General features: G+C 75.0%; 54 protein-coding genes (1 of these 54 cut by a window edge). 43 read left to right on the top strand and 11 right to left on the bottom strand.

Annotated features, from left to right (window positions below):
* Nucleotides 1-138: the 5' portion of a polysaccharide deacetylase family protein gene (locus GNZ18_RS35020; protein WP_156220960.1), read on the bottom strand. 708 nt of this gene lie to the left of the window's left edge; 138 of the gene's 846 nt are visible here — the first part of the coding sequence; its start codon is at nt 136-138; its stop codon lies beyond the left edge, outside the window.
* A gap of 227 nt (nt 139-365) precedes the next feature.
* Here GNZ18_RS35020 and GNZ18_RS35015 point away from each other — a divergent pair, with 227 nt between their 5' ends.
* Nucleotides 366-1034, top strand: coding sequence for an SRPBCC family protein (locus tag GNZ18_RS35015; RefSeq protein WP_156220959.1), 669 nt, complete (start codon nt 366-368; stop codon nt 1032-1034).
* A 152-nt stretch (nt 1035-1186) separates the two neighbouring features.
* Here the strand turns inward: GNZ18_RS35015 and GNZ18_RS35010 are convergent, their stop codons facing one another.
* The 4 genes from GNZ18_RS35010 to GNZ18_RS34995 form a co-directional block, all read right to left on the bottom strand.
* Nucleotides 1187-2023, bottom strand: coding sequence for an ABC transporter permease (locus GNZ18_RS35010; RefSeq protein ID WP_156220958.1), 837 nt, complete (start codon nt 2021-2023; stop codon nt 1187-1189).
* Complete coding sequence (locus GNZ18_RS35005) at nt 2023-2991, bottom strand: ATP-binding cassette domain-containing protein (RefSeq protein ID WP_156220957.1); 969 nt, start codon at nt 2989-2991, stop codon at nt 2023-2025. Before GNZ18_RS35005 ends, GNZ18_RS35010 begins: the two co-directional genes overlap by 1 nt.
* Before the next feature lie 133 nt (nt 2992-3124).
* Nucleotides 3125-3499, bottom strand: coding sequence for an FKBP-type peptidyl-prolyl cis-trans isomerase (locus tag GNZ18_RS35000; protein WP_156220956.1), 375 nt, complete (start codon nt 3497-3499; stop codon nt 3125-3127).
* A gap of 88 nt (nt 3500-3587) precedes the next feature.
* Nucleotides 3588-4028, bottom strand: coding sequence for a hypothetical protein (locus GNZ18_RS34995; RefSeq protein WP_156220955.1), 441 nt, complete (start codon nt 4026-4028; stop codon nt 3588-3590).
* A gap of 294 nt (nt 4029-4322) precedes the next feature.
* Between GNZ18_RS34995 and GNZ18_RS34990 the strand changes: the two genes are divergently transcribed.
* On the top strand, nt 4323-6350 hold the full coding sequence (locus GNZ18_RS34990) for a hydantoinase/oxoprolinase family protein (protein ID WP_156220954.1): 2028 nt from the start codon (nt 4323-4325) through the stop codon (nt 6348-6350).
* Nucleotides 6347-8227 (top strand): hydantoinase B/oxoprolinase family protein, encoded by a 1881-nt coding sequence (locus GNZ18_RS34985; protein WP_214617801.1) that lies wholly within the window; start codon nt 6347-6349, stop codon nt 8225-8227. Before GNZ18_RS34990 ends, GNZ18_RS34985 begins: the two co-directional genes overlap by 4 nt.
* Here the strand turns inward: GNZ18_RS34985 and GNZ18_RS34980 are convergent.
* Entirely contained in the window at nt 8143-8826 is a 684-nt protein-coding gene (locus GNZ18_RS34980; protein WP_376766296.1) for a uridine kinase family protein, read from the bottom strand. The genes GNZ18_RS34985 and GNZ18_RS34980 overlap by 85 nt on opposite strands.
* A gap of 57 nt (nt 8827-8883) precedes the next feature.
* On the opposite strand from GNZ18_RS34980, the gene GNZ18_RS34975 reads away from it, so the two are divergent.
* From GNZ18_RS34975 to aroQ, 14 genes are all read left to right on the top strand, one after another.
* Complete coding sequence (locus GNZ18_RS34975; RefSeq protein ID WP_156220953.1) at nt 8884-10278, top strand: acyl-CoA synthetase; 1395 nt, start codon at nt 8884-8886, stop codon at nt 10276-10278.
* A gap of 98 nt (nt 10279-10376) precedes the next feature.
* Entirely contained in the window at nt 10377-11306 is a 930-nt protein-coding gene (locus GNZ18_RS34970) for an ABC transporter ATP-binding protein (protein WP_156220952.1), read from the top strand.
* Nucleotides 11303-12121: an ABC transporter permease gene (locus GNZ18_RS34965; RefSeq protein WP_156220951.1), complete on the top strand. Its 819-nt coding sequence runs from the start codon at nt 11303-11305 to the stop codon at nt 12119-12121. Before GNZ18_RS34970 ends, GNZ18_RS34965 begins: the two co-directional genes overlap by 4 nt.
* Nucleotides 12122-12154: 33 nt before the next feature.
* Nucleotides 12155-13429 (top strand): sensor histidine kinase, encoded by a 1275-nt coding sequence (locus tag GNZ18_RS34960; RefSeq protein WP_156220950.1) that lies wholly within the window; start codon nt 12155-12157, stop codon nt 13427-13429.
* The gene (locus GNZ18_RS34955; protein WP_312874915.1) at nt 13426-14031 is read left to right on the top strand and encodes a response regulator transcription factor; all 606 of its coding nucleotides are present in this window, start codon (nt 13426-13428) and stop codon (nt 14029-14031) included. The genes GNZ18_RS34960 and GNZ18_RS34955 overlap by 4 nt, the downstream gene beginning before the upstream one ends.
* Nucleotides 14032-14068: 37 nt before the next feature.
* Entirely contained in the window at nt 14069-15232 is a 1164-nt protein-coding gene (locus GNZ18_RS34950; protein WP_214617808.1) for a pyridoxal phosphate-dependent aminotransferase, read from the top strand.
* Nucleotides 15233-15259: 27 nt separating this feature from the next.
* Nucleotides 15260-16366 (top strand): barbiturase, encoded by a 1107-nt coding sequence (gene bar / locus GNZ18_RS34945; protein WP_312874914.1) that lies wholly within the window; start codon nt 15260-15262, stop codon nt 16364-16366.
* Between the two features lie 57 nt (nt 16367-16423).
* Nucleotides 16424-17119: an SseB family protein gene (locus GNZ18_RS34940; protein WP_312874913.1), complete on the top strand. Its 696-nt coding sequence runs from the start codon at nt 16424-16426 to the stop codon at nt 17117-17119.
* Between the two features lie 11 nt (nt 17120-17130).
* A complete protein-coding gene (locus GNZ18_RS43885) occupies nt 17131-17919 on the top strand; it encodes a prepilin peptidase (RefSeq protein ID WP_312874912.1) in 789 nt (262 codons plus the stop codon).
* Nucleotides 17920-18214: 295 nt separating this feature from the next.
* Complete coding sequence (locus GNZ18_RS43435) at nt 18215-18343, top strand: hypothetical protein (protein ID WP_281378223.1); 129 nt, start codon at nt 18215-18217, stop codon at nt 18341-18343.
* A gap of 202 nt (nt 18344-18545) precedes the next feature.
* Nucleotides 18546-19724 carry a chorismate synthase gene (aroC, locus tag GNZ18_RS34930; RefSeq protein ID WP_156220948.1) on the top strand — a complete coding sequence of 393 codons (1179 nt, stop codon included), beginning with the start codon at nt 18546-18548 and terminating at the stop codon, nt 19722-19724.
* A gap of 19 nt (nt 19725-19743) precedes the next feature.
* Complete coding sequence (locus tag GNZ18_RS34925; protein WP_156220947.1) at nt 19744-20247, top strand: shikimate kinase; 504 nt, start codon at nt 19744-19746, stop codon at nt 20245-20247.
* Nucleotides 20244-21314, top strand: coding sequence for a 3-dehydroquinate synthase (gene aroB / locus GNZ18_RS34920; protein WP_312874911.1), 1071 nt, complete (start codon nt 20244-20246; stop codon nt 21312-21314). The genes GNZ18_RS34925 and aroB overlap by 4 nt, the downstream gene beginning before the upstream one ends.
* Nucleotides 21311-21754 carry a type II 3-dehydroquinate dehydratase gene (aroQ, locus tag GNZ18_RS34915; RefSeq protein WP_156220946.1) on the top strand — a complete coding sequence of 148 codons (444 nt, stop codon included), beginning with the start codon at nt 21311-21313 and terminating at the stop codon, nt 21752-21754. The genes aroB and aroQ overlap by 4 nt, the downstream gene beginning before the upstream one ends.
* Here the strand turns inward: aroQ and GNZ18_RS34910 are convergent.
* A complete protein-coding gene (locus tag GNZ18_RS34910) occupies nt 21751-22326 on the bottom strand; it encodes a TetR/AcrR family transcriptional regulator (protein WP_156220945.1) in 576 nt (191 codons plus the stop codon). The genes aroQ and GNZ18_RS34910 overlap by 4 nt on opposite strands.
* Before the next feature lie 142 nt (nt 22327-22468).
* Here GNZ18_RS34910 and GNZ18_RS34905 point away from each other — a divergent pair, with 142 nt between their 5' ends.
* The 8 genes from GNZ18_RS34905 (at nt 22469) to GNZ18_RS34870 (ending at nt 29175) form a co-directional block, all read left to right on the top strand.
* On the top strand, nt 22469-23134 hold the full coding sequence (locus GNZ18_RS34905) for an enoyl-CoA hydratase/isomerase family protein (protein ID WP_312874910.1): 666 nt from the start codon (nt 22469-22471) through the stop codon (nt 23132-23134).
* 58 nt (nt 23135-23192) lie between these two features.
* Nucleotides 23193-24239 (top strand): LLM class F420-dependent oxidoreductase, encoded by a 1047-nt coding sequence (locus GNZ18_RS34900; protein WP_156220944.1) that lies wholly within the window; start codon nt 23193-23195, stop codon nt 24237-24239.
* Nucleotides 24240-24299: 60 nt separating this feature from the next.
* Complete coding sequence (locus GNZ18_RS34895; protein ID WP_156220943.1) at nt 24300-25376, top strand: M24 family metallopeptidase; 1077 nt, start codon at nt 24300-24302, stop codon at nt 25374-25376.
* 34 nt (nt 25377-25410) lie between these two features.
* A complete protein-coding gene (gene efp, locus GNZ18_RS34890; RefSeq protein ID WP_214617816.1) occupies nt 25411-25968 on the top strand; it encodes an elongation factor P in 558 nt (185 codons plus the stop codon).
* Complete coding sequence (nusB, locus tag GNZ18_RS34885) at nt 25968-26384, top strand: transcription antitermination factor NusB (RefSeq protein WP_156220942.1); 417 nt, start codon at nt 25968-25970, stop codon at nt 26382-26384. The genes efp and nusB overlap by 1 nt, the downstream gene beginning before the upstream one ends.
* Nucleotides 26385-26486: 102 nt before the next feature.
* Nucleotides 26487-27272 (top strand): methyltransferase domain-containing protein, encoded by a 786-nt coding sequence (locus GNZ18_RS34880; RefSeq protein ID WP_156220941.1) that lies wholly within the window; start codon nt 26487-26489, stop codon nt 27270-27272.
* Between the two features lie 91 nt (nt 27273-27363).
* Nucleotides 27364-28629: a DNA polymerase IV gene (locus GNZ18_RS34875; protein WP_312874909.1), complete on the top strand. Its 1266-nt coding sequence runs from the start codon at nt 27364-27366 to the stop codon at nt 28627-28629.
* A 147-nt stretch (nt 28630-28776) separates the two neighbouring features.
* Nucleotides 28777-29175, top strand: a complete 399-nt coding sequence (locus GNZ18_RS34870; RefSeq protein WP_214617819.1) for an SCO2097 family morphological protein — start codon at nt 28777-28779, stop codon at nt 29173-29175.
* Between the two features lie 165 nt (nt 29176-29340).
* Here GNZ18_RS34870 and GNZ18_RS34865 read toward each other — a convergent pair whose 3' ends face one another.
* The 3 genes from GNZ18_RS34865 to GNZ18_RS34855 are packed head-to-tail and all read right to left on the bottom strand — an operon-like array spanning nt 29341 to nt 34143.
* Nucleotides 29341-31836 (bottom strand): transglutaminase TgpA family protein, encoded by a 2496-nt coding sequence (locus GNZ18_RS34865; RefSeq protein WP_246251054.1) that lies wholly within the window; start codon nt 31834-31836, stop codon nt 29341-29343.
* Complete coding sequence (locus tag GNZ18_RS34860; RefSeq protein ID WP_312874908.1) at nt 31833-33119, bottom strand: DUF58 domain-containing protein; 1287 nt, start codon at nt 33117-33119, stop codon at nt 31833-31835. Before GNZ18_RS34860 ends, GNZ18_RS34865 begins: the two co-directional genes overlap by 4 nt.
* Before the next feature lie 4 nt (nt 33120-33123).
* A complete protein-coding gene (locus GNZ18_RS34855) occupies nt 33124-34143 on the bottom strand; it encodes an AAA family ATPase (protein WP_156221053.1) in 1020 nt (339 codons plus the stop codon).
* Nucleotides 34144-34690: 547 nt separating this feature from the next.
* On the opposite strand from GNZ18_RS34855, the gene mraZ reads away from it, so the two are divergent.
* The 18 genes from mraZ to GNZ18_RS34765 all read left to right on the top strand — a co-directional run bounded on the left by mraZ (nt 34691) and on the right by GNZ18_RS34765 (nt 55994).
* Entirely contained in the window at nt 34691-35122 is a 432-nt protein-coding gene (gene mraZ / locus GNZ18_RS34850) for a division/cell wall cluster transcriptional repressor MraZ (RefSeq protein ID WP_214617821.1), read from the top strand.
* 253 nt (nt 35123-35375) lie between these two features.
* Nucleotides 35376-36368 carry a 16S rRNA (cytosine(1402)-N(4))-methyltransferase RsmH gene (gene rsmH / locus GNZ18_RS34845; RefSeq protein ID WP_156220940.1) on the top strand — a complete coding sequence of 331 codons (993 nt, stop codon included), beginning with the start codon at nt 35376-35378 and terminating at the stop codon, nt 36366-36368.
* Nucleotides 36365-37099 (top strand): cell division protein FtsL, encoded by a 735-nt coding sequence (gene ftsL, locus GNZ18_RS34840; RefSeq protein WP_156220939.1) that lies wholly within the window; start codon nt 36365-36367, stop codon nt 37097-37099. The genes rsmH and ftsL overlap by 4 nt, the downstream gene beginning before the upstream one ends.
* 601 nt (nt 37100-37700) lie before the next feature.
* Nucleotides 37701-39464 (top strand): peptidoglycan D,D-transpeptidase FtsI family protein, encoded by a 1764-nt coding sequence (locus tag GNZ18_RS34835; RefSeq protein WP_446678414.1) that lies wholly within the window; start codon nt 37701-37703, stop codon nt 39462-39464.
* An 80-nt stretch (nt 39465-39544) separates the two neighbouring features.
* Nucleotides 39545-41092 (top strand): UDP-N-acetylmuramoyl-L-alanyl-D-glutamate--2,6-diaminopimelate ligase, encoded by a 1548-nt coding sequence (locus tag GNZ18_RS34830; RefSeq protein WP_156220938.1) that lies wholly within the window; start codon nt 39545-39547, stop codon nt 41090-41092.
* On the top strand, nt 41089-42483 hold the full coding sequence (locus GNZ18_RS34825) for a UDP-N-acetylmuramoyl-tripeptide--D-alanyl-D-alanine ligase (RefSeq protein ID WP_214617825.1): 1395 nt from the start codon (nt 41089-41091) through the stop codon (nt 42481-42483). The genes GNZ18_RS34830 and GNZ18_RS34825 overlap by 4 nt, the downstream gene beginning before the upstream one ends.
* Complete coding sequence (gene mraY / locus GNZ18_RS34820; RefSeq protein WP_156220937.1) at nt 42480-43538, top strand: phospho-N-acetylmuramoyl-pentapeptide-transferase; 1059 nt, start codon at nt 42480-42482, stop codon at nt 43536-43538. The genes GNZ18_RS34825 and mraY overlap by 4 nt, the downstream gene beginning before the upstream one ends.
* On the top strand, nt 43535-44938 hold the full coding sequence (murD, locus tag GNZ18_RS34815) for a UDP-N-acetylmuramoyl-L-alanine--D-glutamate ligase (RefSeq protein ID WP_246251050.1): 1404 nt from the start codon (nt 43535-43537) through the stop codon (nt 44936-44938). Before mraY ends, murD begins: the two co-directional genes overlap by 4 nt.
* Nucleotides 44935-46191, top strand: coding sequence for a putative lipid II flippase FtsW (gene ftsW / locus GNZ18_RS34810; RefSeq protein ID WP_156220935.1), 1257 nt, complete (start codon nt 44935-44937; stop codon nt 46189-46191). The genes murD and ftsW overlap by 4 nt, the downstream gene beginning before the upstream one ends.
* 163 nt (nt 46192-46354) lie before the next feature.
* Nucleotides 46355-47449 carry an undecaprenyldiphospho-muramoylpentapeptide beta-N-acetylglucosaminyltransferase gene (gene murG, locus GNZ18_RS34805; protein WP_156220934.1) on the top strand — a complete coding sequence of 365 codons (1095 nt, stop codon included), beginning with the start codon at nt 46355-46357 and terminating at the stop codon, nt 47447-47449.
* Entirely contained in the window at nt 47446-48867 is a 1422-nt protein-coding gene (gene murC, locus GNZ18_RS34800) for a UDP-N-acetylmuramate--L-alanine ligase (RefSeq protein WP_156220933.1), read from the top strand. Before murG ends, murC begins: the two co-directional genes overlap by 4 nt.
* 75 nt (nt 48868-48942) lie before the next feature.
* Nucleotides 48943-49722: a cell division protein FtsQ/DivIB gene (locus GNZ18_RS34795; protein WP_156220932.1), complete on the top strand. Its 780-nt coding sequence runs from the start codon at nt 48943-48945 to the stop codon at nt 49720-49722.
* Between the two features lie 476 nt (nt 49723-50198).
* A complete protein-coding gene (ftsZ, locus tag GNZ18_RS34790; RefSeq protein WP_312874906.1) occupies nt 50199-51665 on the top strand; it encodes a cell division protein FtsZ in 1467 nt (488 codons plus the stop codon).
* The gene (gene pgeF / locus GNZ18_RS34785; protein ID WP_312874905.1) at nt 51662-52393 is read left to right on the top strand and encodes a peptidoglycan editing factor PgeF; all 732 of its coding nucleotides are present in this window, start codon (nt 51662-51664) and stop codon (nt 52391-52393) included. Before ftsZ ends, pgeF begins: the two co-directional genes overlap by 4 nt.
* Before the next feature lie 278 nt (nt 52394-52671).
* Nucleotides 52672-53220 carry a cell division protein SepF gene (locus tag GNZ18_RS34780; RefSeq protein WP_156220930.1) on the top strand — a complete coding sequence of 183 codons (549 nt, stop codon included), beginning with the start codon at nt 52672-52674 and terminating at the stop codon, nt 53218-53220.
* 21 nt (nt 53221-53241) lie between these two features.
* Nucleotides 53242-53526, top strand: coding sequence for a YggT family protein (locus tag GNZ18_RS34775; RefSeq protein WP_214617831.1), 285 nt, complete (start codon nt 53242-53244; stop codon nt 53524-53526).
* A 50-nt stretch (nt 53527-53576) separates the two neighbouring features.
* Entirely contained in the window at nt 53577-54497 is a 921-nt protein-coding gene (locus GNZ18_RS34770; protein ID WP_156220929.1) for a DivIVA domain-containing protein, read from the top strand.
* Nucleotides 54498-54635: 138 nt separating this feature from the next.
* Nucleotides 54636-55994, top strand: coding sequence for a hypothetical protein (locus tag GNZ18_RS34765; RefSeq protein WP_156220928.1), 1359 nt, complete (start codon nt 54636-54638; stop codon nt 55992-55994).
* A 276-nt stretch (nt 55995-56270) separates the two neighbouring features.
* Here the strand turns inward: GNZ18_RS34765 and GNZ18_RS34760 are convergent, their stop codons facing one another.
* On the bottom strand, nt 56271-57032 hold the full coding sequence (locus tag GNZ18_RS34760; protein WP_312874904.1) for a DUF1707 SHOCT-like domain-containing protein: 762 nt from the start codon (nt 57030-57032) through the stop codon (nt 56271-56273).
* Nucleotides 57033-57100: the final 68 nt, after the last annotated feature.

Here is a 57100-nt window from a genome sequence, read left to right as displayed (position 1 = left end):
GGCGAGCGCCGCGCTCAACTCCGTCCGCACCGAGGGGCCGGAGTGCCCCGCCTGCGCCCGCAGGACCGGCCAGCCGCCTGCCGCCACGCCGAGCGCGGCGGCGACCGCGGTGGCGATGACGGGCGTCTTCCCTCGCATCAGCCGCGTTCTCCGTTTCAGTTGGGGGACTTCCGTGGGACGTCGTCGTCCCGCAACGGTTGACGCGGCCGGGGGGCCGGTAGTTCGCGCGAGACGCGGAGTTAGCGGACATTCTGGCCATTCCCGGGGCCGCGCGCCCGGAACCGGCCGATGCTCGGCGTGTACGCGGCGCGCGATCGGCAAGTGTTGCCGTTCGGCGGGGCGGCGGCATTCCCTAGAGTCGGGTCATGCAGGTCACAGGCAGTGCCACCGTCGCCGCGCCGCTCGCCCGCGTCTGGGACGCGCTCCAGGACCCGGCGGTCCTCGCCCGCACGATCCCCGGCTGCCACTCGCTGGAGGAGACGGCCCCGGGAAGCTACCGCATGACGATATCGGCGGGCGTCGCGTCCGTGCGGGGTACTTACGTGGGACGGGTCGAGCTCACCGACCCCGATCCGCCCAGCGCGTTCACGCTCCGCGCGCGGGGGCAGGGCGCGCCCGGCACGGTGGACGCGACGGTGCGGGTCCGGCTGTCCCGCGACGGCGACGGCGACGGAACCGGGGACGGCGGCACGGGCGGCGGTTCGACGCGCGTCGACTACGACGCCGACGCGGTCGTCGGCGGGATGATCGGCGGCGTCGGCCAGCGGATGCTCGGCGGCGTCGCCAAGCGGACGGCGGGCGAGTTCTTCGCGGCCGTGGAACGTGCCCTGACCGAGCCCGCCGCCGCTGCCGCACCCGAGGCCGGACCCGGGCCCGCCGCGGCGTCAGGTCGCGTCCACGCGGGCCGGGCCGCCGCGTCCCGGGGGTCCGGCCGGGTCCCGGTCTGGCCCATGGTCGCCGCGTTCGCGACCGGCGGCCTCGTCGCGCTCGCGGGCGTCGCGCTCGGCCACCTTCTCGGCCGCCGGGCCCGCTGAGCGGCGGTGCGCCCGGCCCGGCCGAGGAGCAGCGCCGCGACCGCCGCGACCATCGCCGCGATGCCGGACAGGCGGGTGGCGACGACGCCGTAGCCACGCCGCGGCCGTGCCGAGCGCGACCGTCCTGCGCGCGGGCGCGCCGCGGGAGAGGCTCACGCGTCCCGCCGCTCGAACAGGGCCAGCGCGGCGGCCAGCACCGCGAGCGTGTAGAGGGCGAACAGGCCGAGGCCCGTCCACGGCGCGAGCTGGTCCGACCGCCGGACGGGCGACAGGATCGCGTTCCCCGCGTTGGACGGCAGCACCTTGTTGACCTTCTCGCCCCACGCGCCGGGCAGGAACCCGCCGACGATCCCGAGGACGAACATCAGCACGAACACCGCGACGACCGACCCCGCGGTGTGCCGCAGCAGCGTCCCGACGCCGAGCGCCAGCACCGCGATCAGCGCGAGGTACACGCCGCCGCCCACGACCGAGCGCGCCATGCCGGGGTCGCCGAGCGAGCCGTCGAGGTCCTTGGAGGCGAGGATGCCCTGGCTGACGAAGAAGCACGCGAACGACACCGCGATCCCGACGAGCAGCACGACGGCGCCGAGCACGGCGGTCTTGGCCGCGAGGTAGTGGGCGCGGCGCGGCACGGCCGTGAGCGCCGTCCGGATCATCCCGGTGGCGTGCTCGGAGGTGATGACCAGCACGCCCAGCGCCCCGAAGACCACCATGCCGAAGTAGAACGCGACCTGCGTGGGGAGCATCGGCGTGAACGTCGCGCGGTCGTGCTCGCTCATGTCGTCGAAGGACGCGCTGAACGCCAGGGCCCACAGCGCGGAGAAGCCGATGAGGACGACCGCGCCGGCGAGCAGCGTCCAGAACGTGGACTTGACGGTGCGGATCTTCGTCCACTCGGCGGACAGCACGTGCCCGAACCGCACCCGCCGATCGGCCCGCGCGCCACCGGGCGGCGCGGGCGGCGCGGGCGGCGCGGGAGCCGCCATCAGCGCACGCCATCCGGCCTCGGCCCCCGCGCGGGCGGCGGGTTCGGTGGCGGCGCGCCGCCGGGGACGCCCGCGTGGTACTCGACGGACTCGCCGGTCAGCCGCATGAACGCCTCCTCCAGCGACGGCTGGACGGTCGCCAGCTCGTGCAGCCGCAGCGCGTTGTCGGCGGCCAGGTCGCCGATCAGCGCGGCGGGCGCGCCGAACACGCGCAGCGACCCGTCCGGGCCCGGCTCGGCGCGGTGGCCGCGCGCGGCCAGTAGCCGCGCCAGTTCGGCGGCCTGCGGCGACCGGACGAGGACGTGGCTGGAGGCGTTGGCGTCGATGAACTCCCCGACCCCGGTGTCGGCGAGGATCCGGCCGCGCCCGATGACGACCAGGTGCTCGGCGGTGAGGGCCATCTCCGACATCAGGTGGCTCGACACGAACACCGTGCGGCCCTCCCGCGCGAGCCGCCGCATGAGCGTCCGGATCCAGAGGATGCCCTCCGGGTCCAGGCCGTTGACCGGCTCGTCGAACATCAGCACGCCCGGATCGCCGAGCAGCGCGGCGGCGATGCCGAGCCGCTGGCCCATGCCGAGCGAGAAGCCCCGGGCCGGCTTGCGCGCGACGCTCTGGAGCCCGACGAGGCCGAGCACCTCGTCCACGCGGCGGGCGGGGATCGCGTTGCTCCGCGCGAGGCACAGCAGGTGGTTGCGGGCGCTGCGGCCGCCGTGCACGGCCTTCGCGTCCAGCAGCGCGCCGACCTCGCGCAGCGGCGCGCCGAGCGAGCGGTACCGGCGGCCGTTGACGGTGACGTCGCCGGAGGTCGGCCGGTCCAGGCCGAGGATCATCCGCATCGTCGTCGACTTCCCGGCGCCGTTGGGGCCGAGGAACCCGGTCACCCGTCCCGGCAGGACGGTGAACCCGGCCTGGTCGACGGCGGTCTTCTCGCCGAACCTCTTCGTCAGCCCCCGCGCCTTGATCATGCGTCCCTGATACCGGAGCGCCCGGACGCGGAAACGGCACGGCGGGCACCCGGGGACGGATTTCACCCCCGGATTGCCCGCCGTTGGACGTGCCCGCCGCCGGGCACGTCCGAGCCGGTCACCGTACCGCCGGTTACTTCACTTCCAGCAGGTCCACCACGAAGATGAGCGTCTCGCCCGGCTTGATCGCCGGGCTCGGGCTCCGGTCGCCGTAGGCGAGGTGCGGCGGGATGACGAGCTTGCGGCGCCCGCCCACCTTCATCCCGGCGATCCCCATGTCCCAGCCCTTGATGACGCGCCCGGCGCCGAGCTGGAAGTCGAAGGTGCCGCCGCGGTTCCAGGACGCGTCGAACTCCTCGCCCGTGGACCAGGACACGCCGACGTAGTGCATCGACACGGTCGCGCCCTTGACGGCCTCGTCGCCGTCGCCCTTGGTGATGTCGGTGATGTCGAGGTGCTCGGGCGGCTGGCCCTCGGGGAAGTCGATCTCGGGGCGTTCAAGCGCCATGAACGTGCTCCAGCGTCTCGTCGGTTCGGAAACCGCCCAGCCTAGCCGCCCGGCACCCGGACCGCGCCCGCGGATCAGCGGGTGCGGGTCAGCACGCCCGGACGTAGTAGACCGGCCCGAAGTCGTACGGGCCCGACTCGCCGGGGGCGACGTCCTTCAGGACGTTGCGGCCGGAGCCCTTCAGATAGCCGTGGGCGCCGCCGGTGTTGGAGTTGTGGTAGAGGCCCTCGCCATTCCACCTCCGCAGCGTGAAGTCGCGGCAGCGGTAGAGCGAGAAGACCTTGCCGCCCTCGTTGGCCCACACATTGGTGTAGATGCAGAAATGGCCGGACGGGCAGGGCGTGCCGTTCTGCTTGTCGATCCAGGCCCAGCAGTCCTTGCTCTGGTTGATCGCGCACTGGCCGACGCCGTCGACCGAGGCGTTGTCGTTTCCGCTGTTCAGCACCGTCGTCTGGTGCGTGGGGGCGGTGACCCGCGTGCCGTCGGCCCGCGCGGCGGAGTCCTGGGCATAGGCGGTGCCGGTGCTCATTCCGGCGACGATGACCGCCGCCGCGGCGGCCGATCCGAGGGCATTGCGAAATGCGAAGCGCGCCATGGGAGACTGCCTTTCTTGGTTCGGTTGACCCGGTAAAGGGTTCGGTCGGCGCGGGGTCCAACAAGCATTGCCCCCGCGGCGCTTTGATCGCAATCCTCGGCCTTGGCCGGAAGTTGACGGCCTTTCACATTTAAACAATGGCAGCGGGCCCGGCCGCGAACGCGCGGCGGGCGACTTGGCAGGTTGTGGGGGTTTCGCAGGTGGGCGCGGTTCGGTAGACCCGTGGTCATGACGAGGCGGCTGCGGATCGGGATCGACACGGGCGGGACGTTCACCGACGTCGTCGCGCTCGACGAGGACACCGGCGAGATCATCACGACCAAGACGCCCTCGACGCCCGCCGACCCGGCGGAGGGGTTCGCGGCGGCCGCGGCCGAGGCGCTGCGGCTGGCGGAGGCGGCCCCGGCGGAGGTGACGGCGCTGGTCCACGGCACGACCGTCGCGACGAACCGGCTGCTGGAGGACCGCGTCGAGGGGCTCGGGTTCGTCACGACGGAGGGCTTCGAGCCGCTGCTGGAGATCGCGCGGCAGAGCGTCCCCGACGGCTACGGCAACAGCTACTTCTGGGTGAAGCCGCCGCGGATCGTCCCGGCGCACCTGGTGCGGGGCGTCGGCGGGCGGATCGACCACACCGGCGCGGAGCTGGCGCCGTTCGACGAGGAGTCGGCGGTGGCGGCGGCGCGGTTCCTGCGCGCGGCGGGGGTCGAGGCGGTCGGGGTGTGCTTCCTGCACTCCTACGCCGACCCGTCGCACGAGCTGGCGATGCGGGAGGTGCTGCGCCGCGAGCACCCGGACGCGGCGGTGTCGCTGTCGTGCGAGGTGCTGCGCGAGTACCGCGAGTACGAGCGCGCGGTGACGACGCTCGTGGACGCCGCCGTGAAGCCCGCGATGGGCGGCTACCTCGCGCGGATCCGCGCGGGCGCCCCGTCCCGTCCGCTGGTGATGCAGAGCAACGGCGGGGTGCGGTCGGCCGAGGAGGTCGCGCGGCGGCCGGTCACGACGGTGCTGTCGGGGCCGGCGGCGGGCGCGCTGGGCGCGGCGTTCGCGGTCGGCGGGTCGGTGGTGACGCTGGACGGCGGCGGCACCTCCACCGACGTCGCGGTCGTGCTCGACGGCGAGCCCGCCCTCACCACCGAGGGCGTGGTCGGCCGCCACCCCGTCCGGATCCCGATGGTCGACATCGTGACGGTCGGGGCGGGCGGCGGGTCGGTGGCCTGGCGGTCCCCGGAGGGCGCGCTGCGGGTCGGGCCGCGCAGCGCGGGCGCCGACCCGGGCCCGCTGTGCTACGGGCGCGGCGGCGCCGAGGCCACGGTGACCGACGCGCACGCCGTTCTCGGCCGGATCCCGCCCCGGCTGCTCGGCGGCCGCGTCCCGCTGGACGTGGACGCGGCCCGCGCCGGCCTCGCGGTGCTGGCCGAGGAACTGGGGCTGGAACCCGAGCGGGCCGCCGCCGGGATCCTGGAGATCTCGGCGTGGAACCAGGCCAACGCCATCCGCCGGATCACCGTCGAGCGGGGGCTGGACGTCCGCGACTACCCGCTCGTCGCGTTCGGCGGGTCGGGGCCGCTGCTGGCGTGCCGGCTGCTGGACGTGCTGGACCTGCCGTCCGCCGTGATCCCCCACAACCCCGGAAACCTCTCGGCGTTCGGGCTGCTGACCGTGGACGTGCGCGGCGACCACGTCCGCACCCGCGTCGTCCGCGACGACGAGCTCGGCCCGGCGCTGCTCGCGGAGGTGTTCGCCGACCTGGAGGGCGAGGCCGCCGCGGCGCTCGCCCGCGAGGGGTTCGGCGAGGACCGCCGCTACGCCCGCTCCGCCGACCTGCGCTACCACGGGCAGGCGTTCGAGGTGCGGGTCGCCGCGCCGGACGGACCGCCGGGCGAGGAGCTGCGCGCCGAGACGGTGCGGCGCTTCCACGACGCCCACGAGGCCCTGTACGGATACTGCCACCGCGGCGACCCCCGGCACCCCGTCGAGTGGGTCAACCTGCGGGTCTCGGGGATCGGGCCGCTCGCCCGGCCCCCCGTGCGGGAGCGGCCGCCGGGCGACGGCGACGCGTCCCGCGCGGTCACCGGCACCCGCCCCGTCCACTTCGACTCCTGGGAGGACACCCTCGTGTACAGGCGTGACGCGCTCCGGCCCGGCGATGTCGTGCGCGGCCCGGCGGTGATCGAGGAGTTCGGCTCGACGGTCCCGCTGCACCCCGGGTTCCGGGCGACCCTCGACCGGCTCGGCGCCCTGGTGGTGACCCGGTGACCGCCCCGAGCCCCGGCGGGGGGACGGCCCCCCGCGAGGACCCGGTCCTGGTGGAGATCGTCGAGGGCACGCTGGCGGCGGTCGAGCGGGAGGTGGAGACCGCCATCGCCCGGACGGCCCGCTCCCCGATGATCCGCGACGCGCACGACTTCCGCGCGGGCGTCCACGACCGGCGCCTCCGCAAGCTGACCGGACGCTCCTACTCGGCGCTCGTCCAGCCCGTCGCGCGCGACTTCCCGCCGGAGACGATGCGTCCGGGCGACGTGTACTTCCACAACGACGTGTACCTGTCGGAGGGCGGCATCGGGCACCTGCCCGACCTGTGCGTGACGGTCCCGGTGTTCCACGGCGGCGAGGTGGTCGCGTTCGTCCAGGCGTTCGGCCACCACGACGACATCGGCGGCGCCGTGCCCGGCTCGATGCCGAGCCACGCCCGCAGCGCCTTCGAGGAGGGCCTGATGGTCCCGCCGATCAAGCTGTGGGACCGGGGCGTCCGCAACGAGGCGGCGCTCGCCATCATGACCCGCAACTCGCGCACCCCGGCGTCGCTCGCCGGCGACCTGGACGCCGAGTGCTCGGCGTGCCTGATGGGCGCGCGGCGCCTCGGCGAGCTGTTCGCGCGCTACGGCCGCGCCGAGGTGGAGGGGTGCTTCGACGCCATCATCGACCGGACGACCCGCGCGTTCCGCCGCGAGCTGCTCGCCAAGCTCCCGGACGGGACGTTCGTCTGGGAGGACTACGCCGAGCACGACGGCGTCGACCCGCCCCGGCTGCACGCGCAGCGGATCACGCTGACCGTCGACAAGGCGGCCGAGGTCCCGCTCGTCATCGATTTCACCGGCACGTCCCCGCAGGCCAGAGGCCCGATCAACCACGCGGGCGACTACGCCGACGGGGTCTTCCTGAAGAAGTGGCTGGCGCCCGTCCTGCGCAACCTCGCCGACACGCCCGAGCGGGCCGCCGAGCTGGAGGTCAACGAGGGCGTCGTGCCGCTGATCGAGATGCGGTTCCCCGAGAAGGGCACGCTGCTCACGCCCGTGTTCCCGGCGCCGACCAACGCCCGCACATTCGTGATCCTGCGGCTGCTCGGCGTGCTCGCGGGCGTGCTCGCGAAGGCCACCGGCGGGCGGATGCCCGCCGACCAGGAGACGATCCGCTACACCGGCGTGCACGGCGAGGACGACCGGGGCCCCTACCTGATGCGCGAGGTGCTCGGCGGCGGCTCGGGCGGCCGCCCCCACGCCGACGGCGAGGACACCGTCCACATCGTCCCCGACTCCCGCAACATCCCCGTCGAGTTCGCCGAGGCGCGCTGGCCGCTGCTCGTCGAGCGGCTCGGCCTCGCCGTCGACTCCGGCGGGCCGGGGGAGCACCGGGGCGGCCTCGGCTACGACAAGCGCGTCCGGATGCTCCGCGACGCGCACTTCATGTCGATCGCCGACCGCTCGATCCTGTCGTGCTGGGGCGTGAACGGGGGCCGCGCCGGGCGCCCGTTCCGGGTGGACGTCGACGGCGCGGAGCTGGAGGGGCTCGTGGACGACCATCCCGTCCGCGCCGGGCAGGTCGTCCGCGTCCGGACGACCGGCGGGGGCGGCTGGGGCGACCCGCTGAACCGCCCGCCGTCGCGCGTGGCCGACGACGTGCGGGACGGGAAGGTCTCCGTCCGGGGCGCCCGCGACGACTACGGCGTCGTCATGCGGGGCGCGGCGGTCGACGCGGCGGCCACCGCCGCGCTGCGGGCGCGGCTGCGCGCCGAGCGCGGGCCCGCGCCGTTCTTCGACCGGGGCCCCGGCTACCCGCTGCTGTCGGGCGGCGCGCCGTCCGCCGACGTGGACGCGCTCGACTTCAGCCCGCCCGAGGACGGGTCCGCGGGGTAGAGGCGGAAGCGGTGCGGGGTGAAGGCGGCGCCGTCCACGTGGAGGTCGGCGCGCTCCCGCGTGCGGTCGGCGGCGAAGAACGCGGACTCGTGGGACGCCCACAGGTCCCAGTCGCCCGCGTACTCGGCGCCGTCGCGGGCGACGGCGCGGGCCCGGCGCAGCTCGCGCGGCGCGTCGATCCAGACGCGGAACGCGGCGGGCGACCCCGCCCAGGCCGCGCCGACGCCCTCCACCAGCAGGACGGGCGCGGCCGGGATCTCCTCCTGCGGCCCGTACCGGTCGCGGTGCCAGTCGTAGCGGCGCAGCCGGGCGGGCCGCCCCTCGCGCAGCGGCGCGAGCACCGCCTCCTCCAGGGGCCGCCACCAGGTGAGCGGGTCGGCGTCCCAGGGCACGCGGAAGTCGTCCGAGCGGACGACCGGCGCTCCGACCAGCACGGCCGCCAGGAATCCCGCGAACGTGGACTTGCCCGCGCCGCTCGGGCCGTCGACCGCCACCAGCCGCGCCGGGCCGCACGAGGGCGGCAGCGCGAGCAGGCGCGCGGCGAGCCCGGTGTAGGTGGTCGCGGGGCTGGGCGGTGTGGGATGCGGCACGGACGGCATACTTCCAGGTGGCTGCGCGGGATCGGCGGAGCCGGACCCTGAGGGAGGTGGCGCGCGATGGACCTGCTCGGCGGGACGGGCGGCCCGGTGCGGATCGCCGGCCGCGGCCTGGAGCGCGAGGCGCTGCTCGGGTGGGCCGCGGCCGTGGCGAAGGAGATCGCGGGCGCGGACGCCGTCGCGGTGCACGCCACCGCGTCCCTGGAGACGGCCGCCGCGGTCGTCGGCGGGCTCCTCGCGGGCGTGCCCGTGGTGCCGCTCCCGCCCGACTCGGGCTCCGACGAGCGCGCCCACATCCTCGGCGACTCGGGCGCGGGCCTGCTGCTGGCCGCCCGCGCGGAGGCGCCGCCCTCCGGCCCGCCGCTGCTCCCGGTCGACGAGCTGCCGCGCGACGGGTCGTTCTCCGCGCCCGAGCCGCCCGCCGACGCGACCGCGCTGATCCTCTACACCAGCGGGACGACCGGCGCGCCCAAGGGCGTCCTCGTCGCGCGCGGCGCCATCGCCGCCGGGCTGGACGGGCTGGCCGAGGCGTGGGCGTGGACCCCCGACGACGTGCTCGTCCACGGCCTGCCGCTGTTCCACGTGCACGGCCTCGTCCTCGGGCTGCTCGGGCCGCTGCGGGTGGGGTCGCCGCTCGTCCACACCGGGCGCCCCCGCCCGGAGGCGTACGCGGCGGCGGCGCGCGAGGACGGCGGCAGCCTGTTCTTCGGCGTCCCCACCGTCTGGTCGCGGACCGCGGGCGACCCCGCCTCGGCCGAGGCGCTGCGCGGCGCGCGGCTGCTGGTGTCGGGGAGCGCGCCGCTGCCCGTCCCGGTCTTCGAGCGGCTCGCCGCGCTCACCGGGCACGAGCCGGTCGAGCGGTACGGGATGACCGAGACCCTGATCACGATCAGCGCCCGCGCCGGCGGCGAGCGGCGGCCCGGGCACGTCGGCACCCCGCTGCCGGGGGTCGAGACGCGGCTGGCCGCCGAGGACGGCGGCGACGTCCCGCACGACGGGGAGACGCCCGGGGAGCTGCACGTGCGGGGGCCGCTGCTGTTCAAGGGCTACCTCAACCGCGCCGAGGCGACCGCCGCGTCGTTCACGGCGGACGGCTGGTTCCGCACCGGCGACATCGCCGCGATCGGGCCGGACGGCTGGCACCGCATCGTCGGCCGCGCGTCCACCGACCTCATCAAGAGCGGCGGCTACCGGATCGGCGCGGGCGAGATCGAGAACGCGCTGCTCGCGCACCCGGGCGTGCGGGAGGCCGCCGTGGTCGGCACGCCGCACGCCGACCTCGGCGAGCAGGTCACCGCCTACGTCGTCGCCGACGGCGTGGGGGAGCGGCAGCTCATCGACTTCGTCGCGGCGCGGCTGTCGGTCCACAAGCGCCCGCGCGTGGTGCACCTGGTCGGGTCGCTGCCGCGCAACGCGATGGGCAAGGTCGTCAAGACCCGCCTCGGCGAGCCGTAGGCGGATGACAGATGTCACGCGGGAGGGCTGACAACCGCCGCGCGAACCGGTGACACCGGCTTCTACCCCGGCGCGCCCGCGCCCGCCACGCTGGGGGCATGGAGACGAACCCAGCCATCCGGGTCGAGCGGCTGCGCCGGCGCTACGGCGACCACGAGGCCGTCGCCGGGATCTCCTTCGAGGTCGCGGCCGGGGAGCTGTTCGCGCTGCTCGGCACCAACGGCGCCGGGAAGACGACCACGCTGGAGACGCTTGAGGGGCACCGTCCCGTGCACGACGGGACGGTCCGCGTCCTCGGCCGCGACCCCTACGCCGAGCGCCGCGCGGTCCGCCCGCAGATCGGGATCATGCTGCAGGACGGCGGCTTCTTCGGCGACCTCACCGTCGCCGAGACGGTCGCGCACTGGCGCGGGTTCACGCCCCGGCCGCGCGACCTCGGCGAGGCGCTCGCGCTCGTCGCGCTGGAGGAGCGGGCGGACGTGCGGGTCCGGCAGCTCTCGGGCGGGCAGAAGCGCCGCCTCGACCTCGCGCTCGCGCTGCTCGGCCGCCCCCGCGTCCTGTTCCTGGACGAGCCGACCACCGGCATGGACCCCGAGGCCCGGCACGCCACCTGGCGGATCGTCCGCGACGTCGTCGAGGACGGCACCACCGTGCTGCTCACCACCCACTACCTGGAGGAGGCCGAGCATCTCGCCGACCGCCTCGCGATCATGCACCGGGGCCGGATCGAGCGGTCCGGCACCGTCGCCGAGGTCGTCGCGGGCCACGGCGACCGCATCGGCTTCCGCATGCCCGAGCGGCTCAGGGTCGCCGACCTGCCCGCGCTCGGGGGCGCCGCCGCCGACGTCGCGGTCGAGGGCGGCCGCACCGCCGTCACCTACACCGTCGCGGGCACCGGCCTCCAGGCCGGCCTGTACGAGCTGCTGCGCTGGGCCGACGAGCGCCGCGTCCGGCTCGACGGCCTGCACGCCCGCAGCGCCTCCCTGGAGGACGTCTTCCTCCGCACCGCCGAAGGAGCGGCCCGATGAACCTCCCCGCGCCCTACGGGGCGAGCCCGGCCGCGATGCTGCGCGTCGCCCGCCTCGACCTGACGCTCCTGTGGCGCAACCGGACGTCGCTGTTCACCGTCATGGGCCTTCCGGTGCTGTTCACCGCCCTGCTCGTGCCGCTGCGCGGCGAGCGGATCGACGGCACGGACGGCGCGCTCCTCCAGGGCACCGGGCACCTCGCCTTCTTCCTCGTGTTCGCCGTGTTCATGAACCTCGTCACGGTGTTCACCGCGCGCCGCGAGGACCGCACGCTCAAGCGGCTGCGCGGCACCGCGCTGTCGGACGCCGACATCCTCGGTGGCAGCGTCCTCACCGCGACCGCGCTGTACGCGGCGCAGGCGCTGGGGCTGCTGGTGCTGCTCGGGGCGGCGATGGGCGGCCGGTTCCCCGCCGACCCGCTGCTGCTGGCCGCGGGGCTCGCCGGGGGAGCGGTGGTGTTCGCGCTGCTGGCCTTCCCCGTCGCGGCGGTCACCCCGACCGCCGAGCTGGCCGGGCTCACCGTCCTGCCGATCATGTTCGCGTGCATGGCGGGCGCCGGGGTGATGTTCCCCCTGGACGGCCTGCCCGGCGCGCTGCGGGAGGCGTGCCGGTGGCTGCCGCTCAGCCCGGTCGTGGAGATCGCCAGGACCGCCTACTTCGGGCGGGACTTCGCGGGCGGCGGCGGGCACCCGTCCGTCGGCCTCCTGGAGGGCTGGGCCGAGTGCCTGCGCTCGTTCGCCGTCCTCGCGATGTGGGCGGGGCTCGGCCGCGCGATGGCGGGCCGCTGGTTCCGCTGGGAGCCGCGCCGCGGCTGAGTCGGTACCCTGCCTGGCGAGGAGGAAGCGGACATGGCGGTCGCCACCACGGCGGAGCTGGCGGAGCAGGACACCCGCAGGCTGGAGCGCTACCGGCGCGTCACCTACCGGTCGTTCATGCTCGCCTCGCTGGGCTTCCTCGGCCCGGGCCTGGCCGCCCTCGTCGGCTCCTACGCGGCCGGCGACCTCGCCGGGCCCCTCGCGCTGGCCGGGCTCGCGGGCCTCGGCGTGCTCTTCGCCTGCTACCTGTGGCTCGTCCGGACGGGCCTGGACGGCGGGGCGCCGCGGCGCGCCCTCGTGGTCAGCGGCGCGGTGACGGCGGCGCTGACCGCGCTGCTGCTCGCCGACCCGCTGTTCAGCGTCGTCCCCGTGTTCTGGGTGTCGGCCGTGGCGCTGACGCCGATGAGCCGCACGCGGATCGCCGCGCTGTGCGGCGGCACCGGCGCGGTCTGCGGGGTGTTCGGCACGCTCGGCGCCGAGCGCCTCTACCCCGGCCACGCCATGCCCTGGTTCGGCGTCCTGCCGATCCTCGTCGCGGTCTACACGGCGACCTGCGCGCTGGTGGCGTTCCTCAACCGCTACCAGCGCGGCACCTGGGAGCTGCACCAGCAGGCCTACGCCGGACGCGACGCGCTCGCCCGGCTCGCGGTCACCGAGGAGCGGCTCCGCTTCTCCCGCGACCTGCACGACCTGCTCGGCCACAGCCTCTCGCTGATCGCGGTGAAGAGCGAGCTGGCGATGCGGCTCGCCGAGGCCGACCCGGGCCGCGCGGGCGCCGAGATGTCCGACGTGCGGCGCGCCGCCCGGGACGCGCTGCGCGAGGTCCGCGCCGCCGTCCACGGCTACCGCGCCGTCGAGCTGGACGCCGAGCTGGCCGGGGTGCGGGCGGTGCTGGAGGCCGCGGGCGTCCGCTGCGAGGTCGGCGACCTGCCGGACGGGCTGGCGCCCGAGGTCCGCTCCGTCCTCGCCTGGGTGATCCGCGAGGGCGCCACCAACGTGATCAAGCACAGCGAGGCGCGCCGCTGCGCCGTGACCGTCGTCCGCCGCGACCGGTCGGTGGTCCTGGAGATGGTCAACGACGGCGTCCGCGCCGCCGCCGACCCGCGCACGGGCCCGCGCACCGGGTCGGGGCTGGCCGGGCTCGCCGAACGCGTCGCCGTCCACGGCGGCGAGATCACCTCCGGCCCGCACGGCCGCACCGGGTTCCTCCTGCGCGCCGCGGTCCCGCTGCCCCGCGAGGGCGGCCCGGCCGGCGGGCCCGGCGCGTCGCCCGCCCCGGACGCCCTGCCCGCCGGGAGGACGGCGTGATCCGGGTGCTGCTCGCCGACGACGAGCACCTCATCCGGGGCGCCGTCGCGGCGCTGCTCGGGCTGGAGCCCGACCTGGAGGTCGTCGCCGAGGTCGGACGCGGCGACGAGGTCGCGGCGGCCGTCGCCGAGCACGACCCCGACGTCGCCGTCCTCGACATCGACATGCCCGGCGCGAACGGCCTCACCGTCGCCGAGACCCTCCGCGACCAGGGCGCGCGGTGCTCGGTCTGCATCCTGACCAGCTTCGGGCGCCCCGGCTACCTGCGCCGCGCGATGGCGGCGGGCGTGCGCGGCTTCGTCGCCAAGGACGCGCCCACCGAGGAGCTGGCCGCCGCGATCCGCAAGGTGCACGACGGCGGCCGCTACCTCGACGCCGAGCTGGCCGCCAGCGCGATGGCCGCCGGCGACAACCCGCTGACGGGCCGCGAGCGCGAGATCCTCAGGCTCACCGGCGCCGGGACCGAGACCGCCCGCATCGCCGCGCTGCTGCACCTGTCGGAGGGCACCGTGCGCAACTACCTGTCCACCGCGATGGCCAAGCTGGGCGTCCCCAACCGGCTCGCCGCCGTCCGCGCCGCCCGCGACATGGGCTGGATCTGACCGGGGCGGCCGGACCCGATCGGGTTAGGCTGTCGGCGTGGCTGAGGCTCTCGTACCGCGCATGCAGGGATTCGGCGAGACGATCTTCGCGGAGATGTCCGCGCTGGCCGTCCGGACCGGCTCCATCAACCTCGGCCAGGGCTTCCCCGACACACCGGGGCCCGCGGCCATGCTCGACGCGGCGGCCGAGGCCGTCCGCGCCGGCGACGTCCAGTACCCGCCCGGCCCCGGGGTGCCCGAGCTGCGCGAGGCCGTCGCCGCGCAGCGGCTCCAGCGGTACGGGCTGGCCTACGACCCGGCGACGGAGGTGTTCGTCACCGTCGGCGCCACCGAGGGCATCGCCGCCTCGGTGCTCGCCCTCGCCGGGCCGGGCGACGAGGTCGTCGTCTTCGAGCCCTACTACGACTCCTACGCCGCCGTGATCGCGCTGGCCGGGGCCGTGCGCAGGCCGGTGCTGCTGCGCCCCTCCGGCGGCCGGTTCACCTTCGACCCCGACGAGCTGCGCGCGGCGGTCGGGCCGCGCACGCGGCTGCTGCTGCTGAACTCGCCGCACAACCCCGCCGGCACCGTGTTCACCCGCGAGGAGCTGGAGACGATCGCGGACGTCGTCCGCGAGCACGACCTCGTCGCCGTCACCGACGAGGTGTACGAGTACCTGACCTTCGACGGCACCGAGCACATCCCGCTCGCCACCCTCGACGGCATGCGCGAGCGGACGGTGTCGGTGTCCTCGGCGGGCAAGACGTTCTCGGTCACCGGCTGGAAGACCGGCTGGGTGACCGCGCCCGCCCGCTACGTCCGCGCCGTCCAGACCGTGAAGCAGTTCCTCACCTACGCCGCCGCCGCGCCCTGGCAGCGGGCCGCCGCCTACGCGCTGGGCTCGGAGCTGGCGTGGGTCGCGGAGCTGCGCGCCTCGCTGGAGGGCAAGCGCGACCGGCTGGTCAGCGGGCTGGAGGCCGCCGGGTTCACCGCCTACAGCCCGCAGGGCACCTACTTCGTGCAGGCCGACATCCGGCCGCTCGGCTTCACCGACGGCCGGGAGCTGGCCCGCGCGCTGCCCGAGAAGGTGGGCGTCGTCGCGATCCCCACGCAGGTGTTCTACGACCACGCCGAGGCGGGGGCGCACTTCCTCCGCTTCGCGTTCTGCAAGAAGGACGAGGTCATCGACGAGGCGGTCGAGCGGCTCTCGCGCCTCCGCTGACCGCGCCGCAGGACAGGAGCCGACGACGTGCCCGACCCGATCGAGGTCCGCAAGGTCCCCATCGAGAGCGTGACCGACGCCTCCGGGCTGGCCCGGCTGATCGACGGGGGCGTGCTGGAGGCCGACCGGGTCCTCGCCGTCGTCGGCAAGACCGAGGGCAACGGCGGCGTCAACGACCACACCCGGCTGCTCGCCGACCGGGCGTTCCGCGAGGTGCTGACCGCCCGGGGCACGCGGTCGGCCGAGGAGGTCGCGCGGGTCCCGCTGGTGTGGTCGGGCGGCACCGACGGGGTGCTGAGCCCGCACGCGACCGTGTTCGCCACCGCCGACCCCGCGTCCGTCCCGTCCTCCGGCGAGCCGCGCCTGTCGGTCGGCGTCGCGATGAGCGAGGTCATCGCGCCCGAGGACATCGGCCGCCCCGCGATGGTCGCGACCGTCGCGGCGGGGGTGCGCGCGGCGATGCGGGCCGCGGGCATCGAGGACCCCGCCGACGTCCACTACGTCCAGACCAAGACGCCGCTGCTCACCCTCGACACCATCAACGACGCCCGCTCGCGCGGCCGCGACGTCGTCACCGACGACACCCTGGCGTCGATGGACGTCTCCAACTCGACCACCGCGCTCGGCGTCGCGGTCGCGCTCGGCGAGGTGGAGCCGCCCGCCGCCGAGCAGATCCACCGCGACCTGTCGCTGTACTCCTCGGTGGCCTCGTGCTCCTCGGGCGTCGAGCTGGACCGCGCCCAGATCGTCGTCGTCGGCAACGTGCGCGGCATCGGCGGCCGCTACCGCGCCGGGCACGGTGTGATGAAGGACGCGATCGACGCCGACGGGGTCTGGGACGCGATCCGCTCCACCGGCCTGCCGCTGCCCGACCGGCCCCGCGCCGCCGACCTCGGCGACCGGCTCGTGAACGTGTTCGTCAAGTGCGAGGCCGACCCGGGCGGCGCGGTCCGGGGCCGCCGCAACATCATGCTGGACGACTCCGACGTGCACTGGCACCGCCAGATCAAGGCGTGCGTCGGCGGCGTCGTCGCGTCGGTCACCGGCGACCCCGCCGTGTTCGTGTCGGTCGCCGCCGTTCACCAGGGGCCCTCGGGCGGCGGCACCGTCGCCGCCATCGCCGACCTCGGATGACCGAGAGTATCCGGGTTGTCGCCCACGGCGGTCGCCGGAGGCTATAGCCTTCCTGCCGTGTCCGGACTGAGCATTCCCGAACCCCAGTTCCCCGGGGACGACGGCGGCGCCGACCCCCGGCTGTGCGAGGCGCTCGCCGGCCACGCCGCCGGCCGCGTCGGCGAGCACGCGGTGCTGCGGCGCCTGCAGGGCGCGCGGCTGCTCGTCCCCGTCGTCGCGGTCCTCACCGAGGAGGAGCAGGTCGCCCCCGGCGAGCTGCGCCGGGAGAAGTCGAGCGACATGGCGCTGCCCACCCTCGTCGGCGAGGACGGCCGGCGCGGCGTCCTCGGGTTCACCTGCGTCGAGACCATGCTGGCGTGGCGCCCCGACGCACGGCCCGTCGCCGTGCACGCCCGGCAGGCGTGCCGGGCCGCGCTCGACGAGGGCGCCCACGCGCTGGTGGTGGACGTCGCGGGCCCCGTCCCGTTCGCCGTCGACGGGCTGCGGCTGCACCTGCTCGCCGAGGGGCGCCCCGTCCCGCCGCCGCACGAGGACCCCGACGTCCTCGCCGCCGTGGAGGCCGCGTTCGGGTCCGACCAGGCGGTCAGCGGCGTCCGCGTCACCGAGGGCACCGGCGCCGAACTCGCCGTCCGCTTCGCGGTGGTCCCCGGCCACGACGAGCGGCTCACCGTGCGGCGCGTCTCCGACCGGCTCGCCGCCCTGCTGCGCGGCAGGATCGTCGGAGGCGTCGAGTTGAGCGTCGTCCGCCGGTAGGGTACGGCGTCGTGGACGCTCCCGACGCCCCCGTCCCAGGCCCCGCCGGCCCCGACACCCCCGCCCCCGAGCCCGCGGGCCCGCCCTCCGCGGCCCCGGCCCCCGAGGCCGGAGTCCCGGACGCCGAGGCCCCCGAGGCCGGAGTCTCCGAAGCCGGATTCTTCGAGGTTCCGCCCGCCGCGACCCAGCCCTCGGCGGTGCGGGCCCCCGGCGAGGACCCGGCGGACGCGTGGTCGCTGCACGCCGCCTGGGCCGCGCCGCTGCGCCGCCGCCCCGTCCCGATCGCGCTGCTGGCCCTCGCCGTCCTCACCGCGCTGACCTGGCGGATCGGCGCCCGCCCCGATCTGCCCGCGTTCCTGTGGCTCGGCCTCGCCGGAACGTTCCTCGGCGTCGTCGACGCCACGCTGCGGCGGCTCCCCGAACCGCTCACGCTGCCCTCCTACGCGGCGGGCGTCACGCTGCTCGGCGCCGCCGCGTCCTTCACCGACGACGGCGGCGCGCGGTTCGGCCGCGCGATCCTCGGCATGGCCGCGCTCGGCGCGTTCTTCGGCGTCCAGTGGCTCCTGCTGCCCGAGGGGACGCTCGGCTTCGGCGACGTCACGCTCGCCGGGCTCCTCGGCATGCACCTCGGCTGGCTCGGCTGGCGCGCCTGGGTCCTCGGCGTCACCGCCACGCTCGCGATCGCGCTGGTCGTGTCGCTGGCCCTGCTGGCCACCCGGCGCGCCGGGCGCAAGTCCCAGATCCCCTACGGCCCGTTCCTGCTCGCGGGCACGCTCGCCGCCGTCCTCGTCCACGGCTGAGCCGCCCGCCCCCGCCGGCCCGCGGTCGATCATCCGAAGCGGCCGGTGACTTCGTCAACACTGGCCGTTGCCTCGCCGCCGCCCGGCATTCATGATCAACTCACCGTCACGGAAGGAGCCGACGTTGACGGACCTCCATGACGCACACGACCACCGGCGGCGGGACGGCACGTCCCTGGACGATCTCGACCGATGGGCCGGCGCCGCCCCGGACCGTCCGGCCGTCGTGGGGCACGTCTAGGGGACGGGGGAGGCTCCCGACACCGTCCTCACCTACGCGGGCCTCGCCGAGCGGGTGGACCGGGTCGCGGCGGGCCTCGCGGAGCTGGGCGTCCGGCCGGGCGGCTTCCTCGACCTCGCCGAGCGGTACGGGATCACCGCCGCCTACCTCACCCCGCTGGTCCTGGACGCCCCCGTCATCTGAGACCCGAGCAGGGCAACCGAAGGAGGACGATGGAGTTCCAGGACGTGCCCGCCGCCCGGCGGATGGTGCGCCGCGGCCTCCCATGCGCAAGCCCCTGGAGGACCTCGTCCGCTACGAATCCTGGTGACCTCCGGCCGCCCCCGCCCTCTCAGATGGTGGACGGCGTCACGGGGCGCGGCGGGGAGTCAATAGGATCTGACGCATGCTGCGCTGGTTGACCGCGGGGGAGTCCCATGGCCCGGCCCTCACCGCGATCGTGGAGGGCCTGCCGGCCGGCGTGCGCGTGACCTCGGCGGACATCGCCGAGGATCTGCGCCGCCGGCGGCTCGGGCACGGGCGGGGCGCCCGGATGAAGTTCGAGCAGGACCAGGTGCGGATCCTCGGCGGCGTCCGGCACGGGACGACGCAGGGCGGTCCGGTCGCGATCGAGGTCGGCAACACCGAGTGGCCCAAGTGGGAGACGGTGATGGCCGCCGACCCCGTGGACGCGGACGTCCTCGCCGCGCAGGCGCGCAACGCGCCGCTGTCGCAGCCGAGGCCCGGCCACGCCGACCTCGTCGGGATGCAGAAGTACGGCTTCGACGACGCCCGCCCGGTGCTGGAGCGGGCGAGCGCCCGCGAGACCGCCGCGCGCGTCGCGCTCGGGACCGTCGCCAGGGCGTTCCTCCGGCAGACCCTCGGCGTGGACGTGCTGAGCCACGTGATCGCGCTGGGCGAGGTCGAGGCGCCCGAGGGCGTGCTGCCGGGCCCGGGCGATCTCCAGCGGGTGGACGAGAGCCCCGTGCGCTGCTTCGACGCCGCCGCGTCCGAGGCGATGGTCGAGCACATCGACGAGATGAAGAAGGCGGGCGACACGCTCGGCGGCGTCGTGGAGGTGCTCGCCTACGGCCTGCCGCCCGGCCTCGGCAGCCACGTCCACTGGGACCGGCGGCTCGACTCGCGGCTCGCCGGGATCCTCATGGGCATCCAGGCGATCAAGGGCGTGGAGGTCGGCGACGGCTTCACGACCGCGCGGCGGCCCGGGTCGCGGGCGCACGACGAGATCGACGCCACCCCCGACGGCGTCCGCCGCCGCACCAACCGCGCCGGCGGCGTCGAGGGCGGCATGACCACCGGCGAGCCGCTGCGGGTGCGGGCGGCGATGAAGCCGATCTCGACCGTCCCGCGCCGGCTGGACACCATCGACGTGCGGACCGGCGAGCCCGCCAAGGCCATCAACCAGCGCAGCGACGTCACCGCCGTGCCCGCCGCCGGGGTGGTCGCCGAGGCGATGGTGGCGCTCGTCCTCGCGGACGCGGCGCTGGAGAAGTTCGGCGGCGACTCCGCGGAGGAGACCGCCCGCAACGCGCGGGCCTACCTCTCCGCGCTGACGGTCAAGTGACCCCGGGAGGCGAGTGGACATGACGCGACCGAAGGCGGTCCTCATCGGGGCCCCCGGCTCCGGCAAGAGCACGGTCGGCGCGGAGCTGGCCGGCCGGCTCGGCGTGGCGCTGCGCGACACCGACGCCGACGCCGAGGCCGCGGCGGGCAAGCCGATCGGCGACATATTCGTCGAGGACGGCGAGGAGCGCTTCCGCGAGCTGGAGCGCGCGGCCGTCGCGGCGGCGCTCGGCGAGCACGAGGGCGTGGTCGCGCTCGGTGGCGGCGCCGTGCTGGCCCCCGAGACGCAGGAGCTGCTCGCCGGGCACACCGTCGTCTACCTGCGGGTGGGCCTGTCGGAGGCGATCAAGCGGGTCGGGCTGGCCTCGGCCAGGCCGCTGCTCGTGCTGAACCCGCGCAGCCAGATGCGCAAGCTGCTGGAGGAGCGGCTCCCGGTCTACGAGCGGCTCGGCACGCTCCACGTCGACACCGACGGGCGCGAGCCCGCCGACATCGTCGAGGAGATCGTGCGGGCGCTGCCGTGACCACCCGCATCCGCGTCGGCGGCGCGGCCCCCTACGACGTCGTCATCGGGACGGGAGTGCTCGGCGAGCTGCCCGCGATGGTGGGGGAGCGGGCCCGGACGGTCGCGGTCGTCCACGCCGAGGGCCTGCCCGAGATCGCGCGGCCGGTGTGCGGGGCGCTGGAGCGGGCCGGGCACGAGGTCCACGCGCTGCCCGTCCCGGACGGCGAGGCCGCCAAGGAGGCCGGCGTCCTCGCCGGGCTGTGGTCGGCGTTCGCCGCGCTCGGCATGACCCGCACCGACGTGGTCGTCGGCGTCGGCGGCGGCGCCACCACCGACCTCGCCGGGTTCGCCGCCGCGTCCTGGCTGCGGGGGGTCCCGGCGGTGCTCGTCCCGACCACGCTGCTCGGCATGGTGGACGCGGCGGTCGGCGGCAAGACCGGCATCAACATCCCCGAGGGCAAGAACCTCGTCGGCGCGTTCCACCCGCCCGCCGGCGTCCTGTGCGACCTCGCCACGCTGGTCACGATGCCGCACGAGGACTACATCAGCGGCCTCGCCGAGGTGATCAAGGCCGGGTTCATCGCCGACCCGAAGATCCTGGAGCTGGTCGAGGCCGACCCGGCGGCGGCCGTGTCGCCGGCCGGGCCCGCCACCCGCGAGCTGGTCGAGCGCGCCGTCCAGGTGAAGGCCGACGTCGTGTCGTGCGACCTGAGGGAGAGCGGGCTCCGCGAGATCCTCAACTACGGGCACACCCTCGCCCACGCGATCGAGAAGGCCGAGGACTACCGGTTCCGGCACGGCCACGCCGTCGCGATCGGCATGGTGTACGCGGCCGAGCTGTCGCGCCTCGCGGGGCGCCTGCCCGCCGAGGTGGTCGAGCGGCACCGCGCCGTGCTGGCCTCGGTGGGCCTGCCGGTCTCCTACGGCGCCGCGTGGCCCGGCCTGCGCGCCACGATGAGCATCGACAAGAAGGCGCGCGGCGCCACGCTCCGGTTCGTCGTGCTGGACGGCGTCGCCGAGCCCGGCCGCCTCGAAGGGCCCGACGAGGCGCTGCTCGCCGCCGCCTACCGGGAGGTCGCCCGATGACCCGCGTGCTCGTGCTGAACGGCCCGAACCTCGGCCGGCTCGGGATCAGGGAGCCCGACGTCTACGGCACCACCACGCTCGCCGACCTCGCGGAGCTGTGCCGCGCCGAGGGGGAGCGCCTCGGCCTGGACGCCGAGGTCCGCCAGACCGACGGCGAGGCGGAGCTGATCGGCTGGGTGCACGAGGCCGCCGACGGGCGGCTGCCGGTCGTCCTCAACCCGGCCGCGTTCACCCACTACTCCTACGGGCTGCGCGACGCGCTCGCCCAGCTCACCGCGCCGCTGGTCGAGGTGCACATCTCCAACCCGGCGGCCCGCGAGGAGTTCCGCCACACCTCGGTCGTCGCGGGCGTCGCCACCGGCACCATCGCCGGGTTCGGCGTGAACTCCTACGTCCTCGCCCTGCGCGCGGTCGCCGACCTGCTGGCCCGGGAGCGCTAGGCGGAGTCGACCGCCTCCCGCGTCATCGCCTTCAGCTCCTTGACGATGTCGTCCAGCGGGGCGACGTCGCGGTGGGCGCGGCAGAGGATCGTGGCGCCCTCGACGGAGGCGACGATCAGCCGCGCGAGCCGCGCCGCGCGGTCGTCGGCGACGCCGGCGTTGCCGAGGCCGGTGGCGAGGGTGTCCTGCCAGCGGTCGAACACGCGCGCGGCGGCCGCGGCGAGCTGCGGCGCGTCCTCGTGCGACTCGACGGTGACGGCGACGACCGGGCAGCCCGCGCGGAACTCGCTGCGGATGAGCACCTGCCGCCACCAGCCGGTGAAGGCGTCCACGGCGGACGCGGCGTCGCCGCCCTCGGTGGCCGCGAGGATGCCCGCGTTGAGGAACTCCCCGGCGTAGCGGACGGCCTCCTCGGCGAGCTGCGCCTTGCCCTCGGGGAAGTGGTGGTAGATCGAGCCGCGCGGCGCGCCGCTGTGCGCGATGACGTCGCGGAACCCCGTCCCGCTGTAGCCGCGCTCGCGGAACAGGTGGGCGGCGCTGCGCACCATGCGCTCCCGGCTGTCGGTCCCCATCCCCCGATTATGACCCTCATCATAAGCTTTGGCGATTCTCCATGACGGCCGTCATATTCGGCGCGCCCCGCATGGCGACCAAGATTCCCTCAGGGGTTACCGGCGAGTAAGGTTCGCTCTGGAACGGATCGAAGGAGATTTCGTGATCGACCTCCAGCGCGACGGAGACGTGTACGTCCTGCGGTTCGACGCCGGTGAGAACCGGTTCGGGCCCGACTTCCTCGCCGCCGTCGAGGAAGCGCTCGACACCGTGGAGAAGGACGAGGGGCCCCGCGCGCTCGTCACCACGGGAACCGGGAAGTTCTACTCCAACGGCCTCGACCTGGAATGGCTCGGCGCCAACCCGGAGCGGTTCGAGGACTACCTGGGCCGCGTCCACGCCCTCTACGCGCGGCTGCTGGCGTTCCCGGCGCCGACGGTCGCCGCCGTCAACGGGCACGCGTTCGCGGGCGGCGCCATGCTCGTCCTCGCGCACGACTTCGCGGTGATGCGCGAGGAGCGCGGCTACTTCTGCCTGCCCGAGGTGGACCTCGGGATGAGCTTCACACCGGGGATGAGCGCGCTGGTCCAGGCGCGGCTGCCGGGCGCGACCGCGCACGAGGCGATGCTCACCGGCCGCCGCTACACCGCCGAGCAGGCGCGGGACGCGGGGGCCGTCCAGCACGTCGCCGCCGAGGCCGAGGTGCTGCCGGCGGCGACCGGGCTCGCCGCGTCCATGGCGGGCAAGGACGGCACGGTCGTCGCGCGGATCCGCTCCGGCCTGTACCCGGAGGCGCTGGAGGCGCTGCGGGGCCCGGTGTTCTCGTGACCGGCGGCGACCCGCTACCGTCGGCTGAATCAGGTTCGGTTCGAGAGGGGACGCCGGCATGCGCATCGGGATGGCGCTGAACTACGCGGGCGGTTTCAAGGAGACCGTCGAGGAGCTGGCCGACTTCGAGAAGGCCGGACTCGACATCGTGTACGTCGCCGAGGCCTACAGCTTCGACGCCGTCAGCCAGCTCGGCTACATCGCCGCCAAGACCGAGCGGGTGGAGATCGCCTCGGGCATCCTGAACATCTACTCGCGGACGCCGACCGCGCTCGCGCAGACCGCCGCCGGGCTCGACTACGTCTCCGGCGGGCGGTTCACGCTCGGCATCGGCGCCTCGGGCCCGCAGGTCATCGAGGGCTTCCACGGCGTCCCCTACACCGCGCCGCTCGGCCGCACCCGCGAGATCATCGAGATCTGCCGGACGGTGTGGCGCCGCGAGACCCTCCGCCACGAGGGCCGCCACTACACGATGCCGCTGCCGCCCGAGCGCGGCACCGGGCTCGGCAAGCCCCTGAAGATCATCAACCATCCGGTGCGGCCCGACATCCCGGTCCTGGTCGCCGCGATCGGCCCGAAGAACGTCGAGCTGACCGCCGAGATCGCCAACGGCTGGGAGCCGATCTTCTACCTGCCCGAGAAGGCCGCGGACGTGTGGGGCGCCTCGCTCGCGGCGGGGAAGGCCAAGCGGGACCCGGCGCTCGGCGCGCTGGACGTCGTCGGCCAGGCGCCGCTGGCGATCGGCGAGGACGCCCAGGGGTTCCTGGAGTTCGGCCGCCCGATGGCCGCGCTGTACATCGGCGGGATGGGCGCCAAGGGGAGGAACTTCTACAACGACCTCTGCCGCCGCTACGGCTGGGAGAAGGAGGCCGAGGAGATCCAGGACCTCTACCTGGACGGCAAGAAGGACGAGGCCGCCGCCAAGGTCCCCTACGAGCTGCTGGAGAAGATGTCGCTGATCGGCCCGGAGGGGCACGTCCGCGAGCGGCTCGCCGCGATGAAGGAGTCGGGCGTCACCACGCTCAACGTCACCCCCGTCGCCGGGGACCACAAGAGCCGCCTCGCGCTCGTCGAGAAGGTCAAGGAGATGGCCGACGACCTGTGAGGACCGCGGCGGCGCGGGCCGGGCTTCCGGCGGGTCGCGCGCGGCCGTAGAGTCCTACCCATGGGGGAGACGCACATCGAACGGCGCCGCCGGCTGGCCGCGCGCGTCGGTGAGAGGGACGCGGGCGCGCTGCTGGTCACGCGGCTCGTCAACGTCCGCTACCTGACCGGCCTCGACAGCTCGAACGCGGCGCTGCTCGTCCCGGCGGACGGCCCGGCCGTGCTCGCCACCGACGGCCGCTACGCCGGGATGGCCGCGCAGGTCTGCCCCGAGCTGCGCGTCGTCGTCGAGCGGGGCGCCGCCGCCGCGCTGACGGCCCTCGCCGCGGGCGGCGGCATCACCCGCCTCGGCTTCGAGGCGCACGACCTCACCGTCGAGCGGCACGGGGAGCTGACCGCGCGGGCGGAGATCGAGCTCGCCGCCCTCGGCCGCCTCGTCGAGGAGCTGCGCCGCGTCAAGGACGAGGAGGAGATCGGCCTGCTGCGGGAGGCGTGCGCGATCACCTGCCGCGCGTTCGACGCCGTCCTGCCCGAGATCCGCGCGGGCGTCACCGAGCGGGCCGTCGCGATCGCGCTGGAGCGGGCGATGGTCGACCTCGGCGCCGAGGGCCCCGCGTTCGAGTCGATCGTCGCGTCCGGGCCGAACGGCGCGATCCCGCACCACCACCCGGGCGGGCGCGAGCTGCAGCGCGGCGACCTGCTCACCCTCGACTTCGGGGCCCGCTACGGCGGCTACCACGCCGACATGACCCGCACCGTCGCGATCGGCGAGCCCGCCGCGTGGCAGCGGGAGGTGTACGACCTCGTCCGCGCGGCGCAGGCCGCCGCCGTCGAGGCCGCCGTGCCGGGCGCCGAGACCGCGGCGGTCGACGCCGCCGCCCGTGAGATCATCAAGGCTGCCGGGCACGGCGAGGCGTTCACCCACGGGCTCGGCCACGGCGTCGGCCTGGAGATCCACGAGGCGCCGCTCCTCGGGTACGACAGGACCGGTAGGCTGGTTGACCGGGTTCCGATCACCGCGGAGCCGGGGGTCTACCTGGCGGGCCGGGGCGGTGTCCGTGTCGAGGACACGCTGGTCGTCCGCGACGGCGGCCCGGAACTCCTCACCACGACGACCAGGGACCTGCTCGTTCTGTAAGAGCGCGCGGGACCGCGACCGGGAGAATGACGCAGTGGCGACGACGAACGACCTGAAGAACGGCATGACGCTGAACATCGACGGCCAGCTGTGGACCGTCCAGGAGTTCCAGCACGTCAAGCCCGGCAAGGGCGGCGCGTTCGTCCGCACCAAGCTCAAGAACGTGCTGTCGGGCAAGGTCGTCGACCGCACCTTCAACGCCGGCACCAAGGTCGAGGTGGCGAGCGTCGACAAGCGGGAGATGCAGTACCTCTACCGCGAGGGCGAGGACTTCGTGTTCATGGACACCGAGACCTACGACCAGCCGCGCATCCCGGTGGGCACCGTCGGCACCGCCGCGAACTACCTGCTCCCCGAGCAGAACGCGGTCATCGCCTTCAACGAGGAGAACCCGCTGTACGTCGAGCTGCCCGCGGCCGTCGTGCTGGAGATCACCGAGACCGAGCCGGGCCTGCAGGGCGACCGCTCGACCGGCGGCAGCAAGCCCGCGACGCTGGAGACCGGCGCGCAGATCCAGGTGCCGCTGTTCATCTCCACCGGCGAGAAGGTCAAGGTCGACACCCGTTCCGGCGAGTACCTCGGCCGCGGTTGATGAGCGCTCGCACCAAGGCGCGCAAGCTCGCACTCGACATCCTGTTCGCCGCCGAGCTGCGCGAGGAGCGGCCGACCGCGGTGCTGGAGGCGCGGGGCCGCCCCAACCAGGACGAGCTGGCCGAGTACCCGCACGCCGTCCGCCTGATCGAGGGCGTGCAGGAGAACGGCGAGCGGATCGACGAGCTGATCGCCACCTACGCCACCGGTTGGACGCTGGAGCGCATGCCCGTCGTCGACCGCAACATCTTGCGGATGGGCGCCTACGAGCTGCTGTGGGTCGACGACGTCCCCGACGGCGTCGCCGTCAGCGAGGCGGTCGGGCTCGCCACCGAGCTGTCCACCGACGAGTCCCCGAGGTTCGTCAACGGGCTGCTGTCGCGCCTCCAGCAGCTCAAGCCGTCCCTGACGCTGTAGCCCCCGGAAGTCACCCCCTACCGCGGTCCTGTCAGGGCCCTGGCCGCCGCTGTGGCCGCCGCGCGTCCGCCGGGGGAGGCGAGGCGGCTAGGGTGGGCGGGGATGAGCGACGTCAGAGGAGTGGCCGTGGACGGCCGCCAGCAGAAACGGCCGCGGGGCGGCGGCCGCGCGCGCAGCACCGTCCTGTGGGACGCGCTGCGCACGGTCCTTGACCGCATCGCCCCCGAGGACGGCCCCCGCGACGTCGTCGACGTGGGCGGCGGCACCGGCGGGTTCGCGGTCCCGCTCGCCGAGCTGGGCCACCGCGTCACCGTGGTCGACGCCAGCCCCGACGCGCTGGCCGCGCTGGAGCGCCGCGCCGCCGAGTCGGGGGTGTCGGTCCGCTCCGTCCAGGGCGACGCGGTCGACCTGCCCGACCTGCTCGGCGCGGGCGCGGCCGACCTCGTGCTGTGCCACAGCGTGCTGGAGTTCGTCGACGACCCCGCCGCCGCGATGGCGGCGCTGACCAGTACCGTCCGCCCCGGCGGGTCGGTGAGCCTGCTGACGGCGGGCCAGGTCGCCGCCGCGCTGCACCGCGCGGTCGCCGGGCACTTCGACGACGCCCGCCGGGTGCTGACCAGCACGTCCGGGCGCTGGGGCGAGGGCGACCGGATGCCCCGCCGCTTCACCAGGGAGACGCTGTCGGCCCTGGTGCGCGGCGCGGGCCTGCGCGTCGCCGAGCTGCACGGCGTGCGGATCTTCGCCGACCTGGTGCCCGCCGGGCTGGTGGACGGCGACGCCGACTCGGCCGAGGCGCTGCTGGCGCTGGAGTCGGTCGCGGCCGTCCACCCGGTGCTGCGCGACCTCGCGACCCAGCTCCACCTGGTGGCCGACAAGCCGGCGCCGTGAGCGCAGCGAACCGGGAAACACGGCAGCGAAGCTCACGCATGGCCGAGCCGCCGGGCGAGGCGGCCTCCGAGCCGCCGGGCGAGGCGGCCGGGTGAGCCGGAAGCAGCAGCTGCACCGGCCGGGGCCGCAGCCGGGGCCGCCCGCCGACGACACCGGCTGCGCGATCCTGCACGTCGACATGGACGCGTTCTACGTCAGCGTCGAGCTGCTGGAGCGGCCCGACCTGCGCGGCCGGCCGGTCATCGTCGGCGGCGCGGGCGCGCGCGGAGTGGTGTCGGCGGCCTCCTACGAGGCCCGGACGTTCGGCGTGCACTCGGCGATGCCGATGTCGCGGGCGCGGCGGCTGTGCCCGGCCGCGGTGGTGCTGCCGGTCAGCCCCGAGAAGTACGCGCGGGTGTCGGCGGCGGTGTTCGAGATCTTCCGGTCGGTCACGCCGCTGGTGGAGCCGCTCTCGCTGGACGAGGCGTTCCTGGACGTGGCGGGCGCCGTCCGGCGGCTCGGGCGCCCCGCGCACATCGCGCGGATGATCCGCGAGCAGGTCCACGCCCAGCAGGGCATCACCTGCTCGGTCGGCGTCGCCGGCACCAAGTTCGTCGCCAAGCTCGCCTCGACCCGCTGCAAGCCCGACGGGCTCCTCGTCGTCCCCGCGGACGGCGTCGAGGACTTCCTGCACCCGCTGCCGGTCGCGGCGCTGTGGGGCGTGGGGGAGCGCACCGAGCAGACGCTCACCCGGCTCGGCCTGCGGACGGTCGGGCAGCTCGCCCAGGTGCCGCTCGCGACGCTCCAGCGGGAGCTGGGCACCGCGTCCGGCGCGCACCTGCACGAGCTGTCCTGGGGCCGCGACCCGCGCCGGGTCGAGCCGCACACCCCCGACAAGAGCATCGGCGCGGAGGAGACCTTCGACACCGACATCGACGACCCCGAGGTGATCCGCCGGGAGCTGCTGCGGCTCGCCGAGCGGGTCGGCGCGCGGCTGCGCGCGTCGGGGAACGCCGGACGGACGGTGAGCGTCAAACTGCGGATGGCGGACTTCAAGACGATCACCCGGGCGCGCACGCTGCGCGAGCCCACCGACCTCGCTCGTGTGATCTACATCACAGCATGCGAGCTGTACGAGGGGGCCGGGCTGGAACGGGTACGACTCCGTCTGGTCGGGGTCAGGGTCGAGAACCTTGGTCCCGCCGGCGAGGCCCCCCGTCAGTTGGCCCTCGACGAGCCGGAAACCGGCTGGCGCGAGGCCGAACGCGCGATCGACCGGGTGGCGGACCGGTTCGGCCGCGGCGCCGTCCGTCCCGCCGCGCTGGTCCGGCCCGCGGACGGGCGGGGCCCGCGTGACGGCGGTGACGACAGGCGATGAAAGGGGTCGGTGAGGTGGCCGGCAAGGGGTCCTCGGTTGGCCGTTCGCTTTCGTCCGCTCGTCGAGGCTCGTATTCTGGGCATATCACCGTTGAGGTTCCCGTCCTGCATCGGATACCCCGCCGCGGGGCTGTCGTTGGGAGGCGCCGTGCCGCTGTCTGAGCACGAGCAGCGCATGCTCGAACAGATCGAGTCGGCGTTGTACGCCGAGGATCCGAAATTCGCCCACGCGGTCCGATCGACGAATCCCCAGGTCCACTACAAGCGCCGGATCGTGAAGGCGGCCCTCGGCTTCGTGGTGGGCGTGTGCGCCCTGATGGCGGGCCTGGTCATGAACGCCGGCACCGTCACGATCGCGATCAGCGTGACCGGCTTCCTGCTCATGGTGGTCTGCTGCGTGTGGGCGCTGACGAGCTGGAAGCGCATGACGGGCATCGGCAACGAGCCCGCCAGGCGGGGCAGGCAGGGCCGCCAGGCCCGGCCCGCCAAGGCCGGGTTCATGGAGCGCATGGAAGAGCGCTGGCGCCGCCGCACCGAGGGCGACTGACAGGCCGACTGACAGGGCGAACGGCAGGGCGACCGACAGGCGACCGCCCGCACGGCGTTCGACTCCCCGTCCTGGCCTTCCTCATGGGCCAGGACGACCCCCTTCAGGGGCCAGGTCTCCCTGGCCCTTTCGTGTGACCTTCATCTCACGCGGGGCGGTGCGCCGTCAGCGGCGGCGCATGCGGCGGGGCAGCTCGTTCAGCCGCTCCGACAGCTCCGCCGCGCGGCCTCCGGCCGACCGCAGCGTGCCCCGCGCCTCCGCCATCGTGGAGGGCGGCAGCAGCCTGGCCCGCCAGCGGGCGCGGCGGCCCACCGACGCGGCGAACGCCTCGCGGACCGTCCGGACGTCGGCGCGCAGCCGCTCCGCCGGCGCCGGCGGCAGCGACCCCGAGTAGCGGGCGAGCTCCTCGGCGCGCGCGATGCGGGCGAGGGCCCGCTCGCCCTCCTCGTCCAGGTCCACGAGCTGCCCGAGCCGCCGCGCGGCGGCGCGCGGGGTGTCGCTCGGCAGCCAGTGCAGGCCGTGGTCGAGCGCGTCGGCGCGCAGCTCCCGCCAGGCCGCGTGCGCGGCGCCCGCCGGGTCGGCGGACGGCCGCGGCCCCCGCGCCCGGTCGTCCGCGGCGGGACCGGTGTCGCCGGCCGGTCCCGCGGACGGCGCCGTCCGCACCGCCAGCACCGCCCACCGCCGCCGCCGGGTCAGCACGCGCAGCACCATCGGCACCGCCAGCAGGGCCAGCACGAGCACCCCGCCCGCCAGCCACGGCACCGCCCAGGACCGCTTCTCCTCCTCCGCCGGGGGGAGGGGGGCGCTCTGCGGGCCCTCGTCGTCCTGCCGGTGGCGCGGCCCCGCGCCGTCCGTCTCGGACTCCTCCTCGCGCGGGGACGGGCCGGACGACGACCCGGCGGAGCTCTCCGGCCGCTGCCCCGCGCCCGGCGCGGCGGGCTGGCTGTAGACCGGCGTGGTGGCCGTGCCCTGCCCCGCCGAGCCCGACGGGGTCGGCTCGAACCGCACCCAGCCCGACCCCTCGAAGTACAGCTCGGGCCAGGCGTGCGCGTCGCGGGAGCGGACCGTCCACTCGCCCTGCCCGGTCTCGGTGCCCGGCGTGTAGCCCATCGCCACCCGCGACGGGATGCCGACGATCCGCGCCAGCAGCGCCATCGCGGCGGCGAACTGCTCGCAGTAGCCGCGCTTGCTGTGCAGCAGGAAGTCGACCAGGTCGCTGCCGTGCTGGGGCGCGGGCTCGGACAGGTCGTACACGTACTGCCCGGCCTGGGTGAACCAGTGCTGGAGCCGGACGGCCCGCTCGTGCGCGCTCGCGGCGCCGTCGGTGACCTTGCGGGCGAGGTTCTTGACCTCCTGCGGGACGCTCCTCGGCACGCCCAGGTACCGGGAGGCGATCTCGGCCGGGTACGGGTAGCCGGACCCGGCCTCCAGGTCGGCGGGCGTCGGCTGGGCGCGGACGCTGCGCACCGTGTAGGTGCGCCCGCTCGCCGAGTCGCGCAGCGAGTAGACCATCAGCGACGCGGGGTGCACCCGCCAGTCGCCCTTGATCGACACGCGGGCCGGCGCGTAGGGCACGGGCAGGAACGTCATGTTCCGGACCTCCTGCCTGACCCGCACCCGCGTGACCACCTCGCGCCTCGGCGCGATCCGCAGGCCGGGCGGCGCCGGGATGTCGCCGCCCGACAGCCGGTCGTTGACGCTGCTCTTGAGCGCCGTGTAGGTCCAGCGGTCGCCGTCGAACCGGTCCAGGGCGTACAGCCGCAGGTAGTCGGGTCCGGCGGGGTCGTCGCTCTGGTAGGTGAGCACGACCGAGTCGTCCATCCGGGTCAGCTCGCGCTTCAGGCTGACGAGCGGGTCGGGCGTCGTCACCGTCTGCGTGCCGCCGGTGCCGTGCAGGTCGAACAGGCGCGGGTGGACGCCGGGGATGGCCATCGGCAGCAGCACCGCGACCGCGACCGCGCCGACCCCGATCCGCCGCCCGCTGGCCGCGAGCGAGCCCGCGTCCGGACGGGCCGCGCCTTCCTCCCGCGCCGCGCCCGCCCCGGCCATCGGGACCTCGTCGAGGCGGCGGCGGGTGTCGACCGTCCGCCCCCAGCCGCCGACGTGCTCGCGCGCGTCGGCCATCAGCAGCGCCAGGAACCCGGCCGCGCCCGCGCCGAACGCCAGCCAGCCGACGCCGTCGTCGCGGACGGCGGCGGGCACGCTGTACATCGCCAGCAGCGGCAGCCCGGCGGGCGCGGCCCGCCGCAGCCCCACGGCCAGCAGGTCGACCAGCGTGGCGACGACGCCGACGCCCGCCGCGACCAGCAGCCCGATCCCCGGGACGAGCGGCACCGGCGCCGCGTACCGGCCGACCGCGTCCTGCCCCTCGGCGGCCAGGTCGGACAGGTGCCGCACCGAGCCCGGAGTCGGGACGAACCACAGGAACGCGTAGTCGCGCGCGTATACGACGGTCAGATAGACCACCAGCGCGCCGAGGCCGCCCGCCGGGCCGAGCGGCGCGGGCAGCCGCAGCCGCCGGAACACAAGGCCCCCGGCCGCGACCGAGGCGACCGCGCCGAGCCCGGTCCAGAACCAATTCGTGCTCTCGAACAGCGGGTACAGCGCGGCCGACCCGGCGAGCGTCGCCAGCCCGGCCATGAGCGTCATCCGGATCCTCATGAGGCGTCCCCCGCGAAGTCCTCGTCCCGGCCCGTCCGGGCCCAGGCACCGGCCAGCTCGGACGCCGACCGCACCGTCACGACCCGCCAGCCGCCCGCCCGCAGCAGCCCGGCGGCGTCGGCGGCGGAGACGCGGCCCGGGCCGTCCGGCCCGCTCCGCTCGCGCGGGCCGGCCGCGCCGACCAGCACCGCGACGCAGGTCGCGGTGCCGCGCCGCGCCGCCGCGACCGCGCGCGCCTCCTCGGCCTGGAGCGCGCCGAACACCGCGACGACGAGGCCGTCGCCCTCCCGGCCGCTGCCGAGCGTGCCGCGCAGCTCGGCAAGGCCCAGCGTCAGCGTCCGGTTCCGCGACCGCTGGCTCACCGCGAGCCGGTCGAGCAGCAGCCCCTCGAACGCGCCGTCGAACGAGGCGACCGCGCGCAGCGTCTCCCCGCCGTCGGTGACGTAGCGCAGGCTCATGCCGGTGCGGCCGAGGTGCACCCCGATGGACGCGGCGACCGAGATCGCCTGCTCGAACGAGCCCGCCGGGCCCTCGCCCCAGTGCGCGGCGGCGCGGGTGTCGAGGAACAGCGTGCCGCTGCTCTGCCAGTGCTGCTCCTCGCGCCGCACCATCAGCTCGCCGTGCCGCGCCGTCGAGCGCCAGTGCACCCGGCGCAGGTCGTCGCCGTGCCGGTACTCGCGCGGGGCGACGTCGTCCTCGCCCGCCGCCGACACCGCCCGCGCGACGCTGTCGCCGCCGCCCGTCCAGGCGCCGGCGAGACGCCCCGCCGGGAGCGGCACGATCGAGGGCGTCACCGTCAGCCGGTCCGACAGGCTGAACGAGCGCACCAGCTCCACCATCCCGAACGGGTCGGCCAGCCGGACGGTCAGCGGCCCCACCCGGTAGCGGCCCCGCACGTCCGAGCGGATCCGGTAGCCGAGCTCGCGGGAGCCGTGCGGCTCGATCCGGCTCAGCACGAACCTGGCCCGCCCGCCGAGGCTGTAGGGCACCTGGTCCTCCACCATCAGCAGCCCGCTCGGCAGCCGCGACACGTTCTCCAGCCGCAGGTCGACGCGGGCCTCGTGGCCCACCGGCAGCCGCACCGGCGACAGCCGCCGCGCGCACGCCAGCCGGTAGCGGGTCCGCGAGACCGCGAGCGTCGACAGCAGCGGCAGCGCCAGCACGAGGACGCCGGCGCGCAGCAGGTCGCGCTCGCCGAGGACGAACGCGCAGACGATCGCGGTCGCGCCGGCGGCCACGAAGGACCGCCCCCGGGTGGTGAGCCCGGCCAGCGCTCGCCTCACCGCGTCACTTCCTGGGGGAGGGGACCGGCAGGCGGTGCACCAGCTCGGTGACCACCTGCTCGGGACGGCGCCGCTCGACCTGGGCCTCGGCGGTCGGCAGCAGCCGGTGCGCGAGGACCGGCACGGCGAGGTCCTGGACGTCGTCGGGGACGACGTAGTCGCGGTCGTCCAGCGCCGCGTAGGCCCGCGCCGCCCGCACCAGGTGCAGGGTCGCGCGCGGGGAGGCGCCGAGCCGCAGCTCGGGGTGCCCGCGGGTCGCGGTGACCAGCTCGATCGCGTACTGCCTGACCGACTGCGCGACGTGCTGGGCGCGCACCACCTCGATCAGGTCGCGGACGTCGCCCGCGTTCGCCACCGGGGACAGCCGGTCCAGCGGGGACGCCTGGCCGTGCGCGTCGAGCATCTCCAGCTCGGCCGCCGGGTCGGGGTATCCCATCGAGATGCGGGCGGTGAACCGGTCGCGCTGCGCCTCCGGCAGCGGATAGGTGCCCTCCATCTCCACCGGGTTCTGCGTGGCGATCACCATGAACGGGCGCTCCAGCCCGTAGGTCGTGCCGTCGACCGTGACCTGGCGCTCCTCCATGCACTCCAGCAGCGCCGACTGGGTCTTCGGGGACGCGCGGTTGATCTCGTCGCCGACCACGATGTTGGCGAACACCGGGCCCGGCTTGAACTCGAACTCGCGCATCTCCTGGTTGTAGGCGCTCACCCCGGTGATGTCGCTCGGCAGCAGGTCGGGCGTGAACTGCACGCGCCGCACCGAGCAGTCGACCGAGCGGGCCAGCGCCTTGGCGAGCATCGTCTTGCCGACACCCGGCACGTCCTCGATCAGCAGGTGCCCCTCGGCCAGCAGCACCGTCAGCGCGAGCCGCACCACCTCGGGCTTTCCCTCGATCACCGACGCGACCGCGTCCCGGATCTTGTTGGCGACCTGCGCGAGCCCGTCGAGCCCGCGGCCCGGCCCCGGGCGGCCGTCGCCGCCGCTCGGCGAGGGGCGCCGGGGCGCCGGGGGGTCCGCCTCCATGAACGACTCGCCGTGCGTGCCTACTGCCACCAAACCCTCCTCAGCCGTCCCGGCCGCGTGGTCCGCCCGAGGGCCCATGGACCTGGACCCGCCCCGCGGTCGGGGCCGGGCTCCCGGCGAGCCGGTGCGGCGCTCGCTGTGCGCCCGCCCAAACGACAGTACGTTGTCGCAACGCCGTCCGCGATGTTCGTGGGAAACGGGAGCCCATTGTGCTCCACATGGGTGACGATCTTGGAATCGGCGACCCGGCGCCTTCTTCCACCCCGCCGTTCGGGAACCGTTCATCTCCCGACTCACCTCACGACGCGCGCCCGCGCGAAAACGTGACACGCGCGTTCTGATCCGTCCTGCCGTCAGGTGGGGCTTGACACGGCACGCAGAGGGGGCCCGTGCGCGCCCCACCTCACACCACCCGGTCTGACCTGCGCTTTTCTTCTCGATCTCGTGGTGTGGAGCGTGTTTTCCTTGTTGACGGTGGGGAAGAGTGGAGTAGAGTGGGGCGCCGTGGGGAGCAGTAGCGCCCCATGCGGCGCGGGAGGTGGGGCCGGTGTTTCTCGGCACCCATTCGCCGCGCCTCGACGACAAGGGACGACTGTTCCTGCCGGCGAAGTACCGCGAGGAGCTGTCGGGGGGATTGGTGATCACGAAGGGCCAGGAACGCTGCCTGTACGTCTTCCCCATGGCGGAGTTCCAGCGCATCACCGAGGCTCTGCGTGCGGCGCCGGTCACCGAGCGGGCCGTTCGCGCCTACAGCCGCGTCTTCTTCGCCAGCGCCTCCGACGAGACGCCCGACAAGCAGGGCCGCGTCACGATCCCGCCGCCGCTGCGCACCTACGCGGGCCTCACCCGCGACTGCGCGGTCATCGGCGCCAACACGCGTCTGGAGATCTGGGACGCGCACGCCTGGGAGTCCTACCTCGAACAGGAGGAGCAGGCGTTCTCCGACGTCTCGGAGGAGGTGTTGCCAGGGATCCTCTGAGACACGACTCGTCGGTCCGATGACCGGCACTGGCCCACGTTCGGCCAGGTCTCCAGCCGCTCTCCGAGCCAGCTGGCGCAGCTTCCCCGGTGCCAGACGGCGACCCCCCGCGCGAAAAACGCGGTGATCTTCCTCTAGGGCAGCGGATGGGGACCTGGCCGGGCGAGGCCGCCGCCGGGGGAGCGGGACGGTCAGGGCCGGCGATGCCACACAGTCCGCGAGCGAGGTGGCAGCACCGCAGGGGGGTGGAACGATGGGCGTGGGAGAACACGCGTCCGGGCCCGGTCACGTACCGGTCATGCTCGGTCGCGTCCTGGAACTCCTCGCACCGGCCGTGGCGGCCGCCGCCACGCGCGATCCCGGGCGCGACCCCGTGTACGTCGACGCCACCCTCGGCATGGGCGGGCACGCGGAGGCGATGCTGAAGGCCCACCCTTCCCTGCGCCTGGTCGGCCTCGACCGCGACACCACCGCGCTGGAGCGCTCCGCCCGCCGGCTCGCCCCGTTCGGCGACCGGGTGCGGCTGGAACACGCCGTCTACGACGAGATCCCCTCGGTACTGCGCCGGCTCGGCCTCCCCGCGGCCGACGCCGTCCTGTTCGACCTCGGCGTCTCCTCCCCGCAGCTCGACGAGGCCGACCGCGGCTTCGCCTACTCCTACGACGCCCCGCTCGACATGCGCATGGACCGCACCCAGGGCCCCACCGCCGCCGAGGTGGTCAACGGCTACCCCCCCGCCGCGCTGGCGCGGATCCTGCGCGAGTACGGCGAGGAGCGCTTCGCCCAGCGGATCGCCTCGGCGATCGTCCGCGAGCGCGAGCGCGAGCCGCTGGAGTCCACCCGCCGCCTCGCCGACCTCGTGCGCGCCAGCATCCCCGCAGCGACGCGCCGCACCGGCGGCAACCCCGCCAAGCGCACCTTCCAGGCGCTGCGCATCGAGGTGAACGGCGAGCTGGACGTCTGGCGCCGGGCGCTGCCCGCCGCGCTGGGCGTCCTGCCGGTCGGGGGCCGGGCCGCCGTGCTCAGCTACCACTCCCTTGAGGACCGCGTCACCAAGCAGGTCCTCGCCGCCGAGGCGGCCGACAGCACCCCGCCGGACCTGCCCGTCCCGCTGCCCGAGCACGAGCCGCGGTTCCGGCTCCTGACGCGCGGGGCCGAGCTGCCGTCCGACGAGGAGACCACGACCAACCCACGGGCCGGATCGGCGCGGTTGCGCGCCGCCGAGCGGGTCCGGGAGGCGACATGACCACGACGACCAGAAAACCGCCGGGTTCCGCGCCGCAGCCCAGGGCACGCCCGGAGCGCCGGTCCCGCAAGCGGCGTCCCGCCGCGCCCGCCCAGGACCCGGCACAGGACGGCAAGCCCACGGGCACGGCCGCCAATGCGCCGTCGAAGGCGCCGTCGAAGGCGCCGGGCAAGCCCGCGCCCGCGAAGGCGCCGGGCAAGGCTCCGGCCAAGGCTCCGGCGAAGAGCGCGTCGAAGGCGGCCCCGGCCAAGGTCGCGGCCGCGAAGAGCGCGCGGAAGAAAGGCGCGGGACGCGCCGCGCGAGGGCGCGCCGCGTCCCACACGCCGCCGCGCGCCCCGTTCGTGCTGCTCATCGTCGGGCTGCTCGGCGGCGCGCTGGTGAGCCTGCTGCTGCTCAACACCGTGCTCGCCAAGGACGCCTTCACGCTGACCCGGCTCCAGCAGAGCAACAAGCTGCTCGAACAGCAGCGGCAGGCCCACCAGGCGCAGATCGCGGCCGAGGGCTCGCCCGAGTCGATCGCGGAGAAGGCCGAGGCGATGGGGATGCGCAAGCAGACCGAGCTGGCCTTCATCGACGGCCGCACCGGCCGCACCAGCGGCGCCCGCATCCGTCCCGTGCCGCAGTCGGCCGCCGCGTCGGCGGGCGCCGCGAGCATGATCGGCATCCCGGGCACGATCGTGCCCGGCGACCCCCGCGCCGTCGGCGCCCCGTCCGGGACGGGCGCGCCGTGACGGCCCGTGACCGCGCCCGTGACCGTGCCCGGGAGCGGGTGACGCGGTGAGCAAGCGGCCGGGAGGCGGCACCGGCGGCCCCCCGCCCGGACGCCGGGGCGGCAACACGCCCCGCCCGTCCGGCGGGCGCGCCGACGGCGGCGCCGGACGGGCGGGCGGCAAGGGCGGCGCGTCCCGCCGCCCCGCCCGCACCGGCATCGTCCCCCCGCCGCGCAAGGGCGCCAAGCCCGCGGGGCCCGCCGCGGGCAAGCCCGCCGCCCAGAGCGCCAAGGACGCCAAGGACCCCAAGGAGGCCAAGCGGCCCCGGGAGCCCAAGCCGTCCTCGGGCGGCGCGGCACCGAAGGGCCGGGCCGCCAAACCCGCCAAGGCCGAGCCGGCCAAACCCGCGAAGCCTCCCAAGGCCGCCAAACCTCCCAAGGCCGCCCAACCGAAGCCCGCCGCGGGCACGAGGACGACCGCGAAGCCGAACGCCAACGCGAGCGGCAGGGCCGGTAACAGAGCGAGCGCGGCCCGGGCAAGGTCGCGTCAGGAGGGCGACGGCCCGCGTCCGCCGCGCCGCGCCACCGGATCCGGGTCCGGGCGGCGGCCGCCGCGCCGCCCGATCGCCCGCGTCCCCTTCCGCCGCCGCGACCCGCTCAAGCGGCTGAACATCGGGCTGCTCGTCGTCGCGTTCGTGCTGTCGCTGTTCGCCGGACGGCTCGTCCAACTCCAGACGATCGAGTCGAACCGCTACACCGAGAAGGCGATGCGGCAGCGGCTCCAGCGCATCGACCTGCCCGCCGTCCGCGGTGAGATCACCGACGCGCAGGGCAACGCGCTGGCGATGACGGTGGAGGCGCGCGCGATCTTCGCCGACCCGTTCGTGATCAAGCCGGAGCGGCGGCAGGCGATCGTGAGCGCGCTCGCCCCGACGCTCGGGCTCAACCCGTCCTCGGTGATGAAGGCGATCAGCAAGCCGAACTCCCGGTTCGTGTACCTCGCGCACGGCGTCCGGCCCGACCAGGCGCGCCTGATCATGTCCTGGAAGTTCCTCGGAATCGGGACACTCCCGGAATATCGCCGCGAATATCCCAACAAGTCGCTGGGCGCGAGCGTCATAGGGTTCGTGAACGGTGAGGGCGAGGGCGCCGCCGGGCTGGAGCACTCGATGAACGGCGTGCTCGCCGGACGGCCCGGCTGGCAGCGGGTGGAGATCAGCCCCGAGGGCCAGCACATCCCCATGGGCGAGGACCAGAAGCGCCCGTCGGTGCCCGGCCGGGGAGTCCGCCTCACGCTGATGCGCGACATGCAGTTCGCGGCGCAGCAGGCGATCGAGAAGCAGGTCAAGGCCACCGGCGCGCGCGGCGGCACCGTCATCGTCATGGACCCGCGCGACGGGCGGCTGCTCGCGATGGCCTCGGCGCCCGGCTACGACCCGGGCGACTACGCGCGCTCGGCGCCCGGCCGGTGGGGGAGCCCGCTGGTGCAGGACGCCTACGAGCCCGGCAGCACCGGCAAGGTCGTCACCGCCGCCGCCGCGCTGGAGAAGGGCGGGGTCACGCCCCAGACGGTGTTCGACGTCCCCGACCGGATCCGCAAGTACGACACGATCTTCAAGGACTCGCACCCGCACGCCCCCGAGCGGCTCACCTTCGAGGGGGTGCTGGCCAAGTCCAGCAACGTCGGGACGATCCTGGCGAGCGAGAGCATCTCCTCGCAGCAGCTCTACCAGACGCTGCGCGACTTCGGGTTCGGCCAGAAGACCGGCCTGCCGCTGCCGGGCGAGACGGCCGGGCTCCTCCAGCCGCCGGCCAGGTGGTCGGGCACCGACCGGTACCCGATCGCGTTCGGCCAGTCGATGTCGGTGAACGCCGTCCAGATGGCGAGCGTGTACGCGACCATCGCCAACGGCGGCGTCCGCGTCGCCCCGACCCTCGTCGAGGGCACCTTCGAGGGCACCGCCGGCGAGAGCGAGAAGTTCACCCCGGCCGCCGCGCCCGCGCGCAGGCAGGTGATCAGCGCGGACACCGCGCGCAAGATCAGCGACATGCTGGAGGGCGTCACCACCGACGAGGGCACCGCGCCGAGCGCGCAGATCCCCGGCTACCGCGTCGCGGGCAAGACCGGCACCGCCGAGATCCCCAACCCGCGCTGCCACTGCTACAAGGGCGGCGGGTACATCGCCTCGTTCGCGGGGTTCGCGCCCGCCGACGACCCGCGGCTCGTCGTGCAGGTGGTCCTGCAGGACCCCAAGCGGGGCAGCCACTATGGTGGCGTTGCGGCCGCGCCCGTCTTCAAGGACGTGATGACCTTCGCCCTGCAGACCCAGAAGATCCAGCCGACGGGCAGCAGGCCGCCGATCGCCAAGATCTACGCCGGAGGCTGAGCCCAGCGAGTACCCTCCTCGCCGTGAGTTCACGTCCGGTGTCCCCGCATTCCCGTTCAGTACGCGACGAAAGAAACGCCATGCGCCCATCCACCAATCCGGCCCGTCCGCTGACCGGGCTCGCGGCGCTACTCGGCATCGAGCGGAGCGACTGGAGCGACATCTGGGCCGATGTCGCCGCGACGGGCATCACCCACGACTCGCGCGCGGTCCTGCCCGGCGACCTGTACGCCGCGCTGCCCGGGGCGCGCGCCCACGGCGCCCAGTTCTCCGCGCAGGCCGCCGAGGCCGGCGCCACCGCGATCCTCACCGACCCCGACGGCTACGACGCGGCGGTCGCCACGGGCCTGCCGGTGCTGGCGGTCGCGAACGTCCGCGCCCACCTCGGCGCCGCCGCCGCGTGGGTGTACGGGGAGCCCGCCCGCGACCTGCTGCTGATCGGCGTCACCGGGACGAGCGGCAAGACCACCTCGGTGTTCCTGCTGGAGTCGGGCCTGCGCGCCGCCGGGATCGAGACCGGGCTGGTCGGCGGCGTGGAGATCCGGGTCGGCGGCTCCCGGGTGCGGAGCGCGCTGACCACCCCCGAGGCCACCGACCTGCACGCGCTGTTCGCGACGATGCGGGAGCGGGGCGTCGGCGCCGCCGCGATGGAGGTCTCCAGCCACGCCCTCGCGCAGGGACGCGTCGGCGGCGCCTACTACGACGTCGCCGTCTTCACCAACCTCTCCCAGGACCACCTGGACTTCCACGCCACCATGGAGGACTACTTCGCCGCCAAGGCGAAGCTGTTCACCCCCGAGTACGCGCGGGTCGGCGTGGTCAACCTCGACGACCGCCACGGCCGGGTGCTGATAGAGACCGCCGCCATCCCGATCACGACGTTCTCGGCGACCGGCGACCCCGCCGCCGACTGGCGGGCCGAGGACGTGCGGATCGGCGCGGACGGCAGCGTCTTCCGCATCGTCGGGCCCGGCGGGATCGAGGCCGACGCCGCCGTCCAGCTCGCGGGGCCCTTCAACGTCGCCAACGCGCTCGCCGCGATCGTCGCGCTGGTCGAGGCGGGGATCGGGCTGCCCGCGGCGGTGCGGGGGGTCGGGTCGCTGCCCGGGGTCCCCGGCCGGCTGGAGCGCGTGGACGAGGGCCAGGAGTTCGTCGCGCTCGTCGACTACTCCCACAAGCCCGGCGCCGTCGAGGCCGTCCTCACCGCGCTGCGCCGGGTCACCGAGGGCGACCTCGTCGTCGTGCTCGGCTGCGGCGGCGACCGCGACCGCGGCAAGCGCCCGCTGATGGGCGAGGCCGCCGCCCGGCTCGCCGACAAGGCGTACTTCACCAACGACAACCCGAGGTCGGAGGACCCGCTCGCGATCCTCGCCGCCATGGTCGAGGGCGGGCTGAAGGTGCCCGCCGCGCAGCGGGCCCACATCGTCGTCGAGCCCGACCGCGCCGCCGCCATCGCGCTGGCGGTCCGCCGGGCCCGCCGGGGCGACGTGCTGGTCGTCGCGGGCAAGGGCCACGAGCAGGGCCAGTACGCGGCGGGCGAGATGCATCCGTTCGACGACCGCGAGGTCGTCCGCGAGGCGCTGCGGCGGCGCGCGGAGGGAACCAGAGGGGACGGGGCGCAGGCGTGATCCCACTTCCGCTGTCGACGATCGCGGAGATCACGGGGGGCACCCTCCACGGCCCCCCGGACGCCGTGGTGGGCGGTCCCGTGGTCATCGACTCCCGCGCGGTCGTGCCCGGGGCGCTGTTCGCGGCGTTCGAGGGCGAGCGCGCCGACGGGCACGCGTTCGCGCCCGCCGCGCTCGCCGCCGGAGCCGCCGCGGTGCTGGCGCGGCGCCCGGTGGAGGGCCCGGCCGTGGTGGTCGACGACGTCCAGGAGGCCCTCGGACGGCTCGCCCGCGGCGTGCTGGAGCGCCTGCCCGGCGTGACGGTCATCGCCGTCACCGGCTCGGCGGGCAAGACCTCCACCAAGGACCTGATCGCGCAGGTCGTGTCCCGCGCGGGCCCGACCGTGTGGCCGCCCGGGTCGTTCAACAACGAGATCGGGCTGCCGCTGACCGTGCTGCGCGCCGACGCGCGGACCCGCTACCTGGTGCTGGAGATGGGCGCGCGTGGGATCGGCCACATCGCCTACCTCACCGGGATCGCCCGTCCGGGCGTCGGCGTCGTGCTGAACGTCGGCACCGCGCACGTCGGGGAGTTCGGCGGCCGGGAGAACATCGCCGTCGCCAAGGGCGAGATCATCGAGGCCGTGCCCGAGGGCGGGACCGCCGTCCTCAACGCCGACGATCCGCTGGTGGCCGCGATGGCGCCCCGGACGCGGGCGAAGGTCGTCACGTTCGGGCGCTCGCCCGCCGCGACCGTCCGCGCCGCCGGGGAGACCCTCGACGAGCGGGGCCGCGCCCGGTTCACGCTGGTCACACCCGAGGGCGCGGCGCCGGTCGCGCTGCGCCTGTACGGGGCGCACGCCGTCGCGAACGCGCTGGCCGCGGCCGCCGCCGCCCGCGCCGCGGGCCTGCCGCCGGACGAGGTCGCCGAGGCGCTGTCGCGGGCCGAGCCCGCCAGCCGCTGGCGGATGGAGGTCGCCGACAGCGGCGACGGCGTGACCGTGGTCAACGACGCCTACAACGCCAACCCCGACTCGACCCGCGCCGCGATCGACACGACCCGCCACCTCGCCCGCGACCGGCGGGCGTTCGCGGTCCTGGGCGAGATGGCCGAACTGGGCGCCGCGTCCGTGGCGGAACATGCCAAGATCGGACAGCATGTCGCGCGCAGCGGGTTCGCCGGCCTCGTGGTCGTCGGCCCGAACGCGGCGGCGATGGCCGAGGGGGCCGGGCAGGTGGCCTCATGGACGGGAGAGTGCGTACAGGTGGATGACGTCGGCGCGGCCGTGACCGCGCTCAGCGAGCGGCTCAGGCCGCGAGACGTCGTGCTGGTGAAGGGCTCCCGCGTCGCCGGGATGGAACGGGTGGCCGAGGCGATCCTCGCCGGCCGCGCCGGGGAGGCCGCCCGATGACCAACATCATCCTCGCCGCGGGGGTGGCGCTGGTCTTCGTGATGGTCGGCACCCCGGTGTGGATCCGGATCGTCAACCGGCTGGGCTACGGCCAGATGATCCGGGACGAGGGCCCCGAGGCGCACCTCACCAAGCGAGGCACCCCCACGATGGGCGGGACGGTCTTCATCGTCGGCTCGCTCGTCGGCTACGCCGCCGCGCACCTGTTCACCGGCGACGAGCCGACGATCTCGGGCGTGCTGGTGCTGTTCCTGATGACCGGCCTCGGGCTGGTCGGGTTCGTGGACGACTACATCAAGGTGTTCAAGCAGCGCAGCCTCGGCCTGCGCAGCGGCGCCAAGATGATCGGCATCATCCTGGTCGGCGTGGTCTTCGCGATCGCGTCGCTGAACTTCCCCAACGGGTACGACATCACCCCCGCCGACCCCCACCTGTCGTTCCTGCGCGACTTCGGCCCCTCGATCGGCCCGTACCTGTTCGTGGTGTGGGCGCTGCTGCTGATCGCGGCCATGTCCAACGGCGTGAACCTGACCGACGGGCTCGACGGCCTCGCCGCGGGCCCGGCGGGCATGGTGCTGGCCGCCTACGTGATCATCGGGAACTGGCAGCTGCGCAACAGCTGCGCCTACGCCCTCGCCCCCAACTGCTACAGCGTCCGCGACCCCCTCGACCTCGCGGTGGTCGCGGCGGCCGTGCTCGGCGGCGTGTTCGGCTTCCTGTGGTGGAACGCCCCGCCCGCCAAGATCTTCATGGGCGACACCGGCTCGCTGGCCCTCGGCGGCGTGCTGGTCGGCCTCGCGATCCTCACCCGCACCCAGTTCCTGCTCGCGATCCTCTGCGGGCTGATCGTGATGATCACCCTGTCGGTGATGATCCAGGTCGGCGGGTTCAAGATGACCGGCAAGCGCGTGTTCAAGATGGCGCCGCTCCAGCACCACTTCGAGTTGTCGGGCTGGGCCGAGACCACGATCGTCGTGCGGTTCTGGCTGATGTCGGCGCTGTTCGTCGCGATCGGCATCGGCCTGTTCTACCTGGAATGGATGCCGAAGAAATGACCACCCGTCCCTGGGACGGCCTCGACGTCGTCGTCGCCGGCCTCGGCGTGTCGGGCCGCGCCGCCGCCCGCGCGCTCGCGGCCCGGGGCGCCCGCGTCACGGCCGTGGAGGCCCGCGACGACGACGAGCGCCGGAGCGCCGCCGCCGAGCTGGAGGAGCGCGGCGTGGCCGTCCGGCTCGGCGACGGCGAGAGCCTTCCGGCGGGCACCGACCTCGTCGTCACCTCGCCCGGCTGGCGGCCGGACGCGCCGCTGCCCGCCGCGGCCGCCGCCGCGGGCGTGGAGATCATCGGCGAGGTCGAGCTGGCCTGGCGGCTGCGCCCGGCCGAGGGCGCGGCGCCGTGGCTGGCCGTCACCGGCACCGACGGCAAGACCACCGTCGTGCGGATGCTCGCGTGCATGCTCACCGCCGCGGGCCACGACGCGCTCGCGGTCGGCAACGTCGGGACGCCGATCGTCGAGGCCGTCGACCAGCCGCACGACGTGCTGGCGGTCGAGCTGTCCAGCTACCAGCTGCACTGGTCGAGTTCACTGGCCCCGTACGCGGCGACCGTGCTGAACGTCGCGCCTGACCACCTCGACTGGCACGGCACGATGGACGCCTACGTCGCCGCCAAGGCGAAGATCTTCGCGGCGGGCGCGATCGCGGTCCACAACGCCGACGACCCCGTCTCCACCTCCCTGGCGGCGGGCGCCGAGCGCCGCGCGGGCTTCACGCTCCAGGTGCCCCGGCCGGGCGAGCTGGGCGTCGTGGAGGAACTGCTCGTCGACCGGGCCTTCACCGCCGACCCGCGGCGGGAGGCCGCGGAGCTGGCGGCGCTCGCCGACGTCCGGCCGTTCGCGCCGCACAACGTCGCGAACGCGCTCGCGGCGGCGGGCCTCGCGCGCGCGTTCGGGGTGCCGCCCGAGGCCGTCCGGGACGGGCTGCGCGCGTTCGTGCCCGACCCGCACCGCATCCAGCACGTCGCCGACGTCACCGGCGTCGCCTACGTCAACGACTCCAAGGCGACGCAGCCGCACGCCGCCGCCGCCTCGCTCGCCGCCTACGAGCCGGTCGTGTGGATCGCGGGCGGCCTCCTCAAGGGCCTGGACGTCGACGACCTCGTCCGCGACTGCGCGCCGCGGCTGCGCGGCGTCGTGCTGATGGGCCGCGACCGGCACCGGCTCGCGGAGGCGCTCGCGCGACACGCCCCGGATGTCCCGGTCGTGGACGTCGCCGACACCGACACTGGGGCCATGGACCGCGTCGTCACCGAGGCCGCCGGGCTCGCCCGCCCCGGCGACACCGTGCTGCTCGCCCCCGTCGGGGCCTCCTTCGACATGTTCGCGAACTACCCGGCCCGGGGGGACGCCTTCATCGCCGCCGTCGAGCGGCTCGCCGGGACCGCGCGGCGGCGATGACCGCCGCGACCGCGCAGGAGGAGGAGGGCCGGCGGGCCGGCCCGCGCGAGCAGGTCGCCGCCGCCGTCGGGCTGCTCGACCGCCCGCTCACCTCCTACTACCTGGTGCTCGGCTGCTCGGTGATGCTGCTGGCGCTCGGGCTGACCATGGTGCTGTCGGCCTCCAGCGTCAAGCAGCTCCAGGAGACCGGCTCGGCCTACACCCTCTTCCAGAAGCAGGCGATCTGGATGGCGATCGGGCTGCCCGGCATGTGGCTGGCCTCCCGGCTGCCCGTCCGGACGTTCCGCGCCCTCGCCTACCCGCTGCTGCTGCTGTCGATCGTCGCGCTGGCGCTGGTGCTGATCCCCGGGCTCGGCCGCAGCGCGGGCGGCGCGACCCGCTGGATCAGCTTCGGGCCGCTCCAGATCCAGCCGTCCGAGCCCGCCAAGCTCGGCCTCGTGCTCTGGGGCGCCGACCTGCTGGCCCGCAAGGAGCGGCTCGGCCAGCTCACCGAGTGGCGGCCGCTGCTCGTCCCGCTGCTGCCCGGCGCGGGCATGCTGGTGCTGCTGGTCATGCTCGGCAACGACCTCGGCACCACGCTCGTGCTGCTGACGATCTTCCTGGCGCTGCTGTGGGTCGTCGGCGCGCCCGGACGGCTGTTCCTCGGCATCGCCGGGCTGGTGTGCCTGCTGGTGTCGATCCTCATCGTCGTCGAGCCGTACCGGATGCAGCGGCTGACCGGCTTCCTCGACCCCGCGGGCAACCAGCTCACCAGCAACTACCAGGGCCGGCAGGGGCTGTTCGCGGTCGCCTCCGGCGGCTTCTTCGGCACCGGCCTCGGGGAGGGGCGCGCCAAGTGGGACTACCTGCCGCACGCCGAGACCGACTTCATCTTCGCGATCGTGGCGGAGGAGTTCGGGCTCGTCGGCACCCTCGTCGTCCTCGGGCTGTTCGGGCTGCTGTCCTACGCCGGGCTCCGGATCGCCCGCCGGGTGAAGGACCCCTTCACCCGGCTCGCCGCCGCGGGCGCGACGGCCTGGCTGGTCGTCCAGGCCATCGTCAACATCGGCGCGGTCATCGGGGTGCTGCCCATCACCGGTATCCCGCTGCCGCTGGTGTCCTACGGCGGATCGGCGCTCATCCCGACGCTCCTGGCGCTCGGGATGCTGCTCGCCTTCGCCAAACGCGAGCCCGGGGCCAGGCAGGCACTCTCCGCACGGGGCCCCGGACCGGTCGTGAGGGCTCTAAGCTGGCTGGGCCTGGCACGGCGTTGAGACCCCCTCCGGGGTGCCGGCGGACCCGGCGCCCGCGAAAGCCGTCCCGCGCGCCGCGGGGCGCGGCACCCGAGAAGACGAGCACGCCGAGTCGAACACGCCGAGTCGAACACGTTGAGCCGGAACACGCTGAGTCGAACACGCTGAGGAGTTGTCAACGAGCATGAGGGTTGTCCTGGCCGGCGGCGGCACCGCCGGACACATCGAGCCCGCGCTGGCCCTGGCCGACGCGCTGCGCCGCAACGACCCGAACGTCGGGATCACCTGCCTCGGGACCGAGCGGGGCCTGGAGACCCGACTCGTCCCGCAGCGGGGCTACGAGCTCGCCCTGATCCCCCCGGTGCCGCTGCCGCGCACGCTGACCCCGCAGCTGCTGTCGGTCCCGGGCCGGCTGCGCGGCGCCATCAACGCGGCGGCCTCCGTCCTCGACCAGGCGCAGGCCGACGTCCTGGTCGGCTTCGGCGGCTACGTCGCCACCCCGGGCTACCTGGCCGCCCGCAAGCGCAAGGTACCGATCATCGTGCACGAGGCCAACCCCAAGCCCGGCCTCGCCAACAAGCTCGGCGCCCGCTTCACCGACCACGTGGCCGTCTCGCACTCCGACTCGACGCTGCCGAACGCGACGTTCGTCGGGATCCCGCTGCGCCGCGAGATCGCCGCGCTCGACCGGCTGGCGATGGGCGACAAGGCCCGCTCCTACTTCGGGCTGCTGCCCGACCTGCCCACGCTGCTGATCTTCGGCGGCTCGCAGGGCGCCCGGTCGCTCAACCAGGCCGCGGTGGCCGCCGCGCCCTACTTCCGGCAGGCGGGCATCCAGGTCCTGCACATCGTCGGGCCGAAGAACACCGAGGAGCCCGAGCCCTCGTCCGGCGGCCCCCAGTACGTCACGATCCCCTACTGCGACCGGATGGACCTCGCCTACGCCGCCGCCGACATGGCGATGTGCCGCGCGGGGGCGATGACCTGCGCGGAGCTCGCCGCGGTCGCGCTCCCGGCGGTGTACGTGCCGCTGCCCATCGGCAACGGCGAGCAGAAGCTCAACGCCGAGCCGATCGTCGCGGCGGGCGGCGGGATGCTGGTCGACAACGCCGAGCTGTCGCCCGACTGGATCGCGCACAACCTGCTGCCCGTGCTCGCCGACCCGGGCCGGGTCGCGCACATGTCCGAGCAGGCCGGGCGGATGGGCCGCCGGGACGCCGACGTCGCGCTCGCGCGGATGGTGTACGCCGTGGTCGGCGCGGCGGGCGCCGCCCGATGAGCCTGATCGGTCCCGGCGAGGTCGTGCCGGCGGGGGACCTCGGCCGCGTCCACTTCATCGCGATCGGGGGCGCCGGGATGTCGGGCATCGCCCGCATCATGCTGCGCCGCGGCATCGCGGTGTCGGGCAGCGACGCCCGCGACTCCGCGCTGCTCGGCCAGCTCGGCGAGCTCGGCGCCGAGGTCTTCGTCGGGCACGACGCCGCGCACGTCGGCGAGGCCGACACCGTGGTCGTCTCCACCGCGATCCGCGAGGGCAACCCCGAGCTGGTCGCCGCCCGCGAGCGCGGGCTGCGCGTCCTGCACCGCTCGGCGGCGCTCGCGGCGCTGATGGCCGGGCGCCGCGCCGTCGCGATCGCCGGGACGCACGGCAAGACCACGACGACGTCGATGCTGACGGTCGCGCTGCAGCACGCGGGCGCCGACCCGTCCTACTGCATCGGCGGGCAGCTCGTCACGACCGGGCTCGGCGCCGACGAGGGCACCGGGGACGTGTTCGTCGCCGAGGCCGACGAGAGCGACGGCTCGTTCCTGATGTACAGCCCGCACGTCGCCGTCGTCACCAACGTCGAGGCCGACCACCTCGACAACTACGGCGGCTTCGACATGGTCAAGGAGAACTTCGCCAGGTTCGTGGAACGTATCGAACCGGGCGGCACCCTCGTCGCGGGCGCCGACGACCCGGTCGCGGTGCGGCTCGCCGAGCACGCGCGGGCGCGCGGGCTGGACGTCCGCACCTACGGGGAGGCCGCCGACGCCGACCTGCGCGTCACCGGCTTCACCCCGCGCGGCCTCGGCTCCCGCTTCGACATCGAGGGCGTGGGCGAGGTGCGGCTCGGCGTCCCGGGCCGCCACAACGCGCTCAACGCGACCGCCGCCGTCGCCGTCGCGCAGGCCCTCGACCTGGACGAGGAGGCCGTGCGGGTGGGCCTCGCCACGTTCGGCGGGGCGATGCGCCGGCTGGAGCCCAAGGGGTCGGCGGGCGGCGTCGAGGTGTTCGACAGCTACGCCCACCACCCGACCGAGCTGACCGCCGACCTGGAGGCGACCCGCGACTACCTCGGCGAGAAGGCCGCGGGCGGGGGCCCCTCGGGCCGGATCGTCGCGGTCTTCCAGCCGCATCTGTACAGCCGCACCCGCTTCTTCGCCGCCGGGTTCGGCGCCGCGCTCGGGCTCGCCGACGTCGCGGTCGTCCTGGACGTCTACGGCGCCCGCGAGGACCCCGAACCCGGCGTGACCGGCGCGCTCGTCGCCGACGCCGTCCCGGACGGGACGCGGGCCGTGTACGCGCCCGTCCGCGACGAGGTGCCCGCGATCGTCGCGGGTCTGGCCCGCCCCGGCGACGTGGTCATCACGCTGGGCGCCGGCGATGTCACCCAGCTCGGCCCGCTGATCCTGGAGCGCCTCGCGGCGTCGTGACCTGCGCGGACGTGACAACACGCCGGGGCGCCCGCGATGGGCGGTCCGCGGCGGGATCGCTGCCAGGCTGGGGGCATGACTGCCCTCCCGCCCGAGACCGAGACCGAGACCGGGACCGGCGAGCGGCCGGAGACCGGTGCGGTCGGCGCGGATCCGGCGCCCCGGGGCCGGCGGCGCCCGAGCCGGTGGAAGGCGGCGTTCGCCGCCCTGCTCGTGCTGGGCGTGCTCGCCGCCGTCACGTGGGTGCTGCTGGGCTCGCGGCTGCTGGTCGTGCGGGACGTCGAGGTCAGCGGGGCGCGGCTCGTCCAGCCCGACCGGGTCGTCGCGGCGGCGGGCGTCCGGCTGGGCGTGCCGATGGTGCGGCTCGACACCGGTGCCGTGCGGGCGCGGGTCGAGGGGCTGCGGGAGGTCGAGTCGGCGCGGGTCGAGCGGCGCTGGCCGGCGACGGTCCGGGTCATCGTGCGCGAGCGCGTCCCGGTGGCCGTCCTGCGGCGGGGCGGCTCCTACCAGCAGATCGACCGGTTCGGCGTCACGGTCGTCGAGGGCGCGTCCCGGCCGGCGGGGCTGCCGACGCTGACCGTCGCCTCGCCCGGCCCGTCGGACCCGGCGACGCTCGCGGCGCTGCGCGTCCTCACCGACCTGCCCGGACGCCTGCGGACGCGGCTGACCGACGTGGCCGCCACCGGGCCCGGCGACGTCGTCCTGCACCTGTCGGACGGCCCGGTCGTGGTGTGGGGCCCCGCGGAACGGGCGGCGGAGAAGGTCCGGCTGCTGGAGGCGCTGCGGCGCACCGCGGCGGGCCGCGCCGCCCGCACCATCGACGTCAGCTCGCCCGAGGTCGTCACGACGCGGTGAACCCGAGCACGCGGTTCCGGGGCCGGTGCGTGTGTCGGGGCGATTCCGGCCGTCCGATGGGGCACGCTGGAAGCGGTCGGCCGGACGGACCGGCACGGCGACGCGTGTGAGCGGCGAGGCGAACCTCGGGCGAGCACCGGCGCGAACATCGATCAGGAGGGCGGGAAGCGCGATGAGCGGCAGAAGTTCCGCAGAAGTTCCCGTGCCAACCAGGGCAACCCGGCGCCAGTGCGACACGCCGGTGGACTTCGGGGGAGGTTAGTTGACCCTGGCGGTTAGGCCGCCCTACTGTCCGTATCAGTCCTCAGGTTGACATAACTGTAAGCCTCAAGTTGAGGGTGAGGGTTGTCGACGGCTCCCGGCACCGTGCCAGGACCGTCCGGCCCCGCCAGAAGTGCACACAGGTCAGGAACACCGCGGCGGCACGGTCGGCAGACCGGGCAGGGCGGTCGGATAGAGCGGAAAGGCCCCTCGTCGTGGCAGCACCGCAGAATTACCTCGCGGTCATCAAGGTCGTCGGCATCGGCGGCGGCGGCGTCAACGCCGTCAACCGGATGATCGAAGAGGGACTCAAGGGCGTCGAGTTCATCGCGATCAACACGGACGCCCAGGCGCTGCTGATGAGTGACGCCGACGTGAAGCTCGACGTGGGCCGCGAGCTCACCCGGGGCCTCGGCGCCGGGGCCAACCCCGATGTCGGCCGCAAGGCCGCCGAGGACCACCGCGAGGAGATCGAGGAGGTCCTCAAGGGCGCCGACATGGTCTTCGTCACCGCGGGGGAGGGCGGCGGCACCGGCACCGGCGGCGCGCCCGTGGTGGCCAACATCGCGCGCTCGCTCGGCGCGCTGACGATCGGCGTGGTCACCCGCCCCTTCAGCTTCGAGGGCAAGCGCCGCGCGATGCAGGCCGAGGCCGGCATCGAGACGCTGCGCGACGAGGTCGACACCCTCATCGTGATCCCCAACGACCGGCTGCTGTCGATCTCCGACCGGCAGGTCAGCGTGCTGGACGCCTTCAAGGCGGCCGACCAGGTGCTGCTGTCCGGTGTCCAGGGCATCACCGACCTGATCACCACGCCCGGCCTGATCAACCTCGACTTCGCCGACGTCAAGTCCGTGATGTCCGGCGCCGGGTCGGCGCTGATGGGCATCGGCTCGGCGCGCGGCGACGACCGCTCGGTCGCGGCCGCCGAGATGGCGATCTCCAGCCCGCTGCTGGAGGCCAGCATCGACGGCGCCCACGGCGTGCTGCTGTCCATCTCCGGCGGCTCCGACCTCGGCCTGTTCGAGATCAACGAGGCGGCGCAGCTGGTGTCCAACGCCGCCGCGCCCGACGCCAACATCATCTTCGGCGCGGTCATCGACGACGCCCTCGGCGACGAGGTCCGGGTCACGGTGATCGCGGCGGGCTTCGACGAGGGACGTCCGGACAAGCCCGCCCCCGAGCCCGAGAGCCGCAGGCTGCCCCCGCCGCCTCGGCCCACGCCGCCGCCGGCCGCCCCGCCGAACCCGATCCCGAGCCGGGTCGGACGCTCGGAGACCGGCGCCGCGGCGCAGCCGACCGCGCACCAGCAGTCGGTGGCGCAGGCCGCGGCCGCGCCGCACGCCTCCGCCCCGTCCCCGCCCCGGCCCGCCGACCAGGCCGGACGCGCGCAGCCGCCCGCGGGCCAGGGCGACGAGCGCGCCGCTGGCGGCACGCGCGGCGAGCCCGCCCGCGCCGAGCCGCCGGTGCCGCCGCCCCCGGCGCCGCTCCCCGCGCCCGTCCCGCCCGCCGACCGCGACGCGGGGGAGCCCGGCGCCCGCACGCCGCCGCGCCCGGCACCCGAGTCCCCCTCCCGCGTCCACGCGGGCGAGAACGACGGCGGCCCCGCCACCGGCGAGCGCCGCCGTCCCGTCGTGTTCGAGGACCCCGACGACCTCGACGTCCCCGACTTCCTGAAGTGATCACACCCGTCGCCCTGGGCGACGGCGTCGGCGCCGGGTTCACCGCCCGCGCCGGCGGCGTGAGCGAAGCCCCCTACGACACCCTCAACCTCGGCGGCGCGGTCGGCGACGACGCCGCGGCCGTGCGCGCCAACCGGCGGCGCGCCGCCGCCGCCCTCGGCATCGACCCCGACCGCACCGTCTGGATGCGGCAGGTCCACGGCGCCGACGTCGTGCACGTGACCGCCCCCGAGCTGCCCGACCCGGTGGACGCGGTCCTCACCACCGTCCCCGGGCTCGCCCTCGCCGTCCTCGTCGCCGACTGCGCGCCGGTCCTGCTCGCCGACCCCGTCGCGGGCGTCGCCGGCGCCGCGCACGCGGGGCGCCCCGGCACCGCCGCCGGAGTCGTCCCCGCGCTGGTGAAGGCGATGTGCGGACGCGGCGCCGACCCGTCCCGCATCCGCGCCGCGATCGGCCCGGCCGCGTGCGGCGGCTGCTACGAGGTGCCCGAGGCGATGCGCGCGGACGTCGCCGCCGTCGTGCCCGCCGCGTACGCCACCACGTCCAAGGGCACCCCCGGGCTCGACATCCGCGCGGGGATCGTCGCGCAGCTCGCCGCCGAGGGCGTCACCGGCGTGCAGGTCGACCCGCGCTGCACCATCGAGGCCCGCGACCTCTTCTCCTACCGCCGCAACGGACGCACCGGACGTTTCGCCGGCTACGTCTGGCTCAGGGAAAAAGGCGCGTGACTCCGCGCCTCCCCGGTGCCACCCTTGAGCGGGGCTCCGGGGAGCGCGGCGCGCTCCGGCCGTCCGGCGGCGGCCGGGCGGTCAACCGAGCGGGCGATCGGGTGGGTCGCGACACACCCGCGGGTCGCTACGGCGTTGCTCGGCGGCCGACGGGCAATCGTCAGGTAATGTCCCCCCAGTGGTACCTGCCGGAAAGCGTGCCACGTTGTCGAACAGCCCAGTCGGATCAGTCCAACGGCGGCCGGACGTGCCGGACGCCGCGGCCACAGGAGGGGCGTATGGCCAGCGCGATGCGCAAGATGGCGGTCTACCTCGGCCTCGTGGAGGACGACCGCTACGACGACGACAAGTACGGCAAGTACGACGACTACGACGAGTACGAGGTCTACGACGAGGAGACCGACACCGGTCAGGGCCGTCGCCGCGAGGACGAATCCGGCGGTCAGCTTACCCGAGCCGAGGACGGCGCGGACCGCGATCGCGAGCATCACGCACCGTCCCCCGTCGAGCGACGCTCCGTGGCACTCTACGAGTCCGGTACCACCGACCTCGCGCGTATCACTACGCTGCACCCTAGGACCTACAACGAGGCAAGGACCATCGGGGAGCACTTCCGGGAGGGCACGCCGGTGATCATGAACCTGACCGAGATGGTCGACAGCGACGCCAAGCGTCTGGTCGACTTCGCGGCTGGTCTCGTGTTCGGCCTGCATGGGAGCATCGAGCGTGTTACGAACAAGGTGTTCCTCCTGTCACCCGCCAACGTGGAGGTGACGGCGGAGGACAAGGCCCGGATGGCAGAACGAGGGTTCTTCAACCAAAGCTGACAGCCACAAGCGAGAGTGTCCGTGAACATCGTTGGACTCGTACTGCAGTACGTGCTGTACTTCTTCCTCCTTTTCCTCATCGGGAGGTTGATCCTGGAAGTCCTGCAGTCGTTCGCCCGGCAGTGGAAGCCGACCGGGGTGGTGCTGGTGATCGCCGAGGCGGTGTACACCGTCACCGATCCGCCACTGAAACTCCTCAGGCGCTTCATCCCGCCGCTCCGTCTGGGTAACGTGGCGCTGGACCTCAGCTTCACCTTCCTCATCCTTGTGGTCTGGGTCATGATCATCTTCGTGCAGAGGCTCTGATCGGATACCGTCCTTTGGGGACAGACTCCAAGCGCGCCAAGGAGACGAACATGCCGCTGACACCCGCCGATGTGCGGAACAAGCAGTTCAGTACCACCAGGCTGAGGCCGGGGTACGACGAGGAGGAGGTGGACGCCTTCCTCGACGAGGTCGAGGCCGAGCTCGACCGCCTCATCCAGGAGAACGAGGAGCTGCGGGCCAAGCTCGCCGAGTGCCTGCGCGGCAAGGTCCCCGCCATGGCCGCTCCCATCGTGGAGCCCAAGCCGGACGTGCAGAAGATCCCCGAGCCGCCGCGCCCCGAGCCGCAGCCCCAGCCCGAGCCGGAGCCCGTGATGGGCGGCCTCGGCATGGCGCCCGCCTCCACCGGCGAGGACAACATGGACACCGCCGCGCGCGTGCTCGCGCTGGCGCAGCAGACCGCCGACCAGGCGATCGCCGACGCCCGGCGCGAGGCCGACGAGACGCTCGGCCGCGCCCGCCGCGAGGCCGAGGAGATCCTCGGCAAGGCGCGCCGCCAGGCCGACCAGATCGTCAGCGAGGCCCGCTCGCGCGCCGAGGCCCTCGACCGCGACGCCCAGGAGCGGCACCGCCAGGTCATGGGCTCGCTCGTGCAGCAGCGCGAGGAGCTCGAACGCGAGGTCGACCACCTGCGCGCGTTCGAACGCGAGTACCGCAGCCGCCTGAAGGTCTACCTGGAGGGCCAGCTGCGCGACCTGGAGGCGGGCAGCACCGAGACCGGCGCGTTCGCCGCCGTCCCCTCCCCGCCGCAGCAGACCGCCCCCCAGGCGGGTCCGCAGACCGGCCCGCAGGGCGCCCTTCCCCACGCCGAGAACCGCAACGGCGCGGGCGCCACGACGGCCAGCCCGTTCCCGCCGCCCGCCGAGCCGGCCCAGCACCAGCAGGTCCAGCACTCGGCGACCGGCGCGTTCCACTCGGGCGGTGGCGACAACCCGCCGCACGAGAGGCGCTGACGCGGGCGCCGCAGGCGATAGGGTCGTGCCGACCGCCACGCGCGTGACGGCAGCGCCGCCGTCCAGCGGCGCCGGCGGGCCGACCACCGGGCCCACGCGGCCCGGAGCCGAGCGGCTTGAACGAGGGGGAGAGACCCTGTGATCATCCTGAGTGGCGTCCTCGTCGTGGTGGCGATCGCCCTGCTCGTGGCGGGCATCGTCGCCGGCAACGGAGACAGCGCCCAGGTCTTCGGCCTGGACGCGCTTACGGTGATCTACATCTCGATCGCCGTGAGCACGGTCTCCGCCGTGTGCCTGATCGTCGGGGTGGTCCTGCGGCGCAAGGAGCTCTTCGGAGCGGGGGCCCCGGCCTCCGCGAGCCGCAAGCAGGGCTCCAAGCGCAAGCGTCCGGCTCCTCCCGCCGCCGTCCCGGCCACGCCCCCGGTCCCGGCCGCGGCCAAGCCCCCGGTACCGGCCGCCATGCCCCCGGCGGAGCCGGCCGACGACGCGCCGGAGATCCCCGGCCCACCGGTCGACGTCCCCGAGGACGCCGTGGTGTTCGTCGTGCGCGGCCGCAAGCGCTACCACCTGGACACCTGCCGGCAGCTCGCCGGGCGGGACACCGAGGAGCTCACCTACGCCGAGGCCAAGGAGGAGGGGTTCAGCCCCTGCACCGCCTGCATGCCCGACACCGCACTGGCGGCGCGCGCCGCGGTGTCGGTCACCGCGCCCAAGGACGGCGCGCCCCGGGCGGAGCCTCGCAGGTCCGACCTCACCCGGCCCGACCTCACCAAGCCCGCCGGCGGCCTCCCCGCGGCGTCCCACGCCGACAACGGCCTGTCCGGTCTCGCCAAGCCCGCCCCGGCGCCGGCGCCCTCCCCTTCACCCTTCGCCGCGCCGGCCCCGTCGCCGGGCCTCGACCAGACGGCCGAGATCCCGCGCACCGAGCCCGCCGCGCCCGCCGCGCCCGCCCCGGCGAAGGCCGCCTGGTCCATCGACCCGAAGCCGGACGGCAGGCCCTCCGAGCAGGCGACGGTGACCGACCTCCCCACGGTCACCGAGCCCCCCGAGGCCGAGCCGGAGGACCGGGCCGAGCCCGAGCCCGAGCCGGACACGCCCGAGCCGGAGGCGCCCGAGCCCGCGGCGCCCCGCCCCCGTGACGCCGACGACGAGCACGCACCCCGGCACGCCGCGGACCCCGTCCCGGTGGACGAGCCCGAGCCCGCCACGGCGGACGCCGACGAGCCGCCCGCCGGCGAGGCCGCCGACACGCCCGGCGGCGCGTCCACCGACGCCCCCGACGACGCCTCCGACGAATCCGGCGACGCGTCCGACGGTGACGGCTCGCAGGTGCGCATCCTCAGCGGCACCAAGCGCTACCACCGCACCGACTGCGCGCTCATCGAGGACATCGGCGACGACGCCGACGACCTGGAGTCGCTCTCCCGCGCCGAGGCCAAGGCCCGAGGCTGCACCCCCTGCCTCGTCTGCCAGCCCGATCGCGCTGTGTCCATTTAAGGCCCGGCCCAAGGGGGCTCGCCTGGCGGCTGTGTTAATGAAGCCCCGGCCCAAGGGGGCTCGCCTGGCGGCTCGCCCCCTTGACCGCGCCTTGGGCGGGCGCGGCATCGCTTCGCGATCTTCCCGGTGGGGGCTCGCCTCCGGCTTCGCCCCCACCGGTCAGCTACGCGCCCGCGTGAGGGGTGGGGTCGTCGCGCGGACTGGGGCAAAGCCTTGCGTGTTTCCTTGGAGCTGTGGGACGGCCCTGGCGCGTTCGGGCTTCAGCGCTTGGTGGGATCAGGTTCGGCGGTGGCGTTCGGCGCGGAGTTCGCGTAGGCGGTCGCGGCGCTCGTCGCGCAGCTCGCGGCGGTGTTCGCGGTGCCGGAGGTGTTCGGCGTGGCGGTCGAGGTGGCGCTGGTGGTGCTCCTCGTGCCGGCGGCGGCGGCCGTTCGTCTCGCCCACCTCGCGGCGCTCGACCGAGACGCCGCCGAAGGCGACGAAGCCGGCCAGGCGGATGACGGGGGCGTCCGGGTCGAGGGTGTCGTCCTCGGCGCAGTCGGTCCCGCCGAAGACCGCCGTCAGGGACGGCAGCACCCGCACGCCCGGCGGGACGGTGATGTTCACGCCGCCGAACAGGCAGGTGATGGTGAGCGTCACCTCGCGGCGGCTCAGCACGGCCTGGCGGAAGTCCAGGTCGGCGCCGCCGAACACGCACGCGACCGTGGTGTTCTCCTCGACCAGCCAGCGGCCCTTGCGCTCCACGCCGGAGAACACCGCCGCGAGCGTGGACGACTGCGGCAGGGGCGGCGGGAGCGGATCCGGCTTGCGCAGGTCCACCCGGGGCACCTCGGCGGACGGCAGGTCGCTCAGCACCGGCTCCAGGTCGGCGTAGGTCTTGGCGGCGTAGACGGCGTCGATGCGCTCGGCGTGCTCCTCCGGCGTGATGCGGCCCTCCGCCAGGGCCTCGCGCAGCCGGTCGGCGACCTGGTCGCGGTCGGCGTCCGAGGCGCGCATCCGCGCGGGGGAGGTGGGGTCGGAGGGCTGCTCGGGAAGGTTCACCCCGCCATCATCTCAAACGCGATGTGTCGCGAAAAAGCCCTACACGGATGTTGGGCCCCGCCGTCGTG

Source organism: Actinomadura litoris (assembly GCF_009733595.1).
Classification (GTDB): Bacteria; Actinomycetota; Actinomycetes; order Streptosporangiales; family Streptosporangiaceae; genus Spirillospora; species Spirillospora litoris.
The sequence above is the reverse complement of the archived record's forward strand: the minus strand, read 5'-3'. Positions and strand labels throughout refer to the sequence as shown.

What these genes read in the sequence shown, in the direction of transcription:
- GNZ18_RS34865 (WP_246251054.1), bottom strand. Translation starts at nt 31,836, where the DNA reads ATGAGGATCCGGATGACGCTCATGGCCGGGCTGGCGACGCTCGCCGGG.
- ftsW (WP_156220935.1), top strand. Translation starts at nt 44,935, where the DNA reads ATGACCGCCGCGACCGCGCAGGAGGAGGAGGGCCGGCGGGCCGGCCCG.
- GNZ18_RS34975 (WP_156220953.1), top strand. Translation starts at nt 8,884, where the DNA reads ATGGACCTGCTCGGCGGGACGGGCGGCCCGGTGCGGATCGCCGGCCGC.
- GNZ18_RS34980 (WP_376766296.1), bottom strand. Translation starts at nt 8,826, where the DNA reads ATGCCGTCCGTGCCGCATCCCACACCGCCCAGCCCCGCGACCACCTAC.
- GNZ18_RS34830 (WP_156220938.1), top strand. Translation starts at nt 39,545, where the DNA reads ATGCGCCCATCCACCAATCCGGCCCGTCCGCTGACCGGGCTCGCGGCG.
- murC (WP_156220933.1), top strand. Translation starts at nt 47,446, where the DNA reads ATGAGCCTGATCGGTCCCGGCGAGGTCGTGCCGGCGGGGGACCTCGGC.
- GNZ18_RS34970 (WP_156220952.1), top strand. Translation starts at nt 10,377, where the DNA reads ATGGAGACGAACCCAGCCATCCGGGTCGAGCGGCTGCGCCGGCGCTAC.
- aroQ (WP_156220946.1), top strand. Translation starts at nt 21,311, where the DNA reads ATGACCCGCGTGCTCGTGCTGAACGGCCCGAACCTCGGCCGGCTCGGG.
- GNZ18_RS34770 (WP_156220929.1), top strand. Translation starts at nt 53,577, where the DNA reads ATGCCGCTGACACCCGCCGATGTGCGGAACAAGCAGTTCAGTACCACC.
- aroC (WP_156220948.1), top strand. Translation starts at nt 18,546, where the DNA reads ATGCTGCGCTGGTTGACCGCGGGGGAGTCCCATGGCCCGGCCCTCACC.
- murG (WP_156220934.1), top strand. Translation starts at nt 46,355, where the DNA reads ATGAGGGTTGTCCTGGCCGGCGGCGGCACCGCCGGACACATCGAGCCC.
- GNZ18_RS34895 (WP_156220943.1), top strand. Translation starts at nt 24,300, where the DNA reads ATGGGGGAGACGCACATCGAACGGCGCCGCCGGCTGGCCGCGCGCGTC.
- GNZ18_RS34995 (WP_156220955.1), bottom strand. Translation starts at nt 4,028, where the DNA reads ATGAGCACCGGCACCGCCTATGCCCAGGACTCCGCCGCGCGGGCCGAC.
- GNZ18_RS34780 (WP_156220930.1), top strand. Translation starts at nt 52,672, where the DNA reads ATGGCCAGCGCGATGCGCAAGATGGCGGTCTACCTCGGCCTCGTGGAG.
- GNZ18_RS34960 (WP_156220950.1), top strand. Translation starts at nt 12,155, where the DNA reads ATGGCGGTCGCCACCACGGCGGAGCTGGCGGAGCAGGACACCCGCAGG.
- GNZ18_RS34910 (WP_156220945.1), bottom strand. Translation starts at nt 22,326, where the DNA reads ATGGGGACCGACAGCCGGGAGCGCATGGTGCGCAGCGCCGCCCACCTG.
- GNZ18_RS34925 (WP_156220947.1), top strand. Translation starts at nt 19,744, where the DNA reads ATGACGCGACCGAAGGCGGTCCTCATCGGGGCCCCCGGCTCCGGCAAG.
- GNZ18_RS34990 (WP_156220954.1), top strand. Translation starts at nt 4,323, where the DNA reads ATGACGAGGCGGCTGCGGATCGGGATCGACACGGGCGGGACGTTCACC.
- nusB (WP_156220942.1), top strand. Translation starts at nt 25,968, where the DNA reads ATGAGCGCTCGCACCAAGGCGCGCAAGCTCGCACTCGACATCCTGTTC.
- rsmH (WP_156220940.1), top strand. Translation starts at nt 35,376, where the DNA reads ATGGGCGTGGGAGAACACGCGTCCGGGCCCGGTCACGTACCGGTCATG.
- GNZ18_RS34855 (WP_156221053.1), bottom strand. Translation starts at nt 34,143, where the DNA reads ATGGAGGCGGACCCCCCGGCGCCCCGGCGCCCCTCGCCGAGCGGCGGC.
- GNZ18_RS34900 (WP_156220944.1), top strand. Translation starts at nt 23,193, where the DNA reads ATGCGCATCGGGATGGCGCTGAACTACGCGGGCGGTTTCAAGGAGACC.
- mraY (WP_156220937.1), top strand. Translation starts at nt 42,480, where the DNA reads ATGACCAACATCATCCTCGCCGCGGGGGTGGCGCTGGTCTTCGTGATG.
- GNZ18_RS34795 (WP_156220932.1), top strand. Translation starts at nt 48,943, where the DNA reads ATGACTGCCCTCCCGCCCGAGACCGAGACCGAGACCGGGACCGGCGAG.
- GNZ18_RS35000 (WP_156220956.1), bottom strand. Translation starts at nt 3,499, where the DNA reads ATGGCGCTTGAACGCCCCGAGATCGACTTCCCCGAGGGCCAGCCGCCC.
- murD (WP_246251050.1), top strand. Translation starts at nt 43,535, where the DNA reads ATGACCACCCGTCCCTGGGACGGCCTCGACGTCGTCGTCGCCGGCCTC.
- GNZ18_RS34880 (WP_156220941.1), top strand. Translation starts at nt 26,487, where the DNA reads ATGAGCGACGTCAGAGGAGTGGCCGTGGACGGCCGCCAGCAGAAACGG.
- GNZ18_RS35010 (WP_156220958.1), bottom strand. Translation starts at nt 2,023, where the DNA reads ATGGCGGCTCCCGCGCCGCCCGCGCCGCCCGCGCCGCCCGGTGGCGCG.
- GNZ18_RS34965 (WP_156220951.1), top strand. Translation starts at nt 11,303, where the DNA reads ATGAACCTCCCCGCGCCCTACGGGGCGAGCCCGGCCGCGATGCTGCGC.
- GNZ18_RS35005 (WP_156220957.1), bottom strand. Translation starts at nt 2,991, where the DNA reads ATGATCAAGGCGCGGGGGCTGACGAAGAGGTTCGGCGAGAAGACCGCC.
- GNZ18_RS35015 (WP_156220959.1), top strand. Translation starts at nt 366, where the DNA reads ATGCAGGTCACAGGCAGTGCCACCGTCGCCGCGCCGCTCGCCCGCGTC.
- ftsL (WP_156220939.1), top strand. Translation starts at nt 36,365, where the DNA reads ATGACCACGACGACCAGAAAACCGCCGGGTTCCGCGCCGCAGCCCAGG.